Annotated in this window: 47 protein-coding genes and 1 other annotated feature (1 of these 48 running past the window's edge); of the genes, 37 read left to right on the top strand and 10 right to left on the bottom strand. The window is 55.8% G+C overall.

Features of this window, described 5'->3' with window-relative positions; all coding sequences use genetic code 11:
- Positions 1–424: 424 nt before the first annotated feature.
- Positions 425–1,492: an LLM class flavin-dependent oxidoreductase gene (locus F1379_RS20485; RefSeq protein ID WP_239004746.1), complete on the bottom strand. Its 1,068-nt coding sequence runs from the start codon at positions 1,490–1,492 to the stop codon at positions 425–427.
- Between the two features lie 175 nt (positions 1,493–1,667).
- The gene (locus F1379_RS20490) at positions 1,668–2,243 is read right to left on the bottom strand and encodes a hypothetical protein (protein WP_150273347.1); all 576 of its coding nucleotides are present in this window, start codon (positions 2,241–2,243) and stop codon (positions 1,668–1,670) included.
- Positions 2,244–2,433: 190 nt separating this feature from the next.
- Between F1379_RS20490 and F1379_RS20495 the strand changes: the two genes are divergently transcribed.
- Entirely contained in the window at positions 2,434–3,972 is a 1,539-nt protein-coding gene (locus F1379_RS20495) for a peptidase G2 autoproteolytic cleavage domain-containing protein (protein ID WP_150273349.1), read from the top strand.
- Between the two features lie 136 nt (positions 3,973–4,108).
- Here F1379_RS20495 and F1379_RS30555 read toward each other — a convergent pair whose 3' ends face one another.
- Positions 4,109–4,240: a hypothetical protein gene (locus F1379_RS30555; protein ID WP_275262616.1), complete on the bottom strand. Its 132-nt coding sequence runs from the start codon at positions 4,238–4,240 to the stop codon at positions 4,109–4,111.
- Positions 4,241–4,779: 539 nt separating this feature from the next.
- Between F1379_RS30555 and F1379_RS20500 the strand changes: the two genes are divergently transcribed.
- The 5 genes from F1379_RS20500 (at position 4,780) to F1379_RS20520 (ending at position 11,478) form a co-directional block, all read left to right on the top strand.
- The gene (locus tag F1379_RS20500) at positions 4,780–6,069 is read left to right on the top strand and encodes an arsenic transporter (RefSeq protein WP_150273356.1); all 1,290 of its coding nucleotides are present in this window, start codon (positions 4,780–4,782) and stop codon (positions 6,067–6,069) included.
- Between the two features lie 69 nt (positions 6,070–6,138).
- Positions 6,139–6,405, top strand: a binding site (T-box leader).
- A gap of 113 nt (positions 6,406–6,518) precedes the next feature.
- Positions 6,519–8,210, top strand: coding sequence for a glutamine--tRNA ligase/YqeY domain fusion protein (locus F1379_RS20505; RefSeq protein ID WP_150273553.1), 1,692 nt, complete (start codon positions 6,519–6,521; stop codon positions 8,208–8,210).
- A 304-nt stretch (positions 8,211–8,514) separates the two neighbouring features.
- Entirely contained in the window at positions 8,515–9,771 is a 1,257-nt protein-coding gene (locus F1379_RS20510) for an Nramp family divalent metal transporter (protein ID WP_150273555.1), read from the top strand.
- A 98-nt stretch (positions 9,772–9,869) separates the two neighbouring features.
- On the top strand, positions 9,870–10,373 hold the full coding sequence (locus F1379_RS20515; protein WP_150273359.1) for a hypothetical protein: 504 nt from the start codon (positions 9,870–9,872) through the stop codon (positions 10,371–10,373).
- Between the two features lie 97 nt (positions 10,374–10,470).
- A complete protein-coding gene (locus F1379_RS20520) occupies positions 10,471–11,478 on the top strand; it encodes an HD-GYP domain-containing protein (protein ID WP_150273365.1) in 1,008 nt (335 codons plus the stop codon).
- 6 nt (positions 11,479–11,484) lie between these two features.
- Here the strand turns inward: F1379_RS20520 and F1379_RS20525 are convergent, their stop codons facing one another.
- Both F1379_RS20525 and F1379_RS20530 read right to left on the bottom strand, forming a co-directional pair.
- Positions 11,485–12,594, bottom strand: a complete 1,110-nt coding sequence (locus tag F1379_RS20525) for an N-acetylmuramoyl-L-alanine amidase family protein (RefSeq protein WP_150273368.1) — start codon at positions 12,592–12,594, stop codon at positions 11,485–11,487.
- 173 nt (positions 12,595–12,767) lie between these two features.
- On the bottom strand, positions 12,768–14,021 hold the full coding sequence (locus F1379_RS20530) for an MFS transporter (protein ID WP_150273370.1): 1,254 nt from the start codon (positions 14,019–14,021) through the stop codon (positions 12,768–12,770).
- Between the two features lie 117 nt (positions 14,022–14,138).
- Between F1379_RS20530 and F1379_RS20535 the strand changes: the two genes are divergently transcribed.
- Positions 14,139–15,020 carry a helix-turn-helix domain-containing protein gene (locus F1379_RS20535; protein ID WP_150273373.1) on the top strand — a complete coding sequence of 294 codons (882 nt, stop codon included), beginning with the start codon at positions 14,139–14,141 and terminating at the stop codon, positions 15,018–15,020.
- 30 nt (positions 15,021–15,050) lie between these two features.
- Here the strand turns inward: F1379_RS20535 and F1379_RS20540 are convergent, their stop codons facing one another.
- Positions 15,051–16,130, bottom strand: a complete 1,080-nt coding sequence (locus F1379_RS20540; RefSeq protein WP_150273375.1) for an LLM class flavin-dependent oxidoreductase — start codon at positions 16,128–16,130, stop codon at positions 15,051–15,053.
- Between the two features lie 230 nt (positions 16,131–16,360).
- On the opposite strand from F1379_RS20540, the gene F1379_RS20545 reads away from it, so the two are divergent.
- The 15 genes from F1379_RS20545 (at position 16,361) to F1379_RS20615 (ending at position 34,076) form a co-directional block, all read left to right on the top strand.
- Positions 16,361–17,677: a PQQ-binding-like beta-propeller repeat protein gene (locus tag F1379_RS20545; protein WP_150273379.1), complete on the top strand. Its 1,317-nt coding sequence runs from the start codon at positions 16,361–16,363 to the stop codon at positions 17,675–17,677.
- Positions 17,678–17,888: 211 nt separating this feature from the next.
- The gene (locus F1379_RS20550) at positions 17,889–18,665 is read left to right on the top strand and encodes an ABC transporter ATP-binding protein (protein WP_150273384.1); all 777 of its coding nucleotides are present in this window, start codon (positions 17,889–17,891) and stop codon (positions 18,663–18,665) included.
- A gap of 86 nt (positions 18,666–18,751) precedes the next feature.
- Entirely contained in the window at positions 18,752–19,555 is an 804-nt protein-coding gene (locus F1379_RS20555) for an ABC transporter permease (RefSeq protein WP_150273389.1), read from the top strand.
- Positions 19,556–19,570: 15 nt separating this feature from the next.
- Positions 19,571–20,458, top strand: coding sequence for an ABC transporter permease (locus tag F1379_RS20560; protein ID WP_150273394.1), 888 nt, complete (start codon positions 19,571–19,573; stop codon positions 20,456–20,458).
- Positions 20,459–20,885: 427 nt separating this feature from the next.
- The gene (locus F1379_RS20565) at positions 20,886–22,493 is read left to right on the top strand and encodes an FAD-dependent oxidoreductase (protein WP_150273397.1); all 1,608 of its coding nucleotides are present in this window, start codon (positions 20,886–20,888) and stop codon (positions 22,491–22,493) included.
- A complete protein-coding gene (locus F1379_RS20570) occupies positions 22,490–22,822 on the top strand; it encodes a 4Fe-4S dicluster domain-containing protein (RefSeq protein ID WP_150273399.1) in 333 nt (110 codons plus the stop codon). Before F1379_RS20565 ends, F1379_RS20570 begins: the two co-directional genes overlap by 4 nt.
- 28 nt (positions 22,823–22,850) lie before the next feature.
- Complete coding sequence (locus F1379_RS20575) at positions 22,851–23,948, top strand: ABC transporter substrate-binding protein (protein ID WP_239004747.1); 1,098 nt, start codon at positions 22,851–22,853, stop codon at positions 23,946–23,948.
- Between the two features lie 100 nt (positions 23,949–24,048).
- Positions 24,049–24,876: an alpha/beta hydrolase family protein gene (locus F1379_RS20580; RefSeq protein ID WP_150273401.1), complete on the top strand. Its 828-nt coding sequence runs from the start codon at positions 24,049–24,051 to the stop codon at positions 24,874–24,876.
- A 113-nt stretch (positions 24,877–24,989) separates the two neighbouring features.
- The gene (locus F1379_RS20585) at positions 24,990–26,621 is read left to right on the top strand and encodes an FAD-binding protein (protein WP_150273403.1); all 1,632 of its coding nucleotides are present in this window, start codon (positions 24,990–24,992) and stop codon (positions 26,619–26,621) included.
- Entirely contained in the window at positions 26,618–26,962 is a 345-nt protein-coding gene (locus F1379_RS20590; RefSeq protein ID WP_150273405.1) for a 4Fe-4S binding protein, read from the top strand. The genes F1379_RS20585 and F1379_RS20590 overlap by 4 nt, the downstream gene beginning before the upstream one ends.
- A 263-nt stretch (positions 26,963–27,225) precedes the next feature.
- Positions 27,226–27,900, top strand: coding sequence for a Na-translocating system protein MpsC family protein (locus F1379_RS20595; protein WP_150273408.1), 675 nt, complete (start codon positions 27,226–27,228; stop codon positions 27,898–27,900).
- A 144-nt stretch (positions 27,901–28,044) separates the two neighbouring features.
- Positions 28,045–28,461, top strand: coding sequence for a response regulator (locus F1379_RS20600; protein WP_150273411.1), 417 nt, complete (start codon positions 28,045–28,047; stop codon positions 28,459–28,461).
- 165 nt (positions 28,462–28,626) lie between these two features.
- Positions 28,627–30,876 (top strand): PAS domain-containing hybrid sensor histidine kinase/response regulator, encoded by a 2,250-nt coding sequence (locus F1379_RS20605; RefSeq protein WP_150273413.1) that lies wholly within the window; start codon positions 28,627–28,629, stop codon positions 30,874–30,876.
- Between the two features lie 464 nt (positions 30,877–31,340).
- A complete protein-coding gene (locus tag F1379_RS20610; protein WP_150273416.1) occupies positions 31,341–32,420 on the top strand; it encodes a bifunctional 3-deoxy-7-phosphoheptulonate synthase/chorismate mutase in 1,080 nt (359 codons plus the stop codon).
- A gap of 192 nt (positions 32,421–32,612) precedes the next feature.
- Entirely contained in the window at positions 32,613–34,076 is a 1,464-nt protein-coding gene (locus tag F1379_RS20615; protein WP_275262618.1) for a SulP family inorganic anion transporter, read from the top strand.
- A 73-nt stretch (positions 34,077–34,149) separates the two neighbouring features.
- Here the strand turns inward: F1379_RS20615 and F1379_RS20620 are convergent, their stop codons facing one another.
- Positions 34,150–35,157 carry a ketoacyl-ACP synthase III gene (locus F1379_RS20620; protein WP_150273420.1) on the bottom strand — a complete coding sequence of 336 codons (1,008 nt, stop codon included), beginning with the start codon at positions 35,155–35,157 and terminating at the stop codon, positions 34,150–34,152.
- Positions 35,158–35,165: 8 nt separating this feature from the next.
- The gene (locus F1379_RS20625; RefSeq protein ID WP_150273422.1) at positions 35,166–35,507 is read right to left on the bottom strand and encodes a hypothetical protein; all 342 of its coding nucleotides are present in this window, start codon (positions 35,505–35,507) and stop codon (positions 35,166–35,168) included.
- Between the two features lie 282 nt (positions 35,508–35,789).
- Here F1379_RS20625 and deoC point away from each other — a divergent pair, with 282 nt between their 5' ends.
- The 8 genes from deoC (at position 35,790) to F1379_RS20665 (ending at position 46,036) form a co-directional block, all read left to right on the top strand.
- Positions 35,790–36,467, top strand: coding sequence for a deoxyribose-phosphate aldolase (gene deoC, locus F1379_RS20630; RefSeq protein ID WP_150273424.1), 678 nt, complete (start codon positions 35,790–35,792; stop codon positions 36,465–36,467).
- 118 nt (positions 36,468–36,585) lie between these two features.
- On the top strand, positions 36,586–37,101 hold the full coding sequence (locus tag F1379_RS20635) for a GNAT family N-acetyltransferase (RefSeq protein WP_150273426.1): 516 nt from the start codon (positions 36,586–36,588) through the stop codon (positions 37,099–37,101).
- Between the two features lie 194 nt (positions 37,102–37,295).
- Positions 37,296–38,594: a homocysteine synthase gene (locus tag F1379_RS20640; protein ID WP_150273429.1), complete on the top strand. Its 1,299-nt coding sequence runs from the start codon at positions 37,296–37,298 to the stop codon at positions 38,592–38,594.
- Between the two features lie 489 nt (positions 38,595–39,083).
- On the top strand, positions 39,084–40,139 hold the full coding sequence (locus F1379_RS20645; RefSeq protein WP_150273431.1) for a hypothetical protein: 1,056 nt from the start codon (positions 39,084–39,086) through the stop codon (positions 40,137–40,139).
- A 1,670-nt stretch (positions 40,140–41,809) separates the two neighbouring features.
- A complete protein-coding gene (locus F1379_RS20650) occupies positions 41,810–43,783 on the top strand; it encodes a heavy metal translocating P-type ATPase (RefSeq protein WP_150273433.1) in 1,974 nt (657 codons plus the stop codon).
- A gap of 355 nt (positions 43,784–44,138) precedes the next feature.
- Complete coding sequence (trxB, locus tag F1379_RS20655; RefSeq protein ID WP_150273435.1) at positions 44,139–45,083, top strand: thioredoxin-disulfide reductase; 945 nt, start codon at positions 44,139–44,141, stop codon at positions 45,081–45,083.
- A 136-nt stretch (positions 45,084–45,219) separates the two neighbouring features.
- Positions 45,220–45,459, top strand: coding sequence for a glutaredoxin family protein (locus F1379_RS20660; protein WP_150273437.1), 240 nt, complete (start codon positions 45,220–45,222; stop codon positions 45,457–45,459).
- 142 nt (positions 45,460–45,601) lie between these two features.
- Positions 45,602–46,036 carry a GNAT family N-acetyltransferase gene (locus F1379_RS20665; RefSeq protein ID WP_150273439.1) on the top strand — a complete coding sequence of 145 codons (435 nt, stop codon included), beginning with the start codon at positions 45,602–45,604 and terminating at the stop codon, positions 46,034–46,036.
- A gap of 11 nt (positions 46,037–46,047) precedes the next feature.
- Here the strand turns inward: F1379_RS20665 and F1379_RS20670 are convergent, their stop codons facing one another.
- Positions 46,048–46,212, bottom strand: coding sequence for a hypothetical protein (locus tag F1379_RS20670; RefSeq protein ID WP_239004748.1), 165 nt, complete (start codon positions 46,210–46,212; stop codon positions 46,048–46,050).
- A 170-nt stretch (positions 46,213–46,382) separates the two neighbouring features.
- Positions 46,383–47,543 (bottom strand): ROK family transcriptional regulator, encoded by a 1,161-nt coding sequence (locus F1379_RS20675; RefSeq protein ID WP_150273444.1) that lies wholly within the window; start codon positions 47,541–47,543, stop codon positions 46,383–46,385.
- Positions 47,544–47,850: 307 nt separating this feature from the next.
- On the opposite strand from F1379_RS20675, the gene xylA reads away from it, so the two are divergent.
- The 7 genes from xylA to F1379_RS20710 form a co-directional block, all read left to right on the top strand.
- Positions 47,851–49,167, top strand: a complete 1,317-nt coding sequence (xylA, locus tag F1379_RS20680) for a xylose isomerase (protein ID WP_150273446.1) — start codon at positions 47,851–47,853, stop codon at positions 49,165–49,167.
- A gap of 713 nt (positions 49,168–49,880) precedes the next feature.
- Positions 49,881–51,377 carry a xylulokinase gene (xylB, locus tag F1379_RS20685; protein ID WP_150273448.1) on the top strand — a complete coding sequence of 499 codons (1,497 nt, stop codon included), beginning with the start codon at positions 49,881–49,883 and terminating at the stop codon, positions 51,375–51,377.
- A 95-nt stretch (positions 51,378–51,472) separates the two neighbouring features.
- A complete protein-coding gene (locus F1379_RS20690; RefSeq protein ID WP_150273450.1) occupies positions 51,473–53,014 on the top strand; it encodes a response regulator transcription factor in 1,542 nt (513 codons plus the stop codon).
- Positions 53,015–53,220: 206 nt separating this feature from the next.
- Positions 53,221–55,038: a sensor histidine kinase gene (locus tag F1379_RS20695; RefSeq protein ID WP_150273452.1), complete on the top strand. Its 1,818-nt coding sequence runs from the start codon at positions 53,221–53,223 to the stop codon at positions 55,036–55,038.
- A gap of 119 nt (positions 55,039–55,157) precedes the next feature.
- Entirely contained in the window at positions 55,158–56,138 is a 981-nt protein-coding gene (locus F1379_RS20700) for an ABC transporter permease (protein WP_239004749.1), read from the top strand.
- Positions 56,139–56,153: 15 nt separating this feature from the next.
- Positions 56,154–57,053, top strand: a complete 900-nt coding sequence (locus tag F1379_RS20705) for a carbohydrate ABC transporter permease (RefSeq protein ID WP_150273457.1) — start codon at positions 56,154–56,156, stop codon at positions 57,051–57,053.
- 225 nt (positions 57,054–57,278) lie between these two features.
- Positions 57,279–57,671, top strand: partial view of an ABC transporter substrate-binding protein gene (locus F1379_RS20710; protein WP_150273460.1) — the beginning only. The gene runs 1,356 nt beyond the window's last position; 393 of the gene's 1,749 nt are visible here — the first part of the coding sequence; the start codon lies at positions 57,279–57,281; its stop codon lies off the right edge, out of view.

Genomic DNA, 57,671 nt, shown 5'->3' on the forward strand with positions numbered 1-57,671 from the left:
TTGGTCGATATTGATGAATTTACTGTTTTTCACCTAAATTAAATGGCGAAAATCCAACTAAGCCTGTGATTATCCTCCATACAGGTATAATTAAGTGGCGATTATCCAACTACAGTCTGCGAATAGGGCAGCGTATCGTTCATCATAACTATACAGAGCTGGCTGCGGATAGCCACTAGCGGCAATGGCGGCAATAGCACAGCAAGGAAAGGGGGGCAAGCAGAAGGCTGTGGATTTACCGGGCCAGTTGAGCTACGGCCTGCACCTGCCCACCAGCGAAAGAAACAGGCTTGCCCCGCCGGCACAAGCTGCAGCCTGCACCTGCCGCACCGGCGTGGCAGGTACGGGTATGCTCCGCTGGCGCAAGCTTCGGCCCACACCTGCCGCGCGGCGAAAGAAACAGGCTTGCCGCGCCGCTGCGGAGTTACCCGCGGGCCAGCTCGGAGCGCACCATCGGAGCGACCTTGGTGCCGAGCAGCTCAATGGCACGCAAGATGTCACTGTGCGGCATGGTGCCGACATTGATATGCAGGAAGAAGCGGGTCACGCCAAGATTCTTGCGCAGCAGCAGAATCTTCTCGGCGACATATTCAGCGTCGCCGACATACAGCGCGCCGCGCAGACTGCGCGCATCGTCATAGGTGGCCCGGGTATACGGCTGATTCCAGCCGCGCTCGCGCCCGATGACGTTCATCTGCTCCATGGTCGGACGGAAGAACAGGTCGGCGGCCTGTTCGGTAGTCTCGCCGATGAAGCCGTGCGAATGTGTGGCGATCTGCAGCGTATCGGGATTATGCCCGGCGCGGGCCGCGGCTTCCTTGTACAGGTTCACGAGCGGAGCGAAGCGCTCCGGCATGCCGCCGATAATGGCGAAGGCAATCGGCAGACCCAGCATCCCGGCCCGGATTGCCGATTCGGGATTGCCGCCGCTGGCGATCCACACCGGCAGCGGGTCCTGGACCGCGCGCGGATATACGGGAAGGTTAGGAATGGCCGGGCGGTGTCCGCCGGACCAGCTGACCTTCTCCGACGCGCGGATCTTGAGCAGCAGCTCCAGCTTCTCCTCGAACAGCTCATCGTAGTCATCCAGGCTGTAGCCGAACAGCGGGAAGGACTCGATGAACGAGCCCCGTCCGGCCATAATTTCCGCCCGCCCGTTCGAGATACCGTCAATCGTTGCAAAAGACTGGTATACGCGCACCGGGTCATCTGAGGATAGCACGCTTACTGCGCTGGTCAAGCGGATATGCTTCGTCATGGCCGCTGCGGCGGCGAGCACAATGGCCGGAGCGCTGCCGGCATAGTCGGCCCGGTGATGCTCACCGATGCCGTATACATCGAGGCCGACCTGGTCGGCCAGTACAATCTCCTCCACTGCGTTGCGCAGCCGCTCGGCGTGGCTCATGATTTTTCCGGTTACCGGGTCAGGGGTCGTCTCCAGAAATGTGCTGATACCGATCTCCATTTGATGCTGTTTATTGTTAAGGGTCATTGCTAACCGCCTCCTTTGATCATGAATCCAGTATACTATACTTTTTATTGTACCTCAACTTTAGTAAGTGGGTTTATAAAGAAAAACTCCGCTCAACGGAGCCATTCTTAAATTACCCTGATTGTCGGAGAATTATGGCTGACGGCCCGTTTGTGCCGCTGGATTGTCCTTCTTGCTAGCGAAACGACTGTATAATCTGTTCCTTGAATTCCTCCACCCCGGCCGGAGTAATCTGTCCCTGGAAGGTGGATAAGCCGCCACGTTCACCAGCCGCATACCGGACCTTGTCATCCTCGCCAATATCAAACCTTCCCTGATAGACACCGCTGATCACATAAGCTTCATCCTCAATCACCGGGCCTTCATAACGGTCCAGAAAAAGAATGAACCGGTCGCTGGTCTTGGTCAGATTGATATTCAGGGATTCAAGCTCCAGGAGTTGGAGCGTCTGGCCCATGGCTGAAGCGTTCCCTTTAATGACATCCGTTACCGTAAGCTCATTTATAATAAAATTCGCCCCTGCATAAGCCACCTTAGATGAATTTTCGGTCAGCAGAGCCTCGACGATCAGCGGAGAAGCAGCCGTAAGTCCGCCCAAATCTTCAAACCGTTCCGCCAGATCAAGCTGAGAATAGTCCGTTTGTCCGGCGGAGGCTTCCGGAAGCTGCACAGCTTGCCTATTGTGGGCGCATCCGGACAGGGTGAGACACAACAACAGAAGCAGTGGAAGCAGAATACGGCATTTCATCATCGGATTCCTCCTTGTAGTTCGTACAGACACCGTGATCGGCGGATACTCTTTACTTCAGACGCAATGACCCTGCGATTAGTTTCAAGCGGTGGGACAATGCACCAATTTCGGCAACTTGGCCCTTTTGCCGTTGCTGCCGTTTGTCCGGGGACATAGTTATATTGTAATACGGACAGAAAGCGGTGATCAGATGGGAAGCGGAATCGGTAATACAGCAAGCGGATTCGCGGCACATGCCCAAGGGCTGAATACCACGGGCAGCGGCGATGCCGCGTATTCGGAGGGGTACTCGACACTGGCGAGCGGCGCGACCTCGCATGCGGAGGGGAATGCCAGCACGGCCAGCGGGAATGCCGCCCATGCCGAGGGGAATTTAACCCAGGCCAGTGCGGACACGGCGCATGCCGAAGGGACCTCGACGGTAGCCAGCGGAATTGCGGCACACTCGGAGGGCTACGCCACACAGGCAATGGGCGAAAGCTCCCATGCCGAAGGCTCGATGACCGTGGCTGCAGGCGCGGAGGCCCATGCGGAAGGCAGCGGCACCCAGGCCTGGGGAGAACGTTCCCACACGGAGGGCTTCAATACATCGACTCAGACAACCGCAGCCAATGCCCATGCCGAAGGGGAAGGCAACTCCGTCAGTGGACGGGCCGCCCATGCCGAAGGCGGGGGCGTGGACCCGCTTGGGAACATGGCGCCGAATTTTGCCGGCGGCGACAGCTCCCATGCGGAAGGCGTGGGCACCACCGCCTTGGGGTTCGCTTCCCATGCCGAAGGGGGAACCTCGGATGTGACCGGCTCGCCGGGTCCGCTGGCGCTGGGCGACTTCTCCCACGCCGAAGGACAGAACACGACGGCGAGCGGTATCTCCGCCCATGCCGAAGGCGTAGGGACTCTAGCCAGCGGCGCCTATGCCCATGCCGAAGGGGCAGATACGACGGCGGACGGCCAGGCGTCGCATGCCGAGGGATTCATGACCCAGGCGCTGGCGGCGAATTCACATGCCGCAGGCGAGAACACGACGGTACTGGCCGACCATCCGGGGGCCTACATTATGGGGCAGAACGGTTCCACCCGGTTTGCCTACTCCTGGCATCTCGCCAATGGCCTGGGCGTTGGACCGACGCTGAATGCGGCAGTCATTGAAGGGGCTACGGGCAACCTGTATCTGGACGGAACCGTCGTCTCTCCGGCGGCTGCGGATTATGCCGAGATGTTCGAGACGGCGGACGGGCGTCCGATTGAGCCGGGTTATTTCGTTACCTTTGATGACGCAGGTGAGAAGATCCGCAAGGCAACTTCCGCCGACGGCTATATTTTGGGTGTAATCAGCGCACGGCCGGCAGTTCTTGCCGATGCCAGCGACCTGCGCTGGCATAAGCTATTTGTCACAGATGAATGGGGGCAGATCCAGATGCAGGAGGTGGAGGTGCCCGAGATAAGGGATGAGCTGGGAAATGTAGTACGCGAGGCGTTCATCAAGAATGAGCCGGTGTTGAATCCTGAATGGAACGGCTCCCGGGAATACATTCCGCGGCGGGAGCGGGAGGAGTGGGTGGCCGTCGGCATTGTCGGCAAGCTGCCGGTCCGCGACGACGGGACCTGCGAGCCGGGCGGCTACTGCCGGCCGAACGATGATGGCATTGCCGTACCGGCACCTGCCGGTGAAGGCTACCGGGTCATGAGCCGTACCGGTGACCGCCGGATACGCATCTTTGTCAAATAGCGGGCTGCAGGCGGACCGATTAGGTGCCAGGAGAAGCCTTGCCCTGAGAATCGTAAAGATCGACCGCCCCGTACTTCTAGACAGAAACGGCTGTACCGTCCCGGGCAGGACGATACAGCCGTTGTCTGTGTATGCTTTAGAACTTCCCTTTCTTGCCGGCCAGCTGCACGATCATAATGACAAGGACGAGCAGGGCAATGAGCTGATCTGTACTCATCTCGGTCCGGGCCTCCATTCCTCTAGTGGACTGGCTCCTTCGGACCGGCATCTCCTCTCCCGGGGCGGATGCTGCTCTGTTCCCTATGCTTCAATCTATGACACCGTTAATGCCGTTAGTACCTAACCGGGTAAATAATTAATGAAGTTGCCAAAAATGCTGTAAAGAAATAAAAGCAGTATTGTGAAGCCGGAAGACTCTCTTATAATAGAAACATACTATTTAATTTGAATAAAAGAACAGCACACAAGAGTGGAGGTTAAAGGGGGAGCATGAACTGTCAACGGATCACAGGCGCTAACGCAAATAGGTCGATTTTGGCAAACTAATTTTGGCGGTTTTATGGATTTCAGCCATCTAATTCGATTTTCCAACTGGGCAGCTATTTGCTGCTATGAAACCAACGGCCAAATGGCTGTAATAAAGAACCAGGGACACAGTACCGGGGAGTCCAGAACAGTGCGCCAGTTACTATGCTCAAGAAATTCAAAGGTCTACATAAAGCGGTAATCAAAGCTTGAGAGAGATAATTTTAAACTGGGAGTGTTTGTGTACATGTCATTGTGCAGCAGCGTGCGGGAGGCTATTCTGTGGTATTTATCGCTTGTCTGATTTTTATTGTTACTTTGTTCTTTGTTATCTGGCAGCCGCGAAAGCTGTCGATTGGCTGGTCCGCCTGCGCCGGAGCGGTCTTGTCCCTGCTGGCCGGTACGGTAAGCTTCAGGGATGTGCTCGATGTGACCGGCATCGTCTGGAATGCGACACTGGCCTTTGTGGCGATCATTCTGATCTCGCTGATCCTCGACCGGATCGGCTTCTTCGAATGGGCAGCGCTGCATATGGCTGCGGCAGCCCGGGGCAACGGAGTGCGGATGTTTATCTACGTCATCCTGCTGGGTGCGGTTGTGTCCGCCTTCTTTGCCAATGACGGAGCGGCGCTGATCCTCACGCCGATTGTGCTGGCAATGGTGCGGGCGCTGGATTTTGACGAACGGAAGGTATTTCCGTTCATCATGGCCAGCGGGTTCATCGCCGATACCACTTCGCTGCCGCTGCTCGTCAGCAATCTGGTCAATATCGTGTCCGCCGATTTCTTCGGCATCGGCTTTATGGAGTATGCGGGACATATGCTGCTGCCGACCGTCTTCTCTCTGGGAGCAAGCCTTCTGGTCTTATACCTTTATTTCCGCCGGAGCATTCCCGGCCGTTTCGACGCTTCCGGACTGAAAGCGCCGCGCGAAGCAATCACAGATCCGCGCATGTTCAAGCTGTCCTGGTGGGTACTGGGGGTGCTGCTCGCCGGCTATTTCATCAGTGAGTTCATGAACATACCGGTATCTCTGGTAGCCGGCGTAGTAGCACTGTGCTTCCTGCTGATGGCCAGACGCAGCCCGGCGGTGAAGACGATGGAAGTGGTCAAGGGAGCCCCGTGGGCCATTGTGTTCTTCTCCATCGGTATGTACGTCGTCGTATATGGACTACGCAATGCAGGTCTGACCGATGTGCTGGCTGAATGGATTCAGGCGGCGGCACGGCAGGGGCTGTTCGCTGCTACGATGGGGATGGGCTTTCTGGCCGCTGTGATCTCTTCGGTCATGAACAATCTGCCGACGGTCCTGATCGGCGCGCTGGCAATTGATGCTGCGGATACATCGGGACTGATCAAGGAAGCCTTAATCTATGCCAATGTTATCGGCTCGGATCTTGGTCCGAAGATTACGCCGATCGGCTCGCTGGCGACGCTGCTGTGGCTGCATGTGCTCTCCTCCAAGGGCGTGAAAATCTCCTGGGGCACTTATTTTAAGACAGGCGTCGTGCTGACGGTCCCTACGCTGTTCCTGACCCTGCTTGGTCTGTATCTGGGACTCAAGCTGTTCTGATGTCAGGCTATGTTATGACCGGTCTTTACAAGGACAGGCCGTATTTGGTATTCTGAATCCAATTCATTCACAAACGCGATGACGAGAAGAGTAGATAAAGCATTCCTTCACAGAGAGCCCCTGTTGCTGAAAGGGGGCAGGGAAGACTTTGTTGAACCAAGCCTCTGAGCGGCGGACCGGAACCGGGTATTGATCAGCCGGGGATGGTGCGACAGGCGCTCCTGTTACAGAGCTAGAGTATAACCCTTGCCGGGCAGGCAAGGCCGTACTTGATGAGATTAATATGGCGACATATTAATAAACCTGGGGTGGCACCGCGAGAACTTCGTCCCCAAGACAGATGTCTTGGAGGTGAGGTTTTTTTTGTATGCGGCGACTGGGCTGCGCGGTGACGACTATATAACCGGGAGGAATGAATAATGAACGCTGATACTGGTACAAATGCGGATATGAACACGAATAGAGGCACCTCTGCGGAAGCACCGGCGGAGAATTTTATGGAGCGGCTGATTCGCGAGGATATGGAGGCCGGAACCTTCAGCCGAGAGGTCTGCACCAGGTTCCCTCCTGAACCCAACGGTTACCTTCATATCGGCAGTGCCTTTGCCATACTGACGAATTACACGCTGGCTCAAGCTTTTAAGGGGCGGTTTCACTTGCGGTTTGACGACACGAATCCGCTCAAAGAGGATATGGAATACGTCAATGCGATCCTTGAAGACATGGAATGGCTGGGGGCAAATCCCGGCGGCCATATTTATTACGGCTCGGATTATTCCGGGGAGATTTACAATTGTGCCGAGAAGCTGATCCGCAAGGGCAAAGCCTTTGTATGCGATCTGACTGCCGAGGAGCTTACGGCGGCCAGAGGCACGCTGACCGCGCCCGGACAGGATAGCCCTTACCGTAACCGTTCCGTTGAGGAGAATCTGCAGCTCTTCAGAGAGATGAGGGCAGGCAGGTACCCGAATGGCGCCAAAGTGCTGCGGGCCAGGATCGATATGGCTTCGCCCAACATCAACCTGCGGGACCCGGTGCTGTACCGGATCATCCATGCCCGGCATTACCGCAGCGGAGATGACTGGTGTATCTACCCGATGTACGACTTTGCGCATCCTATCCAGGATGCCATTGAAGGCATCACGCATTCCCTGTGCTCGCTGGAATTCCGGGACCACCGGCCACTCTATGAGTGGGTGCTGGAGGAGCTGGAGATCCCGGAGCCCCCGATGCAAAGGGAATTCGGCCGCGTCAATCTGACCGGGGTCATTACCAGCAAGCGCTATCTGCGCCAGCTGGTGGCCGGAGGCTATGTCGACGGCTGGGATGATCCGCGTCTGCCGACGCTGCGCGGCCTCCGCCGCAGAGGCTTCACGCCGGAGAGCATCCGCCGGTTCGTGCAGGAGATCGGCATGGTCCGCAATCAGTCGACCGTGGATTTCTCGCTGCTGGAGCACTGCCTCCGGCAGGATCTGAAAGCGGCGGCCCCGTGTATTATGGCGGTGCTTCGCCCGCTCAAGGTTGTGCTGACCAACTTCAGCGAAGGGGCAACGGAGCTGCTTACCCTGGATAACAACAGCGAGAACAGCGCACTCGGTACCAGGGAGGTGCCGATCTCCCGGGAGCTCTATATAGAGCGAGACGACTTCATGGAAGAACCGTCCCCCGGCTTCCGGCGGCTGAGTCCGGGCGGCGAGGTACGCCTCAAGGGGGCATACATCATCCGCTGTGATGAGGTAATCAAGGATGCCGGGACCGGTGAAATCCTGGAGCTGCACTGCACCTACGATCCCGATTCGCGAAGCGGCGGACCCGCGAGCGGGCGCAAAGTCAAAGGGACGGTGCACTGGGTGGCAGCGGCACAGGCGGTCGCGGCGGAGGTGAGGCTGTATGAGCCGCTGCTGAAGGAAGAAGGGGGACCGGCCAAGGGCGGCGATGACTGGAACGAGCGGCTCAATCCATCCTCCCTGACGGTGCTGGAGCATTGCCTGCTGGAGCCGTACGCACAGGCAGCGTTGCCCGAGTCCAAATTCCAGTTCATGCGCCAGGGCTACTTTACGGCGGACAAGGAGCCTGAAGCGGGCTTGCTGGTCTTTCACCGGATCGTACCGCTGAAGGACGGCTGGAAGGCGCGGAAGTAGTCCCGCGGCGAATTATTCGCCAATACCTTATCGGCACCCCGGCGGGTGTGTGCGGCTATGCCAGGCCCGCGCTACCTGCCGGGGTGTTTGTATTCAGTGATTCCCGGACGCCGGGCGGAGTTATAATTATCTATAATGATTTATGAAAATGGCTTCCATGAAAATTTCATTTACAACCACTGCTGATCGGAATATAATAAAACCAGAAGGAAAGTTGCCCAAAGGAAACTTTGATGGATATAGACAACTTTTGGAACGGGGAGGGATTGATATGCTGGAGCAAAGAGCGAAGCAGCCGCTGGTTATGGACGGCGGCAACAACCGAATTTCCGCACAGGCGGTGCTGAACGGTGAAGTCAAGGGCTGGAAACGCCTCCTGCCGTTTCTGGGTCCGGCATTCATCGCTTCGGTAGCTTATCTCGATCCGGGGAATTTCGCCACCAATATTACGGCTGGCTCGAAATACGGTTACCTGCTGCTTTGGGTCATAGTTGCTTCTAATTTAATGGCCGTGCTGATCCAGTCGTTATCGGCCAAGCTGGGTATCGCCACAGGCAAGAATCTGCCTGAAGTGGCGCGGGAGAATTTCTCTAAAGGAACCTCCATCTTTCTGTGGATACAGAGTGAGCTGGTGATCATTGCTACAGATTTGGCGGAATTTATCGGCGCGGCGCTGGGACTGTATTTATTATTCGGCATTCCGATGCTTCCGGCTGCGCTGATTACAGCTGTCGGGTCATTCGCCATTCTGGAGCTGCAGCGCCGGGGCTACCGTTCGCTGGAAGCGGGCATCTCAGCCATGGTGCTGATTGTGGTGCTGGCCTTTGCCTTTCAGGTGATTGTGGCGCATCCCGATGCCGGAAGCATTGCTGCCGGAATGGTTACACCCCGGTTTGAAGGTGTGGATAGTGTACTGCTGGCCGCAGGGATTCTCGGCGCAACCGTGATGCCGCATGCCATTTATCTGCACTCTTCCCTGACACAGAGCCGGATCGTCGGCCGGGACGACAACGAGAAGAGGAAGATATTTAAGCTGGAAATGGTTGATATTGTTATTGCTATGCTGATTGCCGGTGCCGTTAATCTGGCAATGGTCATCGTCTCTGCCGCGCTGTTCTTCAAGAACGGACTGGTGGTAGAGGATCTGGATGTCGCATTTGAACAGTTCCGCCAGTTATCCGGACCCGTTACGGCCATTGCTTTCGGTCTGGGTCTCTTGATCGCCGGGCTCTCCAGCTCATCGGTAGGTACTATGGCCGGGGATGTAGTCATGCAAGGCTTCATTAATAAAAGAATTAATCTGTACGTAAGACGCGCCATTACGATTGTGCCGCCGCTGGCGATTATCGCCTTCGGCGTAAATCCGACAAGTGCCTTGGTGATGAGCCAGGTCATTCTCTCCTTCGGTATCGCCTTTGCCCTGATTCCGCTGGTGATGTTTACAAGCAGCCGCCGGATAATGGGTAGCCTGGTTAACCGCAAGGTGACCACGGCGCTCGGCTGGGTCATTTCGGCGCTGGTCGTGTCGCTGAATCTGTTCCTGATTGTGGAGATGTTTTAGTTATCAGCATGAGTTGGCGTAGTTCAGCCAGCTCTTTTTTATTTATACCTCGCATAACAAGATACACTGTGTTATTTTTAGGCAAATGGAGGTGTTCTATGGAAATCCGGCATATGAAGCGTAAATGGAATATATACTGGAAGGCTTCCCTGATTTGTTTATCTGTCTTGGTAATACTTCTAATCACCGTCTGGGGCGGAAGACAGTTCTACTCCAACGAGCGAACTTCCTACTATAACGCGTTGTGGTCTGAATTGTATCGCAATGAAGAGCTGGATGTAACTGGTATCAGGTCGATTGTACAACAAGAAATCGATCGCGGACATATCAAAGACACACTGATTACAGAGGGTGGAGGCTCCGCTGCGCCAATTATTTTTACAACGCTGGGTAATGAAGGCTTCCCTCAATATGATAACTTGCTGATTCAGACTGAAGTTGAAGCAAGAGCCGCTGTCCATCCCAACTACAATAAAGTGTATGAAATCCGGTATTCCTATAATACAGTCAGAGATTCAGTTGTAATTGTCCTGGGTGCGGGGCTGTTCATCCTTTCCGCTTTCCTTTTTGCAATAGGAGCAGTTAAAAACAAGCGAGGCTGAACCGCCTGTTCCGATGATTTCACAATTTCTCCACTCCGGCCGATAATAACCATAAGGAAACTTTTACATAACAGTCGGCTGATCGGGAGGGTGTGTCATGGACAGATACCTGGGTAGAATCATCAAAAATGACTTGCACAATGCATACGGGGTGACGGTAATTCCGGCGGGCAGCGCCTTGAATGAAGAGCATCTGGAGCTGATCCGCAAACAGAGAATTAACGTGCTGGACATCGTTTTTGCGAATGCGGCGGAAAGGGAGCCGGACTGCGGGCAGAAGGTGAATTATGCCGTAGGAATGGCCAAGGAGCTGTTTGAATCCTTCAGGCTGACCCATAAGGTTCCGCTCGCGGATATCCGGAAAGAGGTTGTTCCCGCTGTGCTGGACATCGCGCTTACCCCCGATATCTTCACTTTGTTTCAGGAAATCCGCGGTACGGATGATTATACATATGAGCACAATATCGGCGTTGGTGTATTGTCTGCGCTTATCGGCAGATGGCTGAGAATGGAGGAGGGGGAGCTTGCGGCGTTGACGCTTGCGGCCACGCTTCATGATATCGGCAAATTGAAGCTGCCAGCCGAGCTGCTGACGAAGCCGGACAAGCTGACCGCCGGGGAGTACGAATTGGTCAAGAAGCATACCATCTACGGCTACGAGATGCTGAAGGAGACGGTGGGGGCGAATTCGCGTATGGCGCTTGCCGCACTGCAGCATCATGAGCGCAACGACGGCAAAGGTTATCCGCTGGGGCTGACCGAGGAGCAGATCGACCCTTTCAGCAAAATCATCGCCGTCGCCGATATTTTTCATGCCATGTCTTCACGGCGCCCCTATCACGAGGCGATGCCCTTCCATGTGATCGTCGATCAGATGCGCAGAGGCAGCTTCGGGGTGCTCGATCCGCATATTGTATCGGTCTTTCTGGACAATATCGTAAAGCGTTCGATTGGCCGGGTTGTGGTGCTGACCGACGGACGGGTCGGAGAGATTGTGTATCTCAACCCGCATAATATCGAGACGCCGCTCGTGCGCATCAAGGATGAATACATAGATCTCAGCAAGAACAGAGATATTGCAATCGATTCGATTGCCGTAGAATAAGGTATTTTATCTGGAAAAATAATCCGACAGCCCTTCGGCGATTGCCTGGGCCGCCCGTTTCTGGTAAGCGGCTTTCCGCACAATGGACTCATCGCTGCGGTTGCTTAAGAAGCCCAGCTCCACCAGCACGGCAGGCAGTGTGTTCTCCCGCAGAATGTGGTAGTTGCCGAAGGAGAGGCCGTTGCTCTTCAGGCCGATGCCTTGTCCCAGCCGGTTCTCGATGGAGCGGGCCAGGCGCAGATCATCATCCTCCGAATAATAGAAGGTCAGCGTTCCCGAAACATTCTTGGGCGAAGAGTTATAATGGACGCTGACAAAAGCATCGGCTCCCGCCTCACGGCCGATCTGCACCCGCCGCGCCAGTGAGGGCTTCTGATCCCCGCTTCGCGTCAGTCGGACCTGTGCGCCCTTGGCCGCCAGATAATCGCGAAGATACAGAGAGGTCTGCAGCGTCAGATCCTTCTCCATCGTGTCATAGCTCGTGCCGAGCATGCCGGGATCGCTGCCGCCATGGCCCGGATCGACGACAATCGTCTTCCCGCGGATACCGCCGCTGCGGGTCGGCGCGTTCTTGATTGCCGCTGCCGTGCTGGTGGAGCCGCCACTGCCGGTGATGTACTGGCCAGACACCCAGCCGGTCTCGCCGGCAGCTGTCCTGATCTGGGCCCAGCCGCCCTCGCTCCGCAGCACCGTTACCGTGTCCCTTTCCTTCAGCGCCCCTTTGACCTCATGCGAGGTGCCGGGGCCGCTGCGGATGCGCAGGGAGCTTGCAGTCACAGTGGCGCTGCGGGCTGCGGATGAAGCTGTGCCGGAAGAGCGCACGGCTGTGGCAACGCTGCCCGGGTTGCCCGCCTTCTTGAGATAATAACCGGCAACCCAGCCGGAAACCCCGCCACCCCTGATCTTCAGCCAGCCGAAGGCTTCATCGGTGACGGTCACACTGGCTCCTTGCTTCAGCGAGCCGGTGACCGCTGCATCCTTGGCCGGCTCGCTGCGCACATTCAGCGAGCTGGCATTGACGGTGGCCGTGTATGCGGCAGCGGTTGCGGCATGCGGCAGCGTGGAGGCCGTGAGCAGGCAGACAGCCAGTAGGGCAGTATGTATTTTGCGTTTCATGGAATAACCTCGTTTCATCGGCAGGATAAAGGTTTATACCCCTATTTATCGGCCGGAAAACAAGTTTGTTTAAAATTTAAAATGCCTTTACAGGCGATGCAAATCCCGCATTCAGGTTGGCGTAATCTGCGAATTGCGGGATTGCTTGGCGTGGTTCTCTGGGGAAATCCGCTTTATTGATCGGTGACTGCCGCTGCCGCCGGAAGCTGCGGCTTCTGCTGCTGCTTGCCGTGCCGACGTCTGGCCATGCCAAGGAGCAGGCTCCCGGCAACGGTAATGCCGCCCAGGATTCCGAATACCGGCAGAGGGGAGCCGAGGCCGAATTGTGAGAGCAAATAGGTCCCGCAGACAGGGCCAAGGATGGTCCCCGCCTTAATGCTCTCCGCACATCCGAAATACAGCCCTTTGTCTTCCGGCGGTGCCAGCTCGTTCACCAACGCGTCGAAGCGGGCGCTGAGCAGCAGCTCCCCCAGGCTGAAGAGCAGGATGAACAGCCAAGGCGCCAGCGAAGCGGAAGGGAGCAGGAAGGCCGGAAAGCTGAGTCCGATAAGCAGATTGCCGGCGATAAGAATGGTGAAGGGATTGCGGCCCTGCATCCATGCCAGCACGAAATATTGTGCGGCCAGAATAATGACGGCGTTGGCCGATAGCAGCAGGGAATATATGCCTAACCCATTTGTAAAGACGGGGCTGCCCGATACATATTGCGAAACACTTGCGTTAAGCTGCGAGTATCCGAAGAAGGAGCAGGCGGTTCCGGCCAGCAGCAGAAGAAATACGGTGTCTCCGCTAATTGCAGCGAAGGCTGAGCGCCGCGGATGACCGGCGGCTCTTGGCAATCCGCGTCCATGCGAAGCCGGGAGATCCCGAAAGAAGTACATTGTCGATAAGCCGTACAGGATGTAGGACACGCCAAGCAGCACATAAGGCAGCAGCGTTCGGTCCATCCGCAGCAGCAGGCTCAGCAGCGGTCCGGCGAAGGCGCCGATATTAATCGCCGCGTAGCGCAGGTTGAACACCAGAAGGTGCTGCTCCTTCGGGGAATGGATGGACAGCTGCTTTTTGGAGGCCGGCTCAAAGATCGCATAACATAACCCGTTCAGTCCGCTAAGCAGCAGAAATTGCCAGAAGCTGTCCGCATAGAAGAACAGAATGAATACAACTCCCCAGCAGACAGGCACAACGGAGAGCGTCCGCCGCGCCGGAAGCCGGTCGGCCAGAGCGCCGCCGAACCCGCTGAACAGCACATTGGCCAGCGGGTTGATGCCCAGGACGTAACCGGTAAGCTGCACGGATATCTGCTTATGATCGCTCAAATACATGGCCAGAAACGGTGTGCTCATGAACAGTGCCGTCCGCGTTACGATGGTGCCGATCAGAATATTCCATACCTTGCCGTTTAAACTCCCTAACCTTTGCCATTTCATCTTTCATTTCTCCCCGGTCCAGAATGATCTTTTGCAATCGAAATGTAGCATAATGTCATAAACAGATCCTGGAAATGTGCTGTATACTCACAAAATAGGGCAAAGGAGTGAGAGCAAATGCATCTGGGAGCAACGATCAGACAGGTGCGGAAATCGAAGGGAATGAAGCAGGCGGGGCTGGCAGCGGGAATAATGAGCCGCTCTAACCTGTCGCGGTTCGAGGGCGGGGAGTATTCGCCGGGGTACGACAAGCTTATTCTGCTACTGGATAAGCTGGAGATGAGTCTGGACGAGCTGCTGTTCCTGCACCGTGACTATGTGGAGCCGGTTAAGCGAAGCCTCCATCTCGATCTTGCAGAAGCCGGTAACCGCTATGATCTGGACCGGGTAAAGGCGCTCAGCCATGAGTGCTTCAAGCTGTACCGGGAGACGGGGACCGAGGCGTTCCACCATCTGTATCTGCTCGGCCAAAGCGTGCTGCTTCGGCGCGGGCGGCGTGACCGGGTGGCGGAGCTGAGCGAGATCGCTGCCAGTATCAAGCCGTATCTGCTCGGCGTGGAGCAATGGTATTTATATGAGTTCAAGCTGCTGAACAATTTCCTGTTCACCTTCAGCAGCGGCGACGCCGCTTTCTTTGGCCGGAGGGGCGTGGCTGAATTCGCCAAATACCGCGCGTTTCCCGAGAGCCGGACCGTCCAGCAGCATTTGATGCAGAATATCGCCATCATCTGTCTGCGGGAGCGGGATTACGCCCAGAGCCTGTATTTTCTGCAGCAGGCCTTGCCGCTGGCCGACAAAACCCATCTGCTGTACGACAAAATCGAGACCTCCATCTACTATGAGATCACGCGGATTCGTCTCGGACAGCAAGAAAGCACCGCCGAGCTGGACCGGTATCTGCTCATTCTGCGGCAGCTTGGCTTTACGGACAGCTACCGCGCGCTGCGGAGCGTCTGCAGCGAGCATGGAATACACAGCCTAACAGGCGATGCTTTGTGAAAGTCAGGAATGCGGAGTGCGGGTTAAGCTTCAGCGCTTCTGTGCCAGCTCCCTGCGGACAGCCGGAGCGACTTCGGCCGCAAGTAATTCGATGGCAGCGGCAACCTTGGTGAAGGGCAAGCCGCCGATGTCGAGCTGCACCATGAACCGGTGATGTCCGAACAGCTCGTGCTGGTACAGAATCTTCTCGACGATCTGCTGCGGGCTGCCGACCGCCAGCGTGTTGTCAGGAGCGACAAACCGGGCGAAGTCATCTGCGCCCACACGGTAGACCTGGTCGCGCGACGGGCTGATGGCATTCCGGTAGCTGTAGTAGTACGGGTAATATTCATCCAGCGCCTGCTGCGAAGTCTTGGCGATATAGCCATGGCTGGTAATGCCGATCTTAAGATCCTGCGGTGCATGTCCAGCCGCAGCTCCGCTCCTCCGGTAGGTCTCGGCCAGATTGCGGAACGGCTCCGGGCTGCCGCTGAGAATGGCGATGGCCATGCCGACGCCAAGGCTGCCGGCCCGTTCGGCGCTGTCCGGCGAACCGCCGACGCCAACCCACAGCGGCAGCTTCTGCTGCAGCGGGCGCGGGGCGATCTCGGCATTCTTCAGCGGCTGCCGGAAGCGCCCCTCCCAGTTCATCACCTCGTGCCGGTTCAGCTCCAGCAGCAGCTCAAGATTCTCGGCGAACAGCTGTTTATAATCTTCCATCTTGTAGCCGAACAGCGGGAACGATTCAAGAAAGGCGCCCCGCCCGGCAATAACCTCCGCCCGTCCGCCGGACAACAGGTCAAGCGTGGCGAAGTCCTCGAAGACCCGGACGGGATCGGTGGTGCTGAGCACAGTGGTGGCGCTGGTCAGCTTGATCCGCTTCGTGGTCTGGGCGATGGCAGCCAGAACGACCGGAACCGCCGAAATGGCAAAATCGAGCCGGTGATGCTCCCCCACCCCGAACACATCCAGCCCCGCATCATCGGCGAGCTGCGCCGCCGCGATGACCTCCTGCAGCCGCTGCCGGGGGCTGATGGTCTCTCCGGTATGACAATCCTGTACAATATCGCCCAGCGTATAGATGCCGAACTCGAACTCAGGTACAGCCTCTTGTTGAACCTCGTTATTCATCATTCCAAACTCCTTATATAGCAGAATATATAGTGTGCATTTAATAAGCATGTCCACTGAAACAGGTATGCCGGTATTATAACATAACGACTTACAAAATGTAAGTATGTGAGTAAATCTCGTTATTATAGCCATCATGAAATGGAATATTATTGAATTTGTTCACAAAAGGCATATACTCATAGTTGTCTTTTATCTGGTTTTACATTCTATTATGGGAGGGAAATTAAATGGACTGGAGAAAACGGATCAGCTCCGCTTGCCTAGCCGCGGCGGGAATGAGCATGCTGCTGACGACGGGGGTGGCCGCGGCCGCTGTCTACGAGCCGCATACGTCGTACAGGGGAGAGAATCTTACGGGACTCTATACAGAGCTTCCGGAAGCGAAGGCTTCATGGACTGCGGTAATCGACCGGCAGGAGGAAACAACAGTAAATCTAAACGGCTCGATTGCCCATGGCGATGGAAAGGTATTTCTGCTCCGGCAAGGACAGCTGACCGCGCTGAATGCCCAGTCCGGCAAGCCGGTGTGGAAGTTCGGCACCGGCCTTAAGCTGCCGCTGATCTATCAGGACGGTACGGTATATGTAAGCTCGGCGGCGGGAAATGTCTGGGCGGTACATGCGGCCAGCGGCGCGCGCAAGTGGGGGGTAAAGGTACCTGGAGCCGAGGTGACTGCACTGACGGCCGAGGGCGGGCAGCTGCTGGTGCAGAACGGCGATATCCTGGCATACAGCCTAAGCAGCGGCAAGCTGGAGTGGAAGGATAATTACAGTGAGCCTCTGTATTCATCGCTGCAGATTCAGGGCGATATCCTCCTCGCCGAGAATTCGGTATCCGGAGCCTATACCTATGATCTTATGCATGCCTTCGACCGCAAGAGCGGGAAGCATCTATGGGAGCTATCCGATCATTATCTGCCGGTTGCAGGCAGTGACGGGACGCTGCTCTCGCAGAGAAAAGCGAATCTGTTTGACCTGCTGCCGCTCACCACGCTGGATACACTGGATGCCAGGACCGGCAAAGTGCTGAAGACGACGGAGTATAACCCGCGGGGCATTGATCCGAAGGTTGACGGCGGAAGCGGAGGAACGGCTTGGACCGACGGCGGCAATCTGTACATCAATGAGGGCCCGAAGGTCTACGGATACCCGCTGGATGCCGATCCGGCCACAGTGAAGCCGAAATATTACTCGCCCGAAGGATCGGGCGCGAAGCTGAGCTATGCCGCCGGTCCTTATGACGGACGGGTGCTGTTTACCGATGGGGAGAGCGTCTATGGCCTTAAGCTGGCCAATCAGTCGCTGGTAAGCTATTACGGCGGAGGCGGCATTGCCCGCTTTGATCTTCTGGGGCATGGCATGTATATTGCCCGAACCGATGGCCGGGTAGTAGCGGTCGACCTTATCTCCGGGAAGCCCCTGCTGCAGCTAAAGACCTCCGGCAGAGCGTATGGCCCTGTCCGGCTGGAAGCCGGCATGATAATTGTGGAGAGCAGAGGCCAGTTGACTGCCTTTAAGGAACCGGCCGTTCTAAAAATGAAATAAGAATACGTCCATAATAATTGTGTCTTTTTGTTGACAGGGTCCAGAATAGATGATATTTTAATTACACAAATTATAATTGAATTACTTTGAATTAATTCAGCCGACTGTTCAGACAGAGGTGTCCGGATGCGCAAACCTGCGCAGGGGATACCTCTGTTTTTTTGTATATGCGGCGGCAAACGTAACTGGAACCAGGAGAGGGGAGAGCTTTATGGGAGAAGCTTTGCTGTCCATTACAGCACTGAACAAAAGCTTCGGCACAGCCGCAGGCCAGGTGCAGGCGTTGCATGATGTGGATCTGCAGGTTCAAGAAGGAGAATTCATCACGGTGATCGGCCCGAGCGGCTGCGGCAAAAGCACGCTGCTGCGCATAGTGGCCGGTCTCGATACCGGCTACTCCGGGAAAGTTACACTGGAAGGGACGGAGATTGGCGGGCCGGGTATTGATAAGGGGTTTATTTTTCAGGAGCACCGGCTGTTTCCATGGCTGACTGTGGAGAAGAATATCGCCTCCGACCTGCCGCTCGGCAAGCCGGAGATCCGCCGCAAGGTCGATGAGCTGATTGAACTGGTGAAGCTCCAGGGCTTCGAGAAGTCTTACCCAAGGGAGCTGTCGGGCGGAATGGCCCAGCGTGTGGCGATTGCCCGGGCGCTCCTGCGCAACCCGCGTATCCTGCTGCTAGACGAGCCGTTCGGCGCGCTGGATGCCTTCACCCGGGCTCATATGCAGAGTGTGCTGCTGGACATTTGGCGCCGCAACCGGACGACGATGATCTTCGTGACGCATGATATTGATGAAGCGGTCTTCCTGGGGACCCGTGTCGTGATTCTGGAGCCGCGTCCCGGGCGCATCCGCAAGATCGTGCCGATCGACCTGCCGTTTCCGCGCAAGAAGACGACCTCTTCTTTTCAGGAATTGCGCCTGAAGGTGCTGAATGTCTTTGAGAAGGTTGATGAGCTGGAGCTGACTGACGGAGCGGGGATCTAAGCCTGAAGACATGCAAGGGGCTTCTAATGCTTTATACCTGAGTTATCCGATAAGATTTTATTATTTTAGAAAAGAGGTTGGAAAGAATGAGCAATCAGACCCTGACGGTAAGGACCGCCGGGAAACCGGGCAAGGCCGCGATTGCCGGCTACGGGCTGCTGCTGCCGGCGGCGCTGCTGATTGCATGGCAGACGCTGGGCCATTACGGGATCATTTCGGAGATGCTGTTTCCTACACCGTACACCATCGCGGAGTCCTTTATCTCGCTGGCCGCAAGCGGGGATTTATGGAGCCATTTCAAGGTCAGCGCGGTGCGGGCGTTAACCGGCTTTCTCCTTGGCGGAGGTCTGGGCCTGCTGCTTGGCCTTATGGTCGGCTTGTTCAGGCAATCGGAGAAGCTGCTGGACCCGACGCTGCAGATGATCCGGATGATTCCCAGCCTGGCTGTGGTGCCGCTCTTTATTCTCTGGTTCGGCATCGGGGAGGAATCCAAGGTTCTGCTGATCGCCAAGGGCGCTTTCTTCCCGCTGTATATCAATACCTTTATGGGTATCCGCGGCGTGGACAACAAGCTGTTTGAGGTGGCGCGGGTGCTTGGCTTCAGCCGCCGGCAGCAGATTGCCCGGCTGGTGCTGCCTGCGGCGGTGCCCAATATTATGCTGGGTGTCCGTCTCTCGCTTGGCTTATCCTGGCTGGGTCTGGTCGTCGCTGAACTGATCGCATCCACCTCGGGCATCGGCTACATGATGTCGGATGCCCGCCAGTTTGCCGATACGCCGGTAGTCTTCGTAGGCATTATTGTTTTTGCGGCGGCGGGTCTTGTCAGCGACATAGCCGTCCGCTTGCTGGAGCGGCGTCTGCTGCGCTGGAAAGACAGCTATCAGGGTTAGGAGGAGTGAAGCATTATGGCCGATGGAGCTGACATCATTATTAAGGCTGCAAAAGGAGCAGAGAAGGGCCCGGGCAGTGCCGGAAGCGCTGCGGCGCCCGGCCGCGCCCAGGCCAAGGCGGCCTGGACGGCGCTGCGGGGCGCACTCCGCTCCGACTGGTGGGTCGGCGCACTGCTGCCAGCCGCCGCCATAGCCGTCTGGCAGCTGGCCGGGAGCACCGGCTTAGTCTCGCCGGAATTTCTGCCGACGCCGCTTGCGATTCTCGCGGCCTTTACCGAGCTCGCGGTGCACGGCGGGCTATCCCATCACCTTGGGGTAAGCATTGGCCGGGCGGGTCTGGGCTTCCTGATCGGGGCGATGCTCGGGCTCTTGCTGGGAACGCTGACCGGGCTGTTCCGGCGGGCGGAGTATATGCTGGACCCCGGAGTCCAGGTGCTGCGGCTCGTTCCGCATCTGGCCATTGCGCCGCTGATTATTCTCTGGTTCGGGTTCGGTGAGGTCTCGAAGATTGTCATCATCATGAGCGGCTCGTTCTTCCCGCTCTATGTCAACACCTTTATGGGCATACGCGGCGTGGACAACAAGCTGTTCGAGGTAGCACGGGTGCTTGGCTTCAGCCCGTGGCAGCGGCTGCGGCGGCTGGTGCTGCCGGCGGCGCTGCCCGGCATCCTGCTGGGCCTGCGGCTGTCGATGGCCGTAGCCTGGATCGGACTGGTTGTTGCCGAGTTGATCGGCTCCCAGTCCGGCGTGGGCTTCCTGATTAATGAAGCGAAGCAGAATTCCAACACGCCGGTGATCTTCGTCGGCATTGTCATCTTTGCGGTTGTCGGCAAGCTGATCGACTCCCTGTTCCGCCTGATTGAGCGCAAAGCGCTGCACTGGCGCGACAGCTACCAGGGATAAGAAGCGGTGCCATTCAATCGGACCAACTAGATCGATTTTTGCACACTATTTCAGCCTGTATTACGGATTTCAGCAATCTAATTGGATTATCGCCACTTAAATTGATCGATATTAAGGAATTTACTATTTTTCACCTGAATTAAGTGGCGGATATCCAACTAGGTCTGTGATTATCGTCCAATTAGGTAGAATTAAGTGGCGATTTTCCAACTACAGTCTGCGAACTGCGGCAGCCCTTCGTTCATCATAACCATAAAGAGCTGGCTGCCACCGAATACTGCAGCCATTAGCGGTATTCACCCGGGAACCGGGGAACGGCAGCGGGCAGCGGACAGCGGATGTAAGTCCATAACTTTACTGGAGTCACTTCGACGGCTTTATCTGGAGAGAATCTTAAGTCCAACATCTATAAAGGGGGAAATTGACAATGAGCAATACGCTACGGCAAGGTGCCGTGAATCTGTCGGCGGATGTACTGATTCTGGGCGGAGGACCCGCCGGAACATGGGCGGCGCTCAGCGCCGCAGCCAGAGGGGCCAAAGTAATATTGGCCGATAAAGGCTACTGCGGCTCCAGCGGTGCGACGGCTCCGTCCGGCACAGGCGTATGGTACGTACAGCCGGATGCCCGGCTGCGGGAAGAAGCCAAGGCCAGCCGCTATGAGATGGGCGGCCAGCTTGCCGAGCACCGGTGGATGAACCGGGTGCTGGAGCGCACCTATGACAATATGAACCGTCTGGGCGTCTCCGGGTATCCCTTTCCGCTGGATGAATACGGCAACCAATACCGCCGCAGCCTGCAAGGGCCCGAGTATATGAAGCTGATGCGGAAGCTGGTCAAGAAGGCCGGCGTGAAGATTCTGGATCACAGCCCGGCTCTGGAGCTGCTGGCCGATGAGCACGGTGTGGCGGGAGCGGCCGGGGTGCGCCTGCAGACCGGCGAGGCCTGGAGGGTGCTGGCAGGAGCGGTGGTCATCGCCACCGGCGGCTGCGCTTTCCTCAGCAGGGCGCTGGGGTGCAATGTGCTGACCGGCGACGGCTATCTGCTCGCGGCTGAAGCGGGAGCGAGCCTGTCGGGTATGGAGTTCTCCAATGCCTACGCCATTTGCCCGACCTTCTCATCCGTAACGAAGACGGCGTATTACAGCTATGCAAGCTTCTACTACGAGGACGGCAGTGTAGTGGAAGGAGCGGGCTCCAAGAGAGGGCGCTCGGTCATCGCCCGCAATCTGCTGGCGGGGCGTCAGGTCTACGCGAAGCTGGATCAGGCTCCGGAGGATATACGGCCGCTGCTGCGGGTCGGGCAGACCAACTTCTTCCTGCCCTTTGACCGCCGGGGAATCGACCCGTTTACAGAGGCATTCCCGGTCACGCTGCGGCTGGAGGGAACGGTGCGCGGAACAGGCGGCATCCGGATTACGGATGAGCAGTGCGGCACCGGAGTACCCGGTTTATACGCCGCAGGCGACGCAGCTACCCGCGAGCTGATCTGCGGCGGCTTCACCGGCGGCGGCAGCCATAATGCCGCATGGGCGATGTCCTCCGGCTCCTTCGCCGGTGAAGGTGCGGCAGCCTACGCCGCCTCGCTGGGGGGCCGCTCCGCTCTGCGCACGCCGTCCGGCCTGTCGGTCTCGCCGCTGGCAGAGGGCGAGGTCTCCCGGGGAGCGGCGGTGCGCGCGGCCGAATATACGGAGGCGGTGCAGGCCGAGGTCAAGCCGTACGATATCAATCTGTTCCGCACAGGCGCAACACTGACATCTTCGCTGGCTCGGCTTGACGATCTCTGGAAGGAGCAGCGCGGCCAAGAGATTACGGTTACGCCCGAAGGTGTCAAGGCCCGCGAGGCGCAGGCCATGACCGCAACGGCGCGCTGGATGTACAATTCGGCGCTGGCCCGCACAGAGACGCGGGGCATGCACAAGCGCGAGGATTATAAGGCTACGGATAGCGGGCAGCATCACCGCCTGATCACCGGCGGACTCGATGAGGTCTGGACCAGCCGGGAAGAGGTGGCGAAGGAGGAGGTGCTCTCGTGATTGAAGTGATCAGCGCCGCCAGATGTGTGGAGTGCAACCAGTGTGTGTCGGTCTGCCCGACGAACGTCTTTGACCGCGTCGAAGGGGATATTCCGGTCATTGCCCGGCAGAATGATTGCCAGACCTGCTTCATGTGCGAATTGTACTGCCCGGCGGATGCGCTGTATGTCGCGCCGGATTCCGAAGCGGTATCGGGTGTGACGGAGGCTGAGCTTGAGCAGTCGGGGCTGATCGGCGGCTACCGCGAGAAGGTCGGCTGGGGCAAAGGCCGCCAGCCGGTCGCCAGCCATGAATATATGATTAAGCTTGCGGCCCGGGCCGGATTCTAACCAACAAGACAAAGGGGAGACTACAGATATGAAGAAGCTATTGCAGACCGTTCAGGAAGTTCCGGCAGGTAAAGTCAAGCGGAGAGGGACCCGGCTAAGTGCCCGGCTCACGCTCGCTGCAAGCGTCATTCTGGCGATGCTCACGCTTTCGGCCTGCGGCAACAACACAGCCGGGAACAGCGCAGCCGGGGCAAACACAGCGGAAGCTGCGGGGAACGCCTCCAATGCCTCTACTGCCTCCGGCGCTGATGTTCCCGCGGTGCTGAACTTCGGCTTTATCGGCTCCAATAAGCTCAATGTGCCGGGAGGCGCCGAGGGCTGGGGCTTCCATAAAGGCATTATCCAGGAGGAGCTAAAGAAGCATGGGATCACTGAGGTGAAGCTGACCGGCTTCCCGAACGGGCCGGATCAGACCGAATCGCTGATCAGCGGCCGCCTGGATTTCGGCAGTCTGGGCGACACTCCGGCCATCATCGCCTACGCCTCGGGGGCGAAGACGCGCTTCATCACGCAGTCCTCAGCCCATACGGTCGGCTATCTGATCGGCAAGAAGGACGGACCGAAGACCCTCAAGGATCTGCAGGGCGCGACAATTGCCATTCAGAAGGGTTCGTTCATGCACCGCTACATTGTCGGCTTGCTCCAGCAGGAGGGGGTTACGGACTATAAGCTGGTTCATATGCTGATTCCGGATGCCACTGCAGCGCTGGCCCGCGGGGATGTCGACGCTTTGACCAACACAGGTGTACCAGCCTTGAAGCTGATCGAGCAGGGGTATACGCATCTGGATGATTCCTCGGCGCATCCGGACCTGTTGGGCTCCAGCGTCACGGTAGTGTCAGAGGAGTATCTGGAGAAATTCCCGGATTTCCCGGAGGTATGGAATGCCGCCCGTGAGAAGGCGCTGGCCGATTTACAGCAGCATGAGGAGGAGTATTACGAGTTCCTGGCCGAAATCGGGGACACCACGCCTGAGCTGGCGAAGCAGGTAAGCCCGATCAGTGACATTAAGGATACCGCGTTTACGGATGACGGATTTCAGCTGCTGGAGGGAACCAAAGCGTTTCTGGTCCAGGAGAAGCTGGCCAAGAAGGATTTTAATATCAGCGACTGGCAGCTTAAATAAACAGATTACCGGCATTCACTGGCATAAAGTATGGAAGCAGTGCAGACGGCAGGCCCGGGTGGACACCGGGCAGGGGATATCCATAACCAAGGAGGTCAATATGGCGGAGAATACGCTTGTCATTGAACGGTTTCGTCTTCCGCTTAAGAACGGGCTGCACCTGGAGGGGGAAATCAAGGTTCCCCAGGGAGATACGGCGCTGCCGGTCCTCTTGATCAGCCACGGATTCCGGGGCCATAAAGACTGGGCCTTCTGGCCGGAGGCAAGCGGGCGTCTGGCGGCCGCGGGGTTCTACACCGTCAGCTTCAACTTCTCACGTGTGGCGGCCCGCACTGCAGCCGGGCTCAGCGAACAGGAAGCGGCGGAGGCACAGACGCAAAGCCGCGAGCTGCTCGATCTGGAAGAGCTGCTGCACAGCCTGCAGGAGGGACGGCTGCCGCTGGCGGAGCGGGCCGGGCTCCAGCGGCTGGCGCTGCTCGGACACAGCCGCGCCGGAGGCAGTGTCATTGTCTTCGCGGCGGAGCATCCGGAGGTGAAGGCGCTGGCAGTCTGGAACGGCGGTTCTCCGCCGGTACGCACCTATGGGCCGGGCGAGAGCCCAAGCCTGCCGGAGCAGGCTATACAGGCCGATCTCGCCGCGGGTGGGGAGCGCTACAACCTGGAGCGGGCGCTCGGCGGGTTGTCGGCCAAGGCACTGGTTATCCAGGGCGACAATGACCGCGAGGAGCTGCTGCGGCAGAATCAGCTCTTCCGGGAGCAGGCGCCGCAGCACCGCTATGTTGCGGTGGCCGGGGCAGACCACACGTTCAATACAACCGAGCCTTACACCGGCTCCACACCGGCGCTTGATACAGCGCTGGCCGAGACGGTGGCATTCCTCCGCACGCAGCTCGGGTCCGTTGGCGGCAGAGTGCGGCAGGAGCCTTAATTTAAGAGCTTATTATCCGGGTAACGGAGGCATAGCCGCTGTATGCTTTACACATGTATACGGTATCCCCGGTTGATGGCTTCCATTTCTAAGAGCAGACAGGAGGAGGCGCAATGCCGCAGCATACATTGCAGGAGCAGGTAGTAAGGCAGCAAACAACGGCAGATGTGCTGGTTCTCGGCGGCGGTCCGGCCGGTGCCTGGGCGGCCTGGAGTGCGGCCTCGCACGGTGCGAAGGTCATTCTCGCCGATAAAGGCTATCTCGGAACAAGCGGAGCCACCGCTCCGGGAGGAACGACGCTTCTGGTCATCCCGCCGGTGGCGAAGCTGCGGGAGCAGGCGGTCGCGGCCAGGCTGCGGGCAGGAGGCTATCTGTCGGAGAATGCCTGGATTCACCGGGTGCTTGACCAGGTGGAGCGGAATCTGGAGCTGGTGGAGCAGTGGGGCTATCCATTCCCCAGGGATGAAGCCGGCCGGCCGCTGCGTACCCATCTGCATGGGCCCGAATATATGAAGCTGATGCGGCGGGTCGTCCGCAAAGCCGGAGTAAAGATATGGGATCAGTCTCCCGCACTGGAGCTGCTTCATGACAGGCATGGCGTAGGCGGGGCGCGCGGAGTGAACCGGCTTACCGGCGAGACGTGGGAGGTGCGGGCGAATGCCGTGGTAATCGCTACCGGCGGCTGCGCCTTCCTGAGCAAGGGTCTGGGCTGTAACGTGCTGACAGGCGAAGGGCTGCTGATGGCAGCCGAGACCGGAGCAGACCTTTCCGGCATGGAATTCAGCCGCCAGTATGCGCCAAGCTTCGAAGGCGGCACGGTAACGCGCGGGCGGATGCTGGCCTGGGCCACGCTGTACGACGGCGCAGGGCGTCCGATCCTGCGCGGCGACCGCACCTTCGGCAGCATACCCGAGCTGCTTGTGAAGGGCCCGGTCTATGCTTCGCTCGACTTGGCCGACACGCCCGAGAAGCGCGAGTTCCTCCGCCGCGCCCATCCGATCTTCTTCATGCCGCTGGAGCGTGCGGGGATTGACCCGTTCCGGGACAAGTTCCCGCTGACGCTGCGCTATGAAGGCACGATGCGCGGCACCGGCGGCCTGCGCCTGACCGGGGCCGACTGCGCCGCATCGGTGCCCGGCCTGTATGCGGCCGGGGACGCCGCTTCGCGGGAGAAGGTCACCGGCGCGATCTCCGGCGGCGGGGCGTACAACGCCTCCTGGGCAATCTGCAGCGGCAGCTGGGCGGGCGAGGGGGCGGCGCGTTATGCGCTGTCCCAGACGCGCCACGCGGACAGCCGGGAGCTGGCACCTGCGGGACGGCATGGTCTGCAGGCGGGTGCCGACAAGCCGCACCGGCTGGAGGCGAAGCCGCTGATTGCGGCCGTGCAGCGCGAGGTCCTGCCGCTGGAGACCAATTACTTCCGCAGCGAGGCAGGCGTCAGTGCCGCCCTGCGGCGGCTGGATAGCCTGCTGCCCGAGCTGGGCGGCGTGATTCCGTCCACGGTGCAGGGAATCGTGCAGTCCAGGGAAGCGGCGGCACTGCTGATGGCAGGCCGCTGGATCTATACCGCCGCCCTAGCCCGCCGGGAGACTCGCGGGCTAGCGCATCTCGCGGAGTATCCGCAGCTTGATCCGCAGCAGACGCACCGGCTAATTCTCTCCGGCACGGTCAGGATCGGCATCCGCACCGAAAGTGTACCCCATGCCCGCGAGCTGCAGCTGCCGGCAGAAGGGAGGGCCATATGATCGAGCTTGTGAGCAGTGACCGCTGCATCGGCTGCAAGCTGTGTGTGAAGGTATGCCCGACGAATGTGTTCGAGATGGACGGAAAGCTTCCCGTGATTGCCCGCCTGGAGGACTGCCAGACCTGCTTCATGTGCGAGGCGTATTGCCCGGCTGATGCCTTGTATGTGTCGCCGTTCGGCGACGCGGCTGTACCCGTCAATGAACAGGAGTTGATTGACTCCGGGCGGCTGGGTAGCTGGCGGGCAGAAATCGGCTGGACGCCGGGAGTGGAGCACTCTATGGCGGAACGGGATACGACCCCGTTTTTTGAAGTATTTACCGAATCCGAGCGCAAACTATAGGCAAACACTGGACATACTGAAACGGAGCCTGGACTGGCGGCAGTCCGGAGGCTCCGTTTCATTGTGCAGCCGGACGGAAGCGTCAGGTAAAGAGATTTCTCTTTATGGTAAAGCCCATTTCGCATATCACGCTGAATTTTTATGTGTACGTGGCAGGAATATCCGATTATACTAAAGTGAACGATCCGTTTTTTCAGCAGGCGGAGCGTCTCCCCAATCTCCATACTGACAGGCAAAAGAATATTAATGCTGGAGGAAATTGAATGAGCACTACTGAACTTACTAGCCAACTTTCCAGTTACACAGGCAGACTGCTGAGAGAGCGTTTCGGGAAGGGGCCCGAATCGGTGCATGCTTCCATCGGGAAGCAGTGCATAGCGCTGCATATCCGTAATTTTATCGGACCTGTGGAACGGTTTCTGCTAAACAAGGAGGAGGAGCAGGCTTTCCGCTATACCAGGGAATTGCTGATGAAATCTCTGCTTCCGGAGCTGGCGGCATATCTGAAGGAACATATGGCTATTGAGGTTGGCGAACTTTTTTATGACTGGGGAATACATAATGCTTCCGGTATCATCGTTGCGCTTCTCAAGTCTGAGGAGACCAGCGTCGACCATTACGCCGGAAGGGATCAGGTTCATACCCAGATTAGCGATGTGAGCCGCAAGGTGCAGAAGGAGCCCGAATTTATTGATTCCTGGTGGCTGGGACCGCGCACTTTGATTATTAAGCGCGAAGGTATTCTTATTCCGCTGGAGAAGGAACTAATTAATCTGGGCTATGAGAATACGCTCAAGACCACCAAACGCAAGATGGAGAAACGTTATCTGGAGGATACAACGACCATTGCTCCAATGCTTGGCAAGGAGCTGTCCGACATTTATGTGGACTGGGACTTTGACCGGGATACCAGCGTGATTGCATATACTTTTCTTTAACCAACATCATATAAGGCGGAAATGAGTCGGACATGCAAATGAGCCGAACATGAGCCGAAGAAGGGGGATATCCCTTTCTTCGGCTTTTTCTTTTTCGCGAAGATAAGCATATTCGCACTAACAGTTAGAGGAGGCGAGAGGCGGATGGAAGCATACAGGCGGACGGTATTATACATTGAAGACGACGCTGTAAATATGACGCTTATGCGGCATATTTTCAGAAAATACTTGCCCGCTGTGTTGCTGCTTGAAGCCGAAACGGCCGAACTGGGATTACGGATTGCCATGCGGGAGCCGCTGGATCTGATTCTGCTGGATATCGGCTTGCCCGGCTTGGACGGGTATGCGGCGATGAATGTGCTCAGATCAAAGGAAGAGACCCGTCATATTCCGGTGCTGGGAGTCAGTGCTTTTGCGCAGAACGCGGATATGGAACGGGCCAGGGTAAGCGGCTTCGCCGGATATATCACCAAGCCGTTTCAGGTGAGACTGCTGGCGGAAGCGGTGGAGTCGCTGCTTGCCGGAAGAGCGCATGTATTTATTGAGGATAAAATCAGATAACAGGAGAACTGGGGAGTGCTCCGTCTAATGGCCGGTTTCGCGCCTGCGGCCTGCAACAGACTGAATTAAGAATTCCATTTGACTTTGCTACGTTTATACAAGATATTTATAATTAAGATTTGAAATACGACAATTACGCTTATTCCACAAACAGGCGGTGGATCTATGATCGAACAGTATGCGGAAAATTATTCCCGCTTTGAATATAGGGGTGCGGCCGGAGACGTCGGAATGGCTTTTCTGTCCATGGACGAGAGATGGAGCAGCATCAACCCGGCGGTGACCGGGCTGCTGGGCTTTACGGAGCAGCAATTAACCGGACGGGAATTCAAGGAATTTGTGCATGACGAATCCATTCAGCTTTATACAGACAACATAACGGCTTTGCGGGACGGAACTATTCCGTTTTTTGAGTGCAGACTCCGGCTGGCGAGCGCTACCGGCGATCCGGTCCCGGTGCTGCTGCATGTTCTGCTGGTCCGTGACCCGTCCAGTGAAGCCGGTCTCCATTATGTCGTGCATATGGCCGAACTTGCGGACCAAAGCGTCCCCGGGGTTCCAGTTTCTGAGCTGTACCCGCTGATTGTTGCCAACATCAGAGATGTTGTGTATTATGCAACGCCGGACGGCATTTGCCGTTACTGTTCACCGTCAGTGACCGAGGTGCTGGGCTATGATCCGGGCATGCTCATTGGCCGGGAAATCCACGGACTGGTGCATCCTGATGACAGCTCCAAGCTGGAGCTTCCGCAAGTCATGCAGGAACAAAGGCTGCAGCTGCGGGTCCGGCATGCCGACGGCAGGTATTTGTGGCTGGAATTTACCCTGCGCTTAATTGAAGAAAGCCGTTACCGCGGAGTATTGGCTGTAGGGCGTGATGTAACAGAACGCATGATCGTGGAGCAGAAGCTGCAGGAGACGGTGGAACGCTATACTTCGCTCAAGAAGTATAACCACGACGCCATCATTTCTCTTGATCTGGAGGGCAAAATCATCAACGGCAATGAGCAGGCCTGCCAGTTGACCGGATACACGATTCCCGAGCTTGCCGGTACCAGCGTAGGGCTGATTATCGGAGAAAATCATGTGCACGATGTACTGCAAGATAATCCGGATAATAACTGCAACGAACAGAATATCGACACGATCTGGCACAAGGACGGCCATACGGTGGAGGTTCTGACCACCATTGCGCCCATTATTATCAATAAGACGAAGGTGGGTTTCTACATCATCGTCAAGGATATTACCGAGCAGAAGAAGCTGTTGATTGCCAAGGAGGCTGCCGAGAGCACGACCCGGGCGAAGAGCGAATTCCTGGCCATGATGAGCCATGAGATCCGCACGCCAATGAACGGCGTTCTCGGCATGACCGACCTGCTGCTGGAGACCAGTGAGCCGGGCTCGGTTCAGCGGGAGTACCTGGAAATCATCCGCCAGAGCGGCGACACGCTGCTGAATATCATCAATGATATTCTGGATTTCTCGAAGAATGAGGCCGGCAAAACTGCGCTTCACGAAGAATCCTTTGTGCTGGGAACCTGCATTGATTCTGCTTTAGAATTGCTGCTGCTTAAGGCCGAGGCGAAGCATCTTGCGATTAAAGTCCAAGTGGAACCCAATGTGCCGCAGCGGGTCATTGGCGATGCGGACCGGTTGAAGCAGATTCTCTTTAACCTGGTCGGCAATGCTGTCAAGTTCACTGATGCAGGCGGCGTTACGGTTCAGGTGCGGACCGAAGCCAGAATGGAAGAGCGGGTCACGCTCGAATTTACCGTGGCGGATACCGGTGTGGGTATTCCGGAGGATGCCCGGGAGCGGCTGTTTGAACCGTTCTTCCAAGTCGACCAGTTTATGAGCCGCCGCCATGAAGGCACCGGACTTGGTCTTGCCATTACGAAGCAGCTTGTCGAGCTGATGGGCGGAAGCATTACCCTGGATACCAGGGCAGAAGGGCCGGGAGCGACCTTTGTGTTCACGGTGAACCTGCGTCTGGAGGAGCATGCCGCCGAAGGCACGGGAGAGCCTTCGGGAACAGCTGTGCAGGGACGCCCGCTGTCGGTGCTGGTCGCCGAGGACAATGAGATTAATCAGCTTGTCCTGCGCAAAATTCTGGAGAAGCGTGGCTATAAGGTGGATGTGGCGGCCGATGGCCTGCAGGTGCTGGCGAAGCTTGCGGACAGCGCTTATGATCTGGTATTTATGGATGTGCAGATGCCTGGCATGAGCGGCCTGGAGGCCACCAGAAGAATCAGGGAGACGCTGCCTCCTGACCGGATGCCGGTTATCATCGCTGTAACGGCCAATGCGCTCAAGGGAGACCGGGAGCTGTGTCTGGAAGCCGGAATGGATGAATATATCAGCAAGCCGCTGCGCAGTGAGGTGCTGAGCCAGGTGATCGGGAAGTTTTTTTAACTAATGCCGGCCGCGTGTTTCATCAAGACTTTAATGCGTCGCAATATTCCCTTGCATCTCGGGAGCTTTTTGATTAAGATAGCAGAAACTGGTTCAGCAGGCTGTACCGGAATATTCCAAGCAAAGACGATGACGAAGAGAGTAAGCGCATAGGACGGATCTTAACAGGGAAGGCGTGCCGGAGACTGAGAGCACCCACATGAGACGTTTTGCGCCGAAGTTCACTTCGTAGTCGGCCCCTGAAGTGCTCCGAGCTTTGAGGACATGCGTAGGGAGGCCCGCGGCCCGCGTTACAGGCATAAGAAGAACGGATTTGTACAGGGCGGTTCATCGCCGCACCTTGCCGGCTGCTGCAGCAGCCGTGAAGACCGTTTGAATTAGGGTGGTACCACGGCTCCTCGTCCCTTGCGGCGAGGGCCTTTTTGCGTTCATAACATTAATATTGAAAAAGGGAGTGGAAGGCAATGAGCAATGTTGAATTGGATGAACTTAGAGGGAAACTGGACGGAATCAACGGGCAGCTGCTGGAGCTGATCTCCGAACGCGCCCGGGTGGTCCAGCAAATCGGGGCCATTAAAGAGAAGCAGGGAGTGCCGAAATTCGATCCGGAACGGGAAAAGCAGATGCTGGAGAAGCTGGTGGCGAGCAATCAGGGGCCTTTCACCGGCGGAACGATCCGCACCCTCTTCAAACAAATCTTCTCCGCATCGCTGGATCTGCAGTCGGCCGAGCATAAGAAAAGCCTGCTCGTCAGCCGCAAGAGCCACAAGGAGGATACAGTCATCGAACTGCCGCTGGGCGTGAAGGTGGGCGGGCTGTCCTCGCTGATGGTGGCGGGACCGTGCTCCGTAGAGAGCGAGCAGCAGACGCGTACCGTTGCCGCCGCACTGAAGCAGGCCGGCATTAAGGTGATGCGCGGCGGGGCCTTCAAGCCCCGCACTTCGCCTTACGATTTCCAGGGGCTGGGTATGGACGGCCTGCGGATTCTGCGTGAAGCAGCCGATGAATACGGGCTGCTTACGATCAGCGAGATCGTCGATCCCGCTCACCTGGAACCGGCGCTCGATTATGTGGACATTATTCAGATCGGCGCCCGCAACATGCAGAACTTCGAGCTGCTCAAGGCGGCAGGGGAGCTGGACAAGCCGGTGCTGCTGAAGCGTGGTCTGGCGGCGACGATGGAGGAATTCCTGCATGCGGCGGAGTACATCATGTCGCGGGGCAATACGCAGGTCATGCTGATCGAGCGCGGCATCCGCACCTACGAGAAATGGACGCGCAATACGCTGGATATCTCTGCGGTGCCGATTCTGAAGCAAGAGAGTCATCTGCCAGTGCTCGTGGACGTCACCCACTCGACCGGACGCAAGGATATCCTGGTCCCTTGTGCCAAGGCGGCGCTGGCTGCCGGAGCGGACGGCATCATGGTGGAGGTTCATCCCGATCCGGCCACGGCGCTCTCCGATGCCGCACAGCAGCTGAACATCGACGAGTTCAACACCTTCTTCAGCGAAGTGAAGGCTTCCGGTTTGTACCGCGAATAGCTTCCCGGTGTATTTACGCAGTTTGCGCTGAATGATAGAGAATACAGCAGAAACAAACGCTTACATGAACTGGTTACGCTTTTGTGCAAAGGTTAGGCTGTCGGTTACAATGGGAAGCATTGGCGTTGCACCGGACAAGGGCCATTCCGGATGGCCCGTTTAACCTTAATATGCACAGGAGGAACTTGCAGCTTGAAACCCTTACAATTAAATAACAACAGCTGGTTCTCGAATACGCGCAGCGATATTCTTTCGGGAATGACTGTAGCGATCGCCCTGATTCCCGAGGCGATCGCCTTCTCGATTCTGGCCGGCGTGAGTCCGATGGTGGGCTTGTATGCCTCCTTCACGATAGCCATTGTTACGGCATTTGCCGGAGGCCGGCCGGGAATGATCTCGGCGGCTACCGGTGCCATGGCGCTGCTGGTCGGCAGCCTGGTAGCGGAGCATGGGATTGAGTATTTGTTCGCCGCCACGGTGCTAACCGGAATTCTGCAGATTGTGATGGGCATGCTGAAGCTTGGCAGATTCATCACCTTCCTGCCGAAGCCGGTGATGACCGGCTTTGTCAATGCGTTGGCTATCCTTATCTTCATGGCGCAGCTGACGCATTTCAGCGGGCAGAGCTGGGTCATGTATGCCTTGGTGGCCCTGACGCTAGTGATCATTTATACCGTTCCGCGCTTCACCAAGGCGGTTCCGTCTGCACTGGTGGCAATTATCATCGTCTCCGTGCTGAGTATTGTCCTGAACCTGGATGTCAAGACCGTTGGTGACATGGGCAGCATTACTTCCTCACTGCCGCCGTTTCATCTGCCGCAAATTCCGTTTACGCTCGATACACTGCTGATTATTCTGCCGTATTCGCTGTCTCTGGCTGTAGTAGGACTTCTGGAATCGCTTATGACCGCTACCCTGATTGATGAAATTACCGGTACGGGAAGCGACAAGAACCGGGAAGCGAAGGGACAGGGCCTTGCCAATATGGTGACCGGATTCTTCGGCGGCATGGCGGGCTGTGCCATGATCGGCCAGTCTATGGTCAATATGAAATCAGGCGGACGGACCCGGCTGTCCACATTTGTATCCGGCGTATTTCTGCTGATCCTGATTCTGCTGCTCGGGGATATAGTGAAGCAGATTCCGATGGGGGCGCTGGTCGGCGTCATGTTCATGGTCTCGATCAGCACCTTTGAGTGGGGCTCGCTGAAGTCACTGGTACGGGTGCCGCTCAGCGACGCGCTGGTAATGATTGTAACGGTCGTTGCAGTGGTAGCCACCGATAACCTCGGTATCGGCGTATTGCTGGGAGTGCTGCTAAGCGCGTTGTCCTTTGCCTGGAAAATGGCTGCTATCCGCGTATCCTCCCGTACGGACGCCGATGGCGCAGAGGTGAGGTATCAGGTGTCCGGCCCGCTGTTCTTCGGTACGGCAAGCCATTTCGTGCAGGAATTTAATTATGAAAGTGACCCACAGCGGATCGTCATCGACTTCAGCGGTTCCCATGTGTGGGACCAGTCAGCGGTAGAGGCGGCGGGCAAGGTGATCGCCAGGTATGCTGTATACGGCAAGGAGGCCGAGATTACAGGACTGAATGCCGAAAGCGCCAGGCTGGTGGCCCGTATCGGCTTATCTATGTCCGGAGGGCATTCCTAATTAAGTATTATCGTTGTTAAAAGACCCTGCTCTGAAAGAGCAGGGTCTTTGGCATGAGGTGGACCTCAATACATTAATACTGATACAGCATCGTTGGAATCTGCCACCCGGCCCCTACGGACCAGAAGAAAATGTGGTCGCCGCGGTTAATTCTGCCTGATTCGACGCCACGCTGGAAAGCGATAAACGGACTGCTGGTGGCCGTATATCCGAACTCATCGCCCACATAAATGAACTTCTCATTACTCTCAAGGCCCAGGCCTTCCTGAATCAGCTCAATGTTCTTCAGCGAGAACTGCGACAGGCAGAAGGCGGAAATGTCATCCGTGGTAAGACCGTTGCGGCGCAGCAGCTCCTTCATATCGTTGATCGCCGCATCGACGCATACCGTGCCGTCAAACGGAGTCCAGCGGATACGCATCTGCTCCGGCGTAGTGCCCTCCCGGTAAATGTTCGACAGGCCGCAAGCCGGGAATACAATATCTGCATGGCCGCTGGAATCGGTGAAATACAGGGAATCCAGCAGACCTCCGGGTTCACTGCTCCGTTCCAGAATAACCGCAGCGGCGGCATCCCCGAAGTTGGGATACGTAATTTCATCGTCGATGTTGCAGTTAATGGAGCTGTAGTCGCTTCCGACCACCAGCGCATAACGGATAGCGGGGTTGGCCTGCATATAACGGCTGGCCTGCTCTACGGCGGTTACCATTCCGGCGCAGTTGGCGTTGGAGTCGAAGGTGACCGTCCGGTTCTTGCATTTCAGATGATTATGTAGGAGCAAAGCGTTGGTTGGGTACGTATACTCCGGCGTCTGTGATGCGAATACAATCATATCCAGCTGCTCGCTGACCATGCCGGCCGACTCCAGCACCTTCTGCGCCGCTTTGAAGCCCATAGTCAGCGCATTGTCGCCTTCGCCGTTAACGATATACCGCTTGTCGCGGCCCATTACTTCCAGAAAACGTTTGATATCCTTGCCGATCTTCGCGAAATGTTCCAGGTAAAATTCATTGCCTACACTATGCTCGGGATGATAATAAGCGGCGCTGCGGATGCGGATGTTTTCTGCGGTCTGCTCCATAAGTTCACCTACACTTCTCTGATTTCGTAATTTTCCAGTTTAGTGGTGCGGGCAACGCGGCTCAGCTGCATTTTCAGAACTGGGCTCTTGGCGATGGTGAATATAACCTTTTTGAATCCGGATTCCTTATAAAGGATGTAGCATTGCTCCAGCATAGGCAGCACATCGGGAGAAGAAACGTTCAGCTTGGTGCAATCCAGGTCGATTTCGTATTCGGTGGGCTGAAATTTGCTTACCGTTTCGTTATACTCCGTAATAAAACGTCCTGCGTCTTCCTCGGACATAGTGCCTTCTACTTGTACATTCAATAATTTTGCGGCGGTATCCGTTGCGAATTTAAAACTACCCATCTGCGTAAACTCTCCTTATAAATTATTAGTGTAAAAATAAGTTAAAGAAAATAATGGAATATCATGCCTGTAATTATACCGGGTTTCAAACTTTTAAAAAAGGATTTTTTTGCAGTATTACACTTTTTATTTTGGATTTTAATAAATAGGAATAAATACCCTTACGCTTCAGCTGCATAGAGAGTAAAATACGGCAAACCGCCTGTCCGGCTTTCCAAAGCCGCCCGCTATTGGTATGATTAAGAGCGAGTGAGCACATTCGCAACCATGGAGGAATTAACAATGAGTCAAATTACATTATCCGGGATCATCGACCATACGCTGCTGAAGGCGGATGCCCGTAAACAAGATATCATCAAGCTTGCAGAAGAAGCCAAAGCGTACAAGTTTGCTTCGGTCTGCGTCAACCCTGCCTGGGTATCCGTCGCCTATGAAGTCCTGAAGGATACACCCGATGTCAAGGTGTGCACCGTAATCGGCTTTCCGCTGGGAGCGTCGACGCCGGAGACCAAAGCCTTCGAGACAGCAAATGCAATTGCAAACGGTGCAGGTGAAGTAGATATGGTCATTAATATCGGGGCACTCAAGGACGGAGACGACGCGTTGGTGAAGCGCGATATCGCCGCTGTCGTAGATGCAGCCCGCGGCAAGGCGCTGACCAAGGTCATTATTGAGACCTGCCTGTTGACCGATGAGGAGAAGACCCGTGCCTGCAAGCTCGCGGTGGAAGCTGGAGCGGACTATGTGAAGACTTCTACCGGTTTCTCAACCGGCGGAGCGACCAAAGAAGACATCGCATTAATGCGTGCGGCAGTTGGCCCTGAGATCGGTGTGAAGGCTTCCGGCGGTGTGCGCAGCGCCGAGGATGCACAGATTATGGTCGAAGCGGGAGCCACCCGGATCGGCACCAGCGGCGGCGTAGCCATCGCCAAGGGCGAACGGAACGAAAGCGGCTATTAATTGCAGCAAGGCCTGCTGCGGCAGGGGCAATGTGCAGGGGAACGGCTGAAGGCTGTTTCCCTGTTTGGGTTAGAAGCATGAATCTTATGTATATGGCTGTATAGAGAGGGGACAACCGATGGAGGCTCTTACCTTTCCGGAGCTGGAGACACGGCGGCTAAAGCTAAGAATGCTGACTCTGGCCGATGGGGAAGCGGTGTGGAGGCATTTTGCGGACGAAGAGGTTGTAAGGTTCATGGATATTGAGCCATGTCACAGCCTTGAGGATGCGCTGGAGATTATCCAATTTCATCTGGACGATTCCGGCTGCCGCTGGGGACTGTTCGCTAAAGATACAGGCAGACTGACGGGAACCTGCGGATTTCACTGCTGGACACGGGAACCCGAGGCCAAAGCGGAGCTCGGCTATGACTTATCACCTGCTTACTGGGGGCAGGGGCTGATGGCTGAAGCGCTGGCTGCTGTGATCGCCTTCGGTTTTGCGCAAATGGGCCTTGCCATGATTGAAGCAACCGTAGAACCGGATAATTTACGGTCACTGCGCGTGCTTGAAGGACTGGGGTTTCAGCGGAGCGACGAACTCGCCGATGGCCTGGTTTATTATTCGTTAAATGCTCCCGGACAACGGGAATGATAACAGGAAGGTCCAAGAATTGTATGCGCTTACCTTTGCTGAATAATGCCGTTAATCTCTTGGCGGAATTGTATCCCATAAAACAAAGTGGAATAATGAGATTTTTTTCTTTTCAAATGACACGGATTGTGAGAGAATAGTACCAATTATTGATGTTAAACATTGCCATTCTCAATTACAGGGGAGGAATACCGATGTCCGAAGACCGCAAGCTGTCCTTTGAAACCCTGGCTGTTCACGCCGGGCAAGAGATTGATCCCACTACGCTGTCGCGTGCCGTACCGCTTTACCAGACCACCTCTTACGGCTTCCGGGATGCCGAGCATGCCGCCAATTTGTTCGCACTCAAGGAGTTCGGCAACATCTACACCCGGCTGATGAATCCGACGACCGATGTGTTTGAGCAGCGGATTGCCGCTCTGGAAGGCGGAGCGGGGGCGCTGGCAACGGCATCGGGAGCGGCAGCAATTTCTTTTGCAATTCTGAACATTGCCGGTGCGGGCGACGACATCGTCTCTTCCTCCAGCTTGTACGGGGGAACCTATAATCTGTTCTCGACTACGCTGCCGAAGCTTGGCATCAAGGTGAATTTTGTGGATTCCGACAATCCGGAGAATTTCCGCAGTGCAATTACACCGAAGACGAAAGCACTGTACGCCGAAACCATCGGCAACCCACAGGGTAACGTGCTGGACATTGAAGCTGTCGCAGCCATTGCCCATGAGCATGGGATTCCGCTGATCGTAGACAATACGTTCCCGAGCCCTTACCTGCTCCGGCCGATTGAATTCGGAGCAGACATCGTCGTCCATTCCGCCACCAAATTTATCGGCGGCCATGGCACCTCTATCGGAGGAGTCATTGTGGATGGCGGTAAATTCGACTGGAAGGCCAGCGGGAAGTTCCACGGACTGACCGAGCCGGACCCTAGTTATCATGGTGTGGTGTACACCGATGCCGTTGGACCTATAGCATATATTATCAAGGCACGTGTGCAGCTGCTGCGCGATCTGGGCGCCTCCATCTCGCCGTTTAATTCCTGGCTGCTGCTGCAGGGGCTGGAGACACTGCATCTGCGTCTGGAACGCCACAGCCAGAATGCACTGAAGGTAGCCCAGTACCTGGAAGCGCATGATGCGGTGGAGTGGGTCAGCTATGCCGGCCTTCCGAGTCATCCTTCTTATGAGCTGGCCCAGAAGTATCTGCCTAAAGGCCAGGGTGCCATTCTTACCTTCGGCATCAAAGGCGGCGCTGCGGCTGGCGTCAAGCTGATCGAGAATGTGAAGCTGTTCTCCCATCTGGCCAATGTCGGAGATTCGAAATCCCTGATTATTCATCCAGCCAGTACTACGCATCAGCAGTTGAATGCCGAAGAGCAGGCATCTGCCGGCGTTACTCCTGAGCTGTTGCGCTTGTCCATCGGCACGGAGTCTATCGACGACATTCTGTATGACCTGGAGCAGGCGATTGCGGCCAGCCAGCAGCGGGCTTAGCTTCAGCTGATTTTCCACTAATTCATTTAACCGCTGAACAGACTTCTGTTCCGTTACACTGCCCTTGATGGCGGTGGCGGACGGAAGTCTTTTTTGCCATTGTCTGCATAGCTGCAGCGTGATTTCCCTCTGACCGCCGAATATTCGGCGCCTTCTCCGCATATGCCTGTAAAACAACAACAGCACCGGCTTCAGCTCTGCATAGCTGCACGCGCCAAATTTATACTGATTTGACACCGCTTGCATAAAATGCGGGATGACCCCGTATTTATTTATAGTGAACTAGATAACTGTGCAGTGAGGCCAAGTGATGGAAGGGATGGGAGCGGAGGCTTTGACGGAAAGGCCGTCGGTTGCTGTACTACCATCCTGCCCGAGGCATGGAAAGCCTAAGTTCAGCTTATCTATCATGCAAGCAGCAGTATACCGGCGCGGCAGGTCTGCGAGCGAGAACACCGGCTGCTATCTTAACTAAAAGGTGGGTGCGAGATGAAGGGAGAACGTCAGCAGGATCATAATCGGAGCAAGGAGGAGCGCCTGTTCCAATATAGCGGTTCAGCCGATCGGGCAATCGGTGTGGAGATGAGCCAGGCGGCTTCTGTAGCTTCCGCCGCCGCCGAGTTCCTGGCTGCCGAAGAGCGTGGACGGCGGGCGGAACCGCTAGCCCGGACGTACTTCCGGCGGCCGGGCCAGGGCCCGGCGTTTCTGGTGCTGCGGGAGTGCACCGGAGAGGTGCTGCCCCTTCGCGAAGAGGACGGAGCTTATCCGGCCGGTCCGAGTCTGATCCGCAGCGAATCCTGGCTGCATGAACCGGAAACCGCGCGCATCTACCGCAGCTGGCTGGCCTGCGAAGACGAGGAGCAGGCGGCCCGTACGCTGCAGCGCATCTGCTACCGCCTGCAGGCCGCCGCCGCCGCGCTGCTCGACTCGGCCGACGGCGTCTGGGCGGCGGTCACGCTGCTCCAGCCGCCGGAGCTGGCGGCCGCCCCGGCCAGGCTGGCCGCGCTGCAGGATGCGCAGCTCGGCGCGCTGTTCGCCGCCGTGGCCGAGCATCTGCGGCTGGGCGGGGACAGCCGCACCGACCTGCTGGCGCCATACCCCGCCAGCGCCGGTGAATTCGCGGCTGTGCGCGAATTCATCGAGGACGTGGCCGACCAGACGCTCGGCCACGCTTTTGCGGCGGCGTGCCGCATCGGGGCGCTCCTCGCCCCGGAGGTGCGGCTCGCCGCCGCCGGGGAAATCGCGCGCACCGCCGATTTCCTCGTGCTGGACGGCGCGGCGGATGAGGCCGCGCCGGAAGCCGCCGCCGCCTGCTTCGCGCTGGCGGCGGGCGAGATTCTCGCCGCCGTGCGGAGCGTGAAGCCGGCGGCGGCCGTGTTCGCCGCGGGGGCACCGGCGGCGACAGCGCTTGCCGATCTGTACCTGATCGGCATTAACGGGATCTTTTGCAGCGCTAACCAGCGGACTGAAGCGCTGCTGAGGGCGGCCTGTCTGACCTGGATGGCCCGCCAGGAGAATATCGACGCCGCCGAGGGCTGGCAGTAACCGGCCGGCAACCCCTTCACACATGAACCAGCCCATGGCTCCGCGCTTTGTTGCGGAAGCCATGGGCTGTTGCAATTTACTGCTCTAGCGCAATATGTACCTAGTGCTAAGCACACCTGGCGCTATATGCACATGGCGCTTCCTTCATCACGCGGTATCAGCCATTCGCTCTCCTTACGCAATATACTCACAGCTGTGCCTGTTACGCATACTACCAGTAAGCGGTTTTCCAGTGACATACTGTAATTTACAAGGTAGACTTATTAACTCCTTGATCGTCCCGGAGTATCAGGGGCGTTGTTACGGACACAGTGAGCCTTATTATTGATTCCAGCGTCAACAAGTCAGTGTAACGTACTGAAGAGCCCTTATCTTCACAAAACCACGAGCTATCAGTGTATATGATGCACAGTAAGGTTTCTGGTGTCCGTTACAACAAACGGGACAGCTCCGCACCACGTTTCCGCACCGTCCTTATCTAGTACCTTGACCGCATCAAATTGAAGCTATGCACCATCTAGTTGCCAGTAAGGTTTGGAGACGTCCGCACCTACATCCCTTTCCCGTGAACAGGCCGACCAACAGCACAGTCCAGCTAATCAATCCTATTGTAGGCGAAAAATCGACCATAATGGGCTAACGTGAAGGTAAATAAGGCAAACGTAGTCGAAAAACCGACTACAATGTCTTGCCGTAGAGGAAAACAGACCCATTGTAGTCGAAAAACTGACCATAATGGGCTGCAGAGAAGGTAGACAGGGCAAATGTAGGCGAAAAATCGACCATAATCCACAAACCAAGCGAACCGAACGTAAAGCAGAACAGTACCTTAAAGTTCTCATGTTGCTCTTTTTCAGGGTTAGTGGAAAATCGCTACCTAATTTCACCTGTACGTTAGTGTTTGCATCGCCGTATTGGCTGCATCGAACGGCACCAGCAAGAAGTGACTGTGTGGGAAGTGAAACGAAACCAGGCACAGCAATCGGTGCAATGGCACTTTATAACCGAGCAAGCTAGAGGGAATAAAGCACTTATACCCTGGAATTTGAATTGGTCAAGGTATTAATTTTCCGAGCAACCTGCAATACGTTCCACTCCACGTCTCGCACCGTAGTCATCTGGTCTCCCGGCCAACATCATTTTTGTCCTCACCAACTTTGTTCGTGCCTACTTTTCTCTACCAACATTGACACTGCTGCTCATTGCTTTTCTGCGCTGTAGGAGCTATATCCGGCAGCTTGTTTGCACTGCTTGCCTCCAGGGTATGACAATATGTTAAATTTAGGAATACCTTTCTTGAGTTACTCAATAGCCAATTACTTGCCACGCTTTAATCACGCATAAACACATAAATCCCATACTACCTATGCAAGTAACCCACACTAGCACTAATCAGACTTTCAACCCTCATCAACCACCTCAACAATTAAACATACCCAAGCGCAGACCTGCGGCGGTTCAATGCACAAAAAAAAGACTGAGATGAGGGTTTACTTTTGCCCGAAAAGTGTTATATTATAGCTAAGTTGCATTAAGGAAATACTTTTGGACAATGGAAACAATGATTATCATTCTCATTTAACATGCTGTCCCGGCACCCGCCGGGGCAGCATGTGTCGTTTTCAGGGCTTTAATAATGGAATTCATTCTCAACGAGAAAGGTGATCAATATGCAAGCGACATCCAAATCGATTCCCAAGTCTATCTCATCCCGCGGGGGGACCGGAGCTCCCCAGGCTCCGAAGCCGCGGCGGTTCGACCCTGTAGCGATGCTGGGCAATTCCGAAATGCAGGCGGCGCTCGGCAGCGGTGTGCTAATGCTGGTAGCCTGGCTGACCAGCGGCTGGTCGGAGGCTATATCCATCCTTCTCTACGTGGTATCCTATGCGCTGGGCGGCTGGATCAAGGCGAAGGAGGGCGTGCAGACATTACTGCAGGAACGCGATCTGGACGTCAACCTGCTGATGATTGCGGCCGCGCTGGGGGCGGCTTCCATTGGCTACTGGAATGAAGGGGCCATGCTGATCTTCATCTTCGCGCTCAGCGGGGCGCTGGAGAGCTACACGATGGAACGCAGCAAGAAGGATATCTCGTCGCTCATGGCACTCAAGCCGGCGACGGCTGTGCGGATCGAGCAGGGCGGCATGAATGAGGTGCCGATTGATTCTCTGCAGATCGGTGATCTGCTGCTCGTCCGTCCGGGCGAACTGATTCCGGCGGACGGCAAGGTCTACCGTGGCGAATCGGCGGTGGATCAGGCCTCCATTACCGGTGAATCGCTGCCCGTGGAGAAGTCGCCGGGAAGCGAAGTCTATGCCGGTACCGTGAACGGGGAAGGCCCGCTGCATATCGAAGTGACGCGTTCGGCGGAGGATACGCTGTTCGCCAAGATCATCCGCATGGTTGCCGAAGCGGAGACTGAGGTACCCGATTCACAGCGGTTTATTAAACGGCTGGAATCTATTTATGCCCGGCTGGTGGTGGCCGCAACAGTTCTGCTGATTGCCCTCCCGCCGTTTGTGCTGGATTGGAGCTGGAGTGATACGTTCTACAAAGCGATGGTGTTCCTGGTAGTCGCGTCACCTTGTGCGCTTGTATCGTCGATTATGCCGGCGATGCTGTCGGCTATCTCCAAGAGCGCCCGCAAGGGGATTCTCTTCAAAGGCGGCGTGCATCTGGAGAACATGGCGAAGACGGCAGTGGTAGCCTTTGACAAGACCGGCACATTGACCGGAGGGGTGCCGCAGGTGACTGATTTTATCGCTGGAGCAGGCTATAACCGTGAGGAACTGCTGGCAGTCAGCGCGTCGATCGAGGCGTTGTCCCGCCATCCGCTGGCCGAGGCCGTCGTTGCCTTGGCTGAAGCGGAAGCTGCGGGGCTGTACCCGGTCGAGGACAGTATGTCTGTGACCGGCTGGGGAATGGAGGGCCGGGTGGGCGGCACGCTGTGGCGCATTGGCAAATCGACTCCGCTGGATGACCCGGAGCTGGCCCTCACGCATGACGAAGAGACGCTGGCGTACTGGAAAGAGCTGCGCCGGCGGTTTGAGGCAGAGGGGAAGACGGTATCCCTGGTGCTGGACGGCAGCCGGGTAGCGGGAATGATTGCCCTGCAGGATACGCTGCGGCCGCAGGCGGAAGAAGCGGTGCGCCGGCTGCAGGCGCTCGGCCTCAAGGTGGCGATGCTGACGGGCGACCGCCAGGCGACTGCCGATGTCATTGCGCAGAAGACAGGTGTGGATCTGGTCTTTGCCGATCTGCTGCCGGAGGATAAGGTAGAACATGTCCGCAGCCTGCGCGAGCAATACGGTCATGTTATTATGGTTGGCGACGGCGTAAACGACGCACCGGCGCTGGCAACGGCGACCGTCGGAATGGGAATGGGCATGAAGGGGAGCGGAGCGGCACTGGAGATTGCCGATGTTGTGCTGATGAATGACAATATCGAAGAGATTGCCTCTGCCGTCGCCCTGGCCCGCCGCTCGCAGCGGATTGTGAAGCAGAACATGATTTTTGCCGTGAGCGTAATCTTTGCTCTGCTCATCGGGAATTTCTGGCAGGGCATTGCCCTTCCGTTTGGTGTGGTCGGCCATGAAGGCAGCACCATTCTGGTGATCCTTAACGGACTTAGATTGCTGCGCTAAGCTAAGGGTTCATACGAATAGGCCAGTCCGGAACTTCCGGCTGGCCTATTTTGCAGCCAATGACTGAGGTCTGGAACTGCTGGGTGGATACCCACAAGAATTTAGATTGCCCAAAATCTAATTGTTAACAAAAAATATTCCGCAAACGAGTCTGGCATATTGACAGAATCGTTCAAGGTCAGCATAATGAATACTACATTATAATAATTTTAAAGTAGTCAGTTGCCTTCGAGCGCCGGCTGCTGAACGGTAGGGCATCTGCCTTAAATATAAGAACAACTCTGTTGCGGCATGTATAACCTCTTATATTTGTAGAACAGACGTATCAGCCGTCCATTCCAAGGAGGATATGGTCATGTATAAATCCATTATTGTAGGCACTGGACCGGCTGGACTCACAGCCGCCATATATCTGGCTCGCGCCAATCTCAATCCGCTTGTTATCGAAGGCCCACAGCCGGGCGGACAGCTGACCACTACTACAGAGATCGAGAATTTCCCGGGATTCACGGATGGCATTATGGGACCTGAGCTGATGGACAATATGCGCAAGCAGGCCGAACGGTTCGGTGCGCAGTTCACGACAGGCTGGGTGAAGAGCGTTGAGCTGGGAGAACGGCCGTATAAGCTGTATCTGGAAGGCAAGAGCGAGCCGCTGGTGACGGATACGCTGATCATTTCCACCGGCGCTACCGCCAAATACCTGGGTATTCCGGGCGAGCAGGACAACATCGGACGCGGAGTCAGCACCTGTGCAACCTGTGACGGATTCTTCTTCCGCGGCAAGGAAATCGTAGTTGTCGGCGGCGGAGATTCGGCGCTTGAGGAAGCCGGCTTCCTGACCCGTTTTGCTTCCAAGGTGACACTGGTGCACCGCCGTTCCGAGCTTCGCGGCTCCAAGATCATGCAGGAGCGGGTTCGCGACAATGTGAAGGTAGCCTGGGCGCTGGACCGTACGCCGCTGGAGGTTGTTTCCGGCGAGAATGGAGTAGGCGGACTCAAGGTACTGAACAATGTCACCGGACAGGAAGAAATCCTTCCGGCCAGCGGTGTGTTCGTGGCGATTGGGCATCATCCCAACACCGCGTTTCTGGGCGGGCAAATTACGACGGATGCGAACGGTTATATCGTTACGACTCCGGGCACCTCGGAGACCAATATCCCAGGGGTGTTCGCCTGCGGCGACGTGCAGGATACCCGCTACAGACAGGCTATTACGGCTGCGGGCAGCGGCTGCATGGCGGCCATGGACGCCGAGAAATATATTGAGAGCCTGGAGCACAGCGCGGTTATCATGTAATCTTTTGAATTGGTGAAACGGTGTTCCGGTGATAAAATAGATGTGAATCCGGTGCATCTCCGGCCGTCACAGCCAGCGGATCTCTTGGCTCGATGGTGTGAGGCTGTGGATTTCAGTGAGTTATGGGAGGTTCACTATGGAGAATGTGATTGTGTACACCTCAACAAATTGCCCGCATTGCCGCCAGGTCAAGAGCTTTTTGAGTGAAAAGGGCATTGCCTTCGAGGAACGCAATATTGAGCAGAACGATGATTACGCCCAGCAGGTATGGGATATGGGTATGCGCGCTGTGCCCGTAACGCTGATCGGCGGTTACAGGATCGTCGGTATGAACAAGACGCAGTTTGCCAAGGCACTTGCTGTTCTGCAGCAATAGCTCTGGACGTATACTAGGCGTGATACCAGCCGGCCGCTTCCTTAGAAGGAGGCGGTCTCTTTCGTCGTGTGTGTTCCGTAAGGAACGGTAAAATAAAAGGGCTGTACGAACGTTAATATATTTACCGCAGGGGGGACTTGGTATGCTGATTCAATTAATAAACTATTGGGATCGTGAGACGGTGAAGCGGCTGCTGGCCGAGTGCATGATGGCGGATGATACGGGCGTTGAAGCAGAACTGGAGAAATACGCTGCAGGGGAGTCGGGAAGCCTGCTGGGTCTGTTCATTGCCGGAGAATTAGCCGCTCTTGTGGGCGTGAGCCAAGTCAGGGGAGAGGTGGAGATCAGGCATTTGGCCGTTCAGCCCGGGTGGCGCGGCAAAGGCATCGGCCGCAGCATCATCCAGGAGCTGGCAGGCTGCCCGGGGATGATTTCGCTGCGGGCCGAGACGGATCGTGAGGCCGTCGGCTTTTACCGGAGTGCAGGATTTGCCGTCGTTAGCCTGGGTGAGAAATATCCGGGTGTGGAGCGTTTTGAGTGCATGCTGGCGATAACCCGCGAAGCGACAGGCAGCTGATACGAGGCCGGCTATACATGAGTAATGGTCATTACAACCTGAAACAGCGCATATACGCCCAAGCCGCTGATAATCAGCATCATGCCCGATTTCTTCCTCGACTGGAACAGACGGAGCACGCCAAGGCTGATCAGCGGGGCGATAATGAGCAGCAGCAGCAGCATGGTAATGAACATGCGAGTTGAAATATCCGATGTATCCAGAAAGGCCATAGACGCACGCTCGCTTTCCAAAAAAGAGGTAGTTGTGTGATGTAAGTCACACTCTGTATCCATTATTATAATGGATTGTAACCTCTTTTTAGCAGCGTGCAGCGTCCCAAATGCGGCAATTTTACGTCAATTTGCTATATGGTTACCCGGATATCGCCCAGAAAGTGCATGACCGCCGCAAATGCGGCGCCGATCATCGTTCCCTTGCCGCCGAGCTTGGAAAAGGTGATTTCCAGCTGCTGCTTATGGTAAGGCAGCGTACGCTCGGCAACTACATCACGCAGCGGACCGCCCAGCCAGGGCTCGGCCTCGGACAATGCGCCCCCGATAACGATTAATTCCGGATTGAAGCTGTTGATCAGATTCGTCACGCCAATCCCCAGATAGGTGCCCATCGAGTCAAAATGGCGCAGCGCATCGGCCTGGCCGCTGCGCGCATGGCGCACCAGCTCGGGGGTTGTGCGGGCCGGCAGAGGCAGGCCGGGCTGGTCATAGGTCCGTTCGGAGGCGTATAGCTCCCAGCAGCCGCGGCTTCCGCAGCTGCAGGGCGTGCCGCCCGATTCGATCGTCATATGCCCGGTTTCGCCGGCATAGCCACGGGCCCCCTTGTACAGCTCTCCTCCGATAATAATCCCCGAACCGATCCCTGAACCTGCACTGATATACAGCAGATGGCGCACGCCACGCGCAGCGCCGAAATTAAGCTCGCCCTGCGCACCGGCATTGGCTTCATTGTCGATAGTGACCGGAACGGCGAAGGCTTCCTCCAGGATGGCCCGCAGATCGACCATTTCCCAGCCAAGGTTGGGTGCAAACAGGACCACGCCGTGCTCATCCACCATTCCCGGTACTCCGACTCCGATTCCGACAATTCCATACGGCGAAGGCGGTGCAGCGGCGATCATCGTCCCGATGAGCTTCTTCATCTGCTCCACTACATAAGGCAGCTCATGGTTATCCAGCGGAGCTTCCAGCTCCTGCAAAATATGTCCGCCGAGATCGCACAGAACGGCCGACAGCTGCCGGATTCTCAGCTCCAGGCCGACGACGGTACCGGCCATGCGGTTAAAATGCAGCATCAGCGGCTTGCGGCCGCCGCTGGATTCTCCCGGACCTGCCTCCGTGACCAGCTCCTGGCCGCAAAGCTCGGCCACCAGGTTCGAGACCGTGGCCTTATTGAGACCGGTCATTTCGGATACTTTGGCCCGCGAGACCGGGGAGTGGGTGCGGATCGTATGCAGCACAAGCGATTTGTTGATTTTTTTGACCAGCGCCTGATCACCCGTAACTTTCACACAAGACACTTCCTTTGATTGATAACGTTCTCATTAAACAGTATTCCATTTAGTCTAGAGCGATAGGCATTAAAATGCAACCGCGAATCAGAGGAAAGGCGGCCCGACCGGCTTTGGTGAACGCATAGATACAGCCGTGCGAGGGCACGTTATGACCGTGGGTGGCGGTAAGTACGCGCCGTTAAATGAGGCTGAAAAAATTTTGCCCAAAACTTTGTTTAACCAATATACAAAGTCTGAAAGTTGTGTTAAGATGATGCTGTAAACGCTTGCGGGCAAAAGCTCAAAACCGAGGAGGACTTTAATAATGGCTTATTTTGAAACAGTAGGAAAAATCTCTTACGAGGGAAGCCGTTCCACCAACCCTTACGCATTCAAATTCTACAATCCAAAAGAAATCGTAGCCGGCAAAACTATGGAAGAGCACCTGAAGTTTGCAATGGCATATTGGCATACACTTACTGCCGGCGGTTCCGACCCGTTCGGCGCTGAAACCGCAGTACGCAGCTGGGACAAGCTGGACGCTCTGGACAAGGCTAAGGCCCGTGCGGAAGCCGCTTTTGAATTCATGGACAAGATGGACCTTCCATATTTCTGCTTCCATGATGTGGACATCGCTCCGGAAGGCGCTTCGCTCAGCGAATTCTACAAGAACATCGATACCATCGTTGACATTCTCGAACAGGGCATGAAGACTTCCGGCAAGAAATTGCTGTGGAACACGGCCAACATGTTCACCAATCCGCGCTTCATGCACGGTGCAGGCTCTACCTGCAATGCCGATGTATACGCTTATGCCGCTGCCCAAGTGAAGAAGGGTCTGGAAGTCGGCAAACGTCTGGGCGCATCCAACTACGTATTCTGGGGCGGCCGTGAAGGTTACGAGAACCTGATGAACACTGACATGCAGCTGGAGCAGGACAACATTGCACGCCTGTTCTCCATGGCTGTTGATTACGCGAAGGAAATCGGCTTTGACGCCCAGTTCCTGATCGAGCCTAAGCCGAAAGAGCCTACCAAGCACCAATATGACTTCGATGCTGCTACAACGATTGCGTTCCTTCAGAAGTACGGCCTTGAGAACAGCTTCAAGCTGAACCTGGAAGCCAACCATGCTACACTGGCCGGCCACACATTCGAGCATGAACTGCGCGTTGCCCGCATCAACGGCATGCTGGGCTCGCTCGACGCGAACCAGGGCGATCCGCTGCTGGGCTGGGATACCGACGAGTTCCCGGTTAACCTGTATGATGCTACCCTGACTCTGTATGAAGTACTGAAGAACGACGGTCTGGGCAAAGGCGGCATTAACTTCGACGCCAAGGTACGCCGTCCGTCCTTCGAACCGGAAGATCTGTTCCTGGCGCACATCGCCGGCATGGACACTTATGCCAAAGGCCTGAAAGTGGCTGCCAAGCTGATCGAAGACCGCGTATTCGAAGATGTTATCGAGAAGCGTTACAGCAGCTTCAGCGAAGGCATCGGCGCCGACATCGTATCCGGCAAAGCTACGCTGGCTTCCCTGGCCGACTACGCTCTGAACAACCAGAATCCGCGTCCTAACCAATCCGGACGTCAAGAGCTGCTGAAAGCGACTCTGAACCAGTACATTCTGGCTGAATAGGATTTAGCGACAACATGCGGCCCGGGTGCGGGCCGCTAATGCAACGGGGGTTGCTGAAGAAAGCATTCTTCGGCAGCCCTTTTTCTATGGATTAGTATGAGCGGCCGGTGTCAGCGCGTAGGCAATGTCTTTGAACCCGCTAATTATGACTGAACCGCCGGGTTACCAGTCCATTGAACGGTCGTTGGCCTATCGCCATCCTGTTGTTTGGAGTAAGTGGAAAACATCGAACTAATTCCATGATTTTCGCGGAAAGATAATATCTAAGTGGAAAATGTCTAACTAATTAGTGCATTTCTGTTGACATCCGCTTCAATCCGGCTGATTAAATGGACGAAATCGAACTAATTCCCTGGAATGGGGATATTTGCTGATAATAAGTTGCAAAAATCGAATTAAATATTCCTCCTTTCTTTGGGAGTCTACTTTAGCGCGGGGCTGGAATCAGTTATAGTATCAGCATAGACTATAATCTGTAGGGGAGCCGACAGAACCGGTATATCAACAGTTTAAATAAACGCGGGTTTACTCGAAGCATTAATCATTGAAGTATAGCTCGTAAAACAAAGCGAACGCTTACGAAGTCAGTTTTACTCGAAGCATTATCATTTGAAGTATAAGCTCGTAAAACAAAGCGAACGCTTACGAAGTCAGTTTTACTCGAAGCATTAATCATTGAAGTATAGCTCGTAAAACTTTTAGGAGGCTCTATCATGAACTATGTAATCGGTGTCGATCTTGGAACCAGTGCGGTCAAGACTGTGCTGGTGGACCAGCAGGGCAAGGTGGCTTTTGAACATTCGGAAGCGTATCCGCTTAGCCGCGCCCAGCCGAACTGGAGCGAGCAGAACCCTGAGGATTGGGTAAAAGGAACGCTGGTCAGCCTGCGCCGCCTGATGGAGCAGTCCGGTGTGGACCCGTCGCAGGTGGATGGCCTCAGCTTCTCCGGCCAGATGCACGGGCTTGTGCTGGTGGACAGCGAAGGCAAGGTGCTGCGTCCGGCTATTCTATGGAATGATACCCGTACAACGGCACAATGCCGCAGAATTGAACAGACGCTTGGCGGCAAGCTGATCGACATTGCGCGCAACCGTGCTTTGGAAGGGTTTACGCTGCCTAAGATCCTGTGGGTGCAGGAGAACGAACCCGAGGTGCTGGCACAGGCCCACCAGTTCCTGCTGCCCAAGGATTATGTGCGTCTGCGCTTGACCGGAGATTATGCGATGGATTACTCCGATGCGGCAGGGACCCTGCTGCTTGATGTCGCTGCCAAAGAGTGGAGCGCCGAGATTGCTGAAGCCTTCAATCTGCCGCTCGCGCTGTGTCCGAAGCTGGTGGAATCCTTCGATCTGACGGGAACGCTGCTGCCGGAAATTGCCGGGGAGACAGGCCTTCTGGCCTCGACGAAGGTATTCGCGGGCGGAGCGGATAATGCCTGCGGCGCGCTCGGCGCGGGGATTCTGGGCGAAGGCCGGACAATGTGCAGCATCGGCACCTCCGGCGTGGTGCTGTCCTATGAGAGCAACAAGGACCTCAACCTGGAAGGCAAGGTGCATTTCTTCAATCATGGCGAGAAGGATGCCTACTATATTATGGGCGTTACTCTGGCCGCAGGCCACAGCCTGACCTGGTTCAAGGAAACCTTCGCAGCGGACAAGAGCTTCGATGAGCTGCTGCAGGGTGTAGGCGCTATTCCCGCCGGCAGCGGCGGCTTGCTGTTCACGCCGTATATTTCCGGCGAGCGCACCCCGCATCCGGATGCGAATATCCGCGGCAGCTTTATCGGTATGGATTCCGGGCATACGCTGAGCCATTTTGCCCGTTCCGTACTGGAAGGCATCACCTTCTCGCTGCGTGAATCCATCGAGATCGTCCGCGATTCCGGCAAGGAGATCAACGAGATTGTCGCCATCGGCGGCGGTGCGAAGAATGAGACCTGGCTGCAGATGCAGGCGGATATCTTTAACGCCTCCATTGTGAAGCTGGAGAGTGAGCAGGGGCCGGCTATGGGCGCGGCTATGCTGGCCGCGTACGGCAGCGGCTGGTTCGCTTCTCTCGGCGAATGTGCCGAAGCCTTCATCCGTCCGGCCGAAGTGTTCAAGCCGAACGCGGAGCAAGCGGCCGTCTATGACGGATTGTTCAGTATTTACCAGGAGGTCTACGGCCAGACGCGTGGATTAAATGACAAGCTGGCGGCTTACCGCCAATAACAAGTCGCTGCTGCTTGGCCGAGTAACCGAATGACCGCGATGTTTCCGGAGGAAGCTATTTCCTCCGGATTTGGCGCATTAAGGGGGAATGCAACATGATTAAAGTGCTGATTGTCGATGACGAGCCCAAGCTGAGAGAAGGACTTCGCACCCTGATTCCTTGGGAAGAGCAGGGTTACACCGTCGTGGCTACGGCGGCGAACGGAATCGAAGCGCTTGAGAAATTTCATACCTTTGCTCCCAAGCTGGTAATCGCCGATATCCGCATGCCGGGAATGGACGGCCTTGAGCTGATCAATGAGCTGCGCAAGGAGAAGGCGGACTGTCATATTATGATCCTTAGCGGCTACGCCGATTTCGAATATGCCAAGCGGGCGATTTCCCTCCATATTGACGGCTACCTGCTGAAGCCGGTGGACGAGGAGGAACTGCTCTCCTACCTGCAGGAGCTGCGGGTGACGATCAGCCGCAAGGAGCAGCTGGACAGGCTTCATGGAGCGGTTCCCGCCGTCAGCAATGAGACACTGCTGCGCGAACTGCTGCAGCCGCGTGAGGGCGGTGAGCCTGCCGATGAACTGGTCGAAGCACTCGGGCTGGAGGAGCGCAGCTGTGAAGTGGTGCTGCTGGAGCTGAAGCGTGTTGCCAAAGGAGAAGAAGACAAGGTGGAACGCGTTAAGCAGCTGCTCGAGCGGCGTTTGGGCCAGGAGCAGGGGCTGTTCTTTACACTTGCGCCCTATATGGGTATTCTTCTGAACAAACCTCTGCGCGATGAGGCCGCCCGGACGGCAATGTGGCGGCAGCTGCAGGATGTCATCTCCCGGGAGGACATCGATTTCGTCGCTGCGGCAGGCGGAGCTGTGGAGCGCCCGCAGCAGGCCGCCGTCTCGTTCTCCGCTGCCCGCGAGCGGCTGAGCCAAGCCTTCTTTGCGCGGATGGATACGCTGCTCTACGATCAGGCGGAGGAGGGCGGAGACCTGCCCGACCAGCTTCAGGAGCCTGCCGATTCGGAGCGCGACGCAGCGATGGAGCTGCTGCTTGCGGTGGAGACAGGGAGCGATGAGGCCATTCCTGTACTGATCGGTGAGATTATCCGCCAGACGGTAGAGGTCAAACACGACGAGACGGTGATCAAGGACAGCATGATCCGGCTGCTGAGTACGACGATTGCCCGGCTGGAGGCGGTGAATCCCGAAGTCCGCGCCTGGACGGATGGTAATCCTTCCCCGGCGGCCGAAATTTTCAACAGCTTCTATCTCACGGAGGCTGAGAACAAGCTGGTGGAATATCTGTCCAGGCTATCGCGACATTTGAACAGCGGCGGCAGAGGCGATGAGATCAAACGGATTACCGATCTCATTCAGCGGCGTTATAACGAGAACCTGAAGCTGGGTACGCTCGCCGAACTCTTTAATTACAATAGCGCATATCTGGGCAAGATGTTCAAGCTTCAGGTAGGAGAGCATTTCAATACGTATCTGGACAAGGTCCGGATTGAGAAGGCCAAGCAGTTTCTGGCCCAGGGCATGAAGGTCTACGAAGTGGCGGAGAAGGTTGGTTACATGAACTCGGATTACTTCAACGCCAAGTTCCGCAAGTATGTCGGCGTGTCGCCAAGCGCTTTCCGCAAAGAGAATTAAATTGACGCAGGCGTGATTTGAGGGTCCCCGCAAAGTACCTGGGTCTGCGCCCGGCGTAATGGCCCCGGTTGTGGATTATTTTGAACCTTGCGCAAGGATTTGTCAGCGATTATGATAAACAGGCTATTCCCCGTTTGGATGCAGCGGACGGGAATGGCCTGTTTTCCTTGCATAGCGGGGAATGGTCTTGAGAAAGGGGGGATTCCATGAAGAAGCTGATTCGCTTAACCAATAACATCATTAATAATATGAAGTTCAAAAACAAGCTGATTGTCTTCTATATTGTGGTAGTCATGATTCCGGTGTTGATCGTCGGAATTATCCTGACCAGCTATTTCCGGGAGGCTGCACTGGAGCGGGCGATCGAGCAGGCCACGAACAACGTGGAGAAAGTGAAGACGCAGCTGGCCAGCAAGCTTCGTGTCCCTACAGACATTTCAGATTTGCTATATTTCTCCGATGAGCTGGAGGTCCTTGCCAACACCAGGTATTCCAATATTCTGGAGCTGACCCAGGCTTACCGGGAGTTCACGAATTTCCAGGAATTTATTCTCCAGTACCGGGAAATTTCCAACATCCGTTTCTACATTGAGAACGAGACGCTGGTTGATAATATGTCCATTATTCCGTTGACGGATGAATTGAAATCCCGGTATTGGTATCAAAAAGCGATGGAGAGCAGCGGAATCTACTGGATGTATATCTCTGACAATGAGAACTTCCTGACCAGCGAACGGGCGTCCATCAACAAGCTGAGCCTGGTCCGGCAGGTGCCTTACAACGAGTACGGAAAAGTCGGAGTTCTGATGGTGCAGGTAGTGCAGAATGAGCTTAACGGCATGCTGGTGCAGGAGCCATTCGAGACGATTGTAATGGACGAGTGGGGCACGATCGTAGCTGCGAAGAATCCCGAACTGGTGGGTGCCACACAGGAGGAGATTGACATTGACATCGATTTGCAAAATGAGACGAAGGATGTCATCCGGACCAATGTCAAAGGTGAACCTTCCTATGTCATCGTCGATGAGGTAAGGCCGGCTGCCAGTGTCAGCAAGCTGAAGGTCATCTCGGTGTTCGAGACCGGCAGCATTCTGGACGGTGCCAACAAAGTAGGGACACTGGGTCTGCTCATCATCAGCGGGGTGCTGCTGGTGGCTCTGGTAATGGTATATATCATTTCCCTGTTAACCACGAACCGGCTGCTCCGGCTGAGCCGCCAGCTGAATCAGGTCGCGCTCGGCAATCTGAAGGTAGTATCGCATATCGACGGAACAGACGAGATCGGTCAGCTGTCACGCCAGTTCAATTATATGGTGCGCAGCATTAATCAATTGATTGAGCAGGTAATCGAGAGCAATGAGCGTAACAATAAGCTGGAAATCGCCCAGCGGGAAATCAAGCTGAAGATGATGGCGAGTCAGATTCATCCGCATTTTCTGTTCAATGCCCTGGAATCGATTCGTATGAACGCCCATCTCAAAGGAGAGAAGGAAATTGCCAATATCGTCCGGCAGCTCGGCAAGCTGATGCGCAAGAATCTGGAGGTCGGCCGCGAGCGAGCGCCGATGAAGGAAGAAATCGAGATGATCCGTTCCTATCTGGAAATCCAGAAATTCCGCTATGAGGACCGTCTGATGTACGAGGTACATTTCGATCCGCGAGCCGCCGATGTACTGCTTCCGCCGCTGATTATCCAGCCGCTCGTGGAGAACTCTGTAGTCCATGGCCTGGAGAACAAGGAGGGGACGGTCCACGTGATGGTCGATATTACTTATGCGGGAGATATGCTGCAGATCGTGGTGAGCGATGACGGGATCGGAATCAAGGAGCAGCGTCTGATCCAAATCCTCGAGCTAATCAATAAGGCGGAGGAAGAACCGCAAAGCCGGATTGGTCTGCGCAATGTGCATCAGCGGCTGGTGATGTATTACGGGGCCGAGCACGGTTTGAACATTGAGAGCAAGGACGGACACGGGACGACAATCTCATTTTCCATACCTGCTGATAGCGATTTCAACCCTTGAGCCGCCTGCATTCGTGCAATGTCAAATTTGTATATGATTTTGAGTAAAATCTGTCGGGTATCCGCAAATAATCGGGTGGAGTATGATATGAATATAAAAAAGAAGGGGGAATATTAAACGTGAAAGCGCTCACGGAAAACGGTGTTACAGCAAATGAAAGCGTAACCCCCGCCCCACCTACAAAGCGGAAGAGTGGATTTTGGAAAAGCGTAGTACAACAAAAGTACTTGTATCTGATGTCGCTTCCATTTGTAATCTGGGTATTCATCTTCAGTTACCTGCCCTTGTGGGGATGGACGATGGCATTTCAAAATTATAAGCCGGCCAAGTCCTTCGGCGAACAGAAATGGGTCGGACTGGACAACTTCAAAGAACTGTTTTCGGATGATCGTTTCTATCTCGTACTAAGAAATACGCTCGCGATGAGCGGGCTCGGACTGGTGTTCGGGTTTGTCGTACCGATCCTGTTCGCGGTATTGCTCAACGAACTCAAGGGCAGCCTGTTCAAACGGACCGTACAGACGGTATCCTACCTGCCCCACTTTGTATCCTGGGTAGTTGTCGGGGGCCTCGTCTACAAGATGCTCGCCATTGAAGGCGGGGGTGTCAACGATCTTCTCCTGTGGCTGAACATTATTGATGAACCGATTCAATTCATGGCCCAGCCGAAGATGTTCTGGGGAATTGTAACGGTATCGGATCTCTGGAAGGAAACCGGCTGGAATGCCATCATCTATTTGGCGGCAATTACCGGTATCGACAAAGAGCTGTATGAAGCTGCTAAAGTCGACGGAGCCGGAAGAATTAAGCAGATGTTCCACATTACCTTGCCGGGTATCCGTACCACCATCACCGTTCTGCTGATCATGTCGATCGGCCACATGGTCTCGACAGGCTTCGAGAAGCAGTTCCAGCTCACCAACAGCCTGTTAACCGATTACTCTGAAGTACTTGATTTGTATGCGCTTAATTACGGCATTAAAATTGCCCGGTTCTCATATGGTACCGCAATCAGTATGTTCACCTCAGTGGTCAGTGTCATCCTGCTGCTTATCGCCAACGGTGTATCTAAGAAACTTACTAAAGAGAGCATTATGTAAAGGAGGGGTCCTAAAGTGGCAGCTAAAGCTTTTGAACTGAAAAAGTCCGAACGGGCATTTGATATCTTTCTGTACATCTTCCTGGGAATTGTCATGATTGTGACGCTTTATCCCTTCTTGAACGTGCTGGCAATTTCCTTCAATGATTCTACGGATACCGTCCGCGGCGGCATTACCATCTGGCCGCGGGAATGGACACTGGATAATTACAAACGAATCTTCAGCTATACCGGCCTGATTCAAGGCTTTAAAGTTTCGGTAATGCGTACAGTAGTCGGTACACTGCTGGGACTGATCAGCGCCTCGATGCTGGCGTTCACGCTCAGCCGTCCGGAATTCAGAGCAAGAAAGCTCTTCTCTTACTTCCTGATTCTGACCATGTACTTCTCCGGTGGTATGGTACCGGCGTACATCCTGATGAGAGACCTGAACCTGATCGGCACCTTCTGGATTTACGTTCTGCCGGGTGCAGTATCCGCCTTTAACGTATTCATCATCCGTTCCTTCATGGATGGTCTGCCGTTTGCCCTGCAGGAATCAGCTAAGCTGGACGGCGCCAATGACTTCAAAATTTTCTACAAGATTATTCTACCGCTCTGTAAGCCGGTACTGGCCACAGTCACGCTCTTCCTGGCGGTGGGTCAATGGAATGAATGGTTTACAACATATCTGTATAACGGTAACAAGTCGCATCTGACTACGCTGCAATACGAGCTGATGAAGGTGCTCGCGACAACGAATCAGGGTAGCGGCATGACCAACTCCAATGACCTGGCTAACCAGATGGCGCAGGTATCACCGGAATCAATCAAGATGGCTATTACCATTGTCGTTACAGTACCAATTCTCGTCGTATACCCGTTCTTGCAGAAATACTTTGTCAGCGGGATGACTCTGGGTGCGGTTAAGGCGTAAGGTTTGTTATTAAGCAATCAAGCTATAATAGGCATGGGAACGCATTGCTGATCCGGCACATTCGGATTGGGACAGCGTTCCCACCCTAATCCGCTTAAGCAGATGCGAAAAGTAAGTGAACAATAATTCTTGTTGTAGTGGTTTTGCAAGCGCTAACAATGGTATACTCAGGACCTTCCTGATTATGCATAGATGCTTTACACAATTATTCAAGGGGGAGAACAAATGAACCGCAAGAGTACAAAAACAGTCTTCACACTGATGCTTCTCAGCACGATGCTGATCGCCGGATGTGGCGGCAACAATAACAATGCGGCCAACAATGCTGCGAACAGCGGCAATACAGGCACCAACACAGGTAGCGAAGCAGCCGGCAACAACGCCGCTGCCGAGGATACAAGCCCGATGACGATTACCTTCTTCGGCGCTGACACCAGCCCGAATTGGAACAACATGCAGGACGACGTCGGTAAAGCCATTACCGAGAAGACAGGCGTAACTATTGAAGCGGAATATGACGTGGCCAGCGGCGGCGGAGAGGACAAGATCTCTCTGATGGCGGCAAGTGCTGACATGCCTGACCTTATTTTCGCCAAAGGTAACCTGGGCAAGCTGATT

Origin of the sequence: Paenibacillus tepidiphilus (assembly GCF_008635795.1) — a bacterium.
GTDB classification, from domain to species: Bacteria; Bacillota; Bacilli; order Paenibacillales; family Paenibacillaceae; genus Paenibacillus_AQ; species Paenibacillus_AQ tepidiphilus.

Bases quoted from the DNA above. Each gene is read 5' to 3' on its own strand.
- F1379_RS20650 (WP_150273433.1), top strand. From the start codon at position 41,810: ATGCAAGCGACATCCAAATCGATTCCCAAGTCTATCTCATCCCGCGGG.
- F1379_RS20580 (WP_150273401.1), top strand. From the start codon at position 24,049: ATGGCGGAGAATACGCTTGTCATTGAACGGTTTCGTCTTCCGCTTAAG.
- F1379_RS20490 (WP_150273347.1), bottom strand. From the start codon at position 2,243: ATGATGAAATGCCGTATTCTGCTTCCACTGCTTCTGTTGTTGTGTCTC.
- F1379_RS20620 (WP_150273420.1), bottom strand. From the start codon at position 35,157: ATGGAGCAGACCGCAGAAAACATCCGCATCCGCAGCGCCGCTTATTAT.
- F1379_RS20525 (WP_150273368.1), bottom strand. From the start codon at position 12,594: ATGAAACGCAAAATACATACTGCCCTACTGGCTGTCTGCCTGCTCACG.
- deoC (WP_150273424.1), top strand. From the start codon at position 35,790: ATGAGTCAAATTACATTATCCGGGATCATCGACCATACGCTGCTGAAG.
- F1379_RS20605 (WP_150273413.1), top strand. From the start codon at position 28,627: ATGATCGAACAGTATGCGGAAAATTATTCCCGCTTTGAATATAGGGGT.
- F1379_RS20600 (WP_150273411.1), top strand. From the start codon at position 28,045: ATGGAAGCATACAGGCGGACGGTATTATACATTGAAGACGACGCTGTA.
- F1379_RS20535 (WP_150273373.1), top strand. From the start codon at position 14,139: ATGCATCTGGGAGCAACGATCAGACAGGTGCGGAAATCGAAGGGAATG.
- trxB (WP_150273435.1), top strand. From the start codon at position 44,139: ATGTATAAATCCATTATTGTAGGCACTGGACCGGCTGGACTCACAGCC.
- F1379_RS20575 (WP_239004747.1), top strand. From the start codon at position 22,851: ATGAAGAAGCTATTGCAGACCGTTCAGGAAGTTCCGGCAGGTAAAGTC.
- F1379_RS20670 (WP_239004748.1), bottom strand. From the start codon at position 46,212: ATGTTCATTACCATGCTGCTGCTGCTGCTCATTATCGCCCCGCTGATC.
- F1379_RS20550 (WP_150273384.1), top strand. From the start codon at position 17,889: ATGGGAGAAGCTTTGCTGTCCATTACAGCACTGAACAAAAGCTTCGGC.
- F1379_RS20520 (WP_150273365.1), top strand. From the start codon at position 10,471: ATGGACAGATACCTGGGTAGAATCATCAAAAATGACTTGCACAATGCA.
- F1379_RS20590 (WP_150273405.1), top strand. From the start codon at position 26,618: ATGATCGAGCTTGTGAGCAGTGACCGCTGCATCGGCTGCAAGCTGTGT.
- F1379_RS20560 (WP_150273394.1), top strand. From the start codon at position 19,571: ATGGCCGATGGAGCTGACATCATTATTAAGGCTGCAAAAGGAGCAGAG.
- F1379_RS20515 (WP_150273359.1), top strand. From the start codon at position 9,870: ATGGAAATCCGGCATATGAAGCGTAAATGGAATATATACTGGAAGGCT.
- F1379_RS20555 (WP_150273389.1), top strand. From the start codon at position 18,752: ATGAGCAATCAGACCCTGACGGTAAGGACCGCCGGGAAACCGGGCAAG.
- F1379_RS20495 (WP_150273349.1), top strand. From the start codon at position 2,434: ATGGGAAGCGGAATCGGTAATACAGCAAGCGGATTCGCGGCACATGCC.
- F1379_RS20595 (WP_150273408.1), top strand. From the start codon at position 27,226: ATGAGCACTACTGAACTTACTAGCCAACTTTCCAGTTACACAGGCAGA.
- F1379_RS20505 (WP_150273553.1), top strand. From the start codon at position 6,519: ATGAACACGAATAGAGGCACCTCTGCGGAAGCACCGGCGGAGAATTTT.
- F1379_RS20530 (WP_150273370.1), bottom strand. From the start codon at position 14,021: ATGAAATGGCAAAGGTTAGGGAGTTTAAACGGCAAGGTATGGAATATT.
- F1379_RS20610 (WP_150273416.1), top strand. From the start codon at position 31,341: ATGAGCAATGTTGAATTGGATGAACTTAGAGGGAAACTGGACGGAATC.
- F1379_RS20625 (WP_150273422.1), bottom strand. From the start codon at position 35,507: ATGGGTAGTTTTAAATTCGCAACGGATACCGCCGCAAAATTATTGAAT.
- F1379_RS20690 (WP_150273450.1), top strand. From the start codon at position 51,473: ATGATTAAAGTGCTGATTGTCGATGACGAGCCCAAGCTGAGAGAAGGA.
- xylB (WP_150273448.1), top strand. From the start codon at position 49,881: ATGAACTATGTAATCGGTGTCGATCTTGGAACCAGTGCGGTCAAGACT.
- F1379_RS20635 (WP_150273426.1), top strand. From the start codon at position 36,586: ATGGAGGCTCTTACCTTTCCGGAGCTGGAGACACGGCGGCTAAAGCTA.
- F1379_RS20545 (WP_150273379.1), top strand. From the start codon at position 16,361: ATGGACTGGAGAAAACGGATCAGCTCCGCTTGCCTAGCCGCGGCGGGA.
- F1379_RS20510 (WP_150273555.1), top strand. From the start codon at position 8,515: ATGGACGGCGGCAACAACCGAATTTCCGCACAGGCGGTGCTGAACGGT.
- F1379_RS20565 (WP_150273397.1), top strand. From the start codon at position 20,886: ATGAGCAATACGCTACGGCAAGGTGCCGTGAATCTGTCGGCGGATGTA.
- F1379_RS30555 (WP_275262616.1), bottom strand. From the start codon at position 4,240: ATGCCGGTCCGAAGGAGCCAGTCCACTAGAGGAATGGAGGCCCGGACC.
- xylA (WP_150273446.1), top strand. From the start codon at position 47,851: ATGGCTTATTTTGAAACAGTAGGAAAAATCTCTTACGAGGGAAGCCGT.
- F1379_RS20540 (WP_150273375.1), bottom strand. From the start codon at position 16,130: ATGAATAACGAGGTTCAACAAGAGGCTGTACCTGAGTTCGAGTTCGGC.
- F1379_RS20660 (WP_150273437.1), top strand. From the start codon at position 45,220: ATGGAGAATGTGATTGTGTACACCTCAACAAATTGCCCGCATTGCCGC.
- F1379_RS20695 (WP_150273452.1), top strand. From the start codon at position 53,221: ATGAAGAAGCTGATTCGCTTAACCAATAACATCATTAATAATATGAAG.
- F1379_RS20665 (WP_150273439.1), top strand. From the start codon at position 45,602: ATGCTGATTCAATTAATAAACTATTGGGATCGTGAGACGGTGAAGCGG.
- F1379_RS20645 (WP_150273431.1), top strand. From the start codon at position 39,084: ATGAAGGGAGAACGTCAGCAGGATCATAATCGGAGCAAGGAGGAGCGC.
- F1379_RS20585 (WP_150273403.1), top strand. From the start codon at position 24,990: ATGCCGCAGCATACATTGCAGGAGCAGGTAGTAAGGCAGCAAACAACG.
- F1379_RS20485 (WP_239004746.1), bottom strand. From the start codon at position 1,492: ATGACCCTTAACAATAAACAGCATCAAATGGAGATCGGTATCAGCACA.
- F1379_RS20640 (WP_150273429.1), top strand. From the start codon at position 37,296: ATGTCCGAAGACCGCAAGCTGTCCTTTGAAACCCTGGCTGTTCACGCC.